This window comes from Pseudonocardia oceani (assembly GCF_019263585.2).
GTDB lineage: Bacteria > Actinomycetota > Actinomycetes > Mycobacteriales > Pseudonocardiaceae > Pseudonocardia > Pseudonocardia oceani.
Window position 1 is genome coordinate 3,724,523 of the sequence record NZ_JADQDF010000001.1, and the last position, 55,317, is coordinate 3,779,839.

At 74.9% G+C, this 55,317-nt stretch carries 58 protein-coding genes (2 of these 58 only partly in view); 25 read left to right on the forward strand and 33 right to left on the reverse strand.

Features of this window, described 5'->3' with window-relative positions; genetic code table 11:
• Positions 1-152: the 5' end (the start) of an acetyl-CoA C-acetyltransferase gene (locus tag I4I82_RS18735; RefSeq protein WP_218591209.1), read on the reverse strand. 1,069 nt of this gene lie to the left of the window's left edge; 152 of the gene's 1,221 nt are visible here — the first part of the coding sequence; its start codon is at positions 150-152; its stop codon lies beyond the left edge, outside the window.
• A gap of 266 nt (positions 153-418) precedes the next feature.
• On the opposite strand from I4I82_RS18735, the gene I4I82_RS18740 reads away from it, so the two are divergent.
• Both I4I82_RS18740 and I4I82_RS18745 read left to right on the forward strand, forming a co-directional pair.
• Positions 419-778, forward strand: a complete 360-nt coding sequence (locus tag I4I82_RS18740) for a YciI family protein (protein ID WP_226370133.1) — start codon at positions 419-421, stop codon at positions 776-778.
• The gene (locus I4I82_RS18745; RefSeq protein WP_218591208.1) at positions 775-2,088 is read left to right on the forward strand and encodes an RNA polymerase sigma factor; all 1,314 of its coding nucleotides are present in this window, start codon (positions 775-777) and stop codon (positions 2,086-2,088) included. Before I4I82_RS18740 ends, I4I82_RS18745 begins: the two co-directional genes overlap by 4 nt.
• On the opposite strand, the gene I4I82_RS18750 is transcribed toward I4I82_RS18745, so the two are convergent.
• Positions 2,024-2,662 carry a sigma-70 family RNA polymerase sigma factor gene (locus I4I82_RS18750; RefSeq protein ID WP_218591207.1) on the reverse strand — a complete coding sequence of 213 codons (639 nt, stop codon included), beginning with the start codon at positions 2,660-2,662 and terminating at the stop codon, positions 2,024-2,026. The two genes, I4I82_RS18745 and I4I82_RS18750, sit on opposite strands and share 65 nt — an antisense overlap.
• 345 nt (positions 2,663-3,007) lie before the next feature.
• On the opposite strand from I4I82_RS18750, the gene I4I82_RS18755 reads away from it, so the two are divergent.
• A complete protein-coding gene (locus I4I82_RS18755) occupies positions 3,008-4,378 on the forward strand; it encodes a cystathionine beta-synthase (protein WP_218591206.1) in 1,371 nt (456 codons plus the stop codon).
• 44 nt (positions 4,379-4,422) lie between these two features.
• Positions 4,423-5,568, forward strand: a complete 1,146-nt coding sequence (locus I4I82_RS18760; protein ID WP_218591205.1) for a cystathionine gamma-synthase — start codon at positions 4,423-4,425, stop codon at positions 5,566-5,568.
• Positions 5,569-5,595: 27 nt separating this feature from the next.
• Here the strand turns inward: I4I82_RS18760 and I4I82_RS18765 are convergent, their stop codons facing one another.
• Positions 5,596-5,820, reverse strand: a complete 225-nt coding sequence (locus I4I82_RS18765) for a hypothetical protein (protein WP_218591204.1) — start codon at positions 5,818-5,820, stop codon at positions 5,596-5,598.
• Positions 5,821-5,880: 60 nt separating this feature from the next.
• A complete protein-coding gene (locus I4I82_RS18770; RefSeq protein ID WP_226370134.1) occupies positions 5,881-6,909 on the reverse strand; it encodes a sigma-70 family RNA polymerase sigma factor in 1,029 nt (342 codons plus the stop codon).
• Positions 6,910-7,004: 95 nt separating this feature from the next.
• On the opposite strand from I4I82_RS18770, the gene ilvA reads away from it, so the two are divergent.
• Positions 7,005-8,255: a threonine ammonia-lyase gene (gene ilvA, locus I4I82_RS18775; RefSeq protein WP_225920626.1), complete on the forward strand. Its 1,251-nt coding sequence runs from the start codon at positions 7,005-7,007 to the stop codon at positions 8,253-8,255.
• A gap of 4 nt (positions 8,256-8,259) precedes the next feature.
• On the opposite strand, the gene greA is transcribed toward ilvA, so the two are convergent.
• Both greA and I4I82_RS34490 read right to left on the reverse strand, forming a co-directional pair.
• Positions 8,260-8,754 (reverse strand): transcription elongation factor GreA, encoded by a 495-nt coding sequence (gene greA / locus I4I82_RS18780; protein ID WP_218591203.1) that lies wholly within the window; start codon positions 8,752-8,754, stop codon positions 8,260-8,262.
• A gap of 250 nt (positions 8,755-9,004) precedes the next feature.
• The gene (locus I4I82_RS34490; protein ID WP_267460566.1) at positions 9,005-9,133 is read right to left on the reverse strand and encodes a hypothetical protein; all 129 of its coding nucleotides are present in this window, start codon (positions 9,131-9,133) and stop codon (positions 9,005-9,007) included.
• 125 nt (positions 9,134-9,258) lie between these two features.
• Here I4I82_RS34490 and mca point away from each other — a divergent pair, with 125 nt between their 5' ends.
• The 4 genes from mca (at position 9,259) to abmR (ending at position 13,197) form a co-directional block, all read left to right on the forward strand.
• Positions 9,259-10,143 (forward strand): mycothiol conjugate amidase Mca, encoded by an 885-nt coding sequence (gene mca, locus I4I82_RS18785; protein WP_218591202.1) that lies wholly within the window; start codon positions 9,259-9,261, stop codon positions 10,141-10,143.
• Positions 10,144-10,163: 20 nt separating this feature from the next.
• Positions 10,164-10,451 (forward strand): hypothetical protein, encoded by a 288-nt coding sequence (locus tag I4I82_RS18790; protein ID WP_218591201.1) that lies wholly within the window; start codon positions 10,164-10,166, stop codon positions 10,449-10,451.
• A gap of 13 nt (positions 10,452-10,464) precedes the next feature.
• Positions 10,465-12,477 (forward strand): thioredoxin domain-containing protein, encoded by a 2,013-nt coding sequence (locus I4I82_RS18795; protein ID WP_218591200.1) that lies wholly within the window; start codon positions 10,465-10,467, stop codon positions 12,475-12,477.
• 111 nt (positions 12,478-12,588) lie between these two features.
• Positions 12,589-13,197 carry an ATP-binding transcription factor AbmR gene (gene abmR / locus I4I82_RS18800; protein WP_218596499.1) on the forward strand — a complete coding sequence of 203 codons (609 nt, stop codon included), beginning with the start codon at positions 12,589-12,591 and terminating at the stop codon, positions 13,195-13,197.
• A gap of 7 nt (positions 13,198-13,204) precedes the next feature.
• Here abmR and trhA read toward each other — a convergent pair whose 3' ends face one another.
• On the reverse strand, positions 13,205-13,828 hold the full coding sequence (gene trhA, locus I4I82_RS18805) for a PAQR family membrane homeostasis protein TrhA (RefSeq protein WP_218593209.1): 624 nt from the start codon (positions 13,826-13,828) through the stop codon (positions 13,205-13,207).
• Positions 13,829-13,995: 167 nt separating this feature from the next.
• Between trhA and I4I82_RS18810 the strand changes: the two genes are divergently transcribed.
• Entirely contained in the window at positions 13,996-14,760 is a 765-nt protein-coding gene (locus I4I82_RS18810) for an isoprenyl transferase (RefSeq protein WP_218593210.1), read from the forward strand.
• A gap of 90 nt (positions 14,761-14,850) precedes the next feature.
• Here the strand turns inward: I4I82_RS18810 and I4I82_RS18815 are convergent, their stop codons facing one another.
• Together I4I82_RS18815 and I4I82_RS18820 are read right to left on the reverse strand one after the other, a co-directional pair.
• Entirely contained in the window at positions 14,851-15,225 is a 375-nt protein-coding gene (locus I4I82_RS18815; RefSeq protein ID WP_308112800.1) for a hypothetical protein, read from the reverse strand.
• A 373-nt stretch (positions 15,226-15,598) separates the two neighbouring features.
• Complete coding sequence (locus I4I82_RS18820) at positions 15,599-15,961, reverse strand: hypothetical protein (protein WP_218593204.1); 363 nt, start codon at positions 15,959-15,961, stop codon at positions 15,599-15,601.
• Positions 15,962-16,328: 367 nt separating this feature from the next.
• Between I4I82_RS18820 and I4I82_RS18825 the strand changes: the two genes are divergently transcribed.
• Together I4I82_RS18825 and phoH2 are read left to right on the forward strand one after the other, a co-directional pair.
• A complete protein-coding gene (locus tag I4I82_RS18825; protein ID WP_218593205.1) occupies positions 16,329-17,528 on the forward strand; it encodes an amino acid adenylation domain-containing protein in 1,200 nt (399 codons plus the stop codon).
• A 262-nt stretch (positions 17,529-17,790) separates the two neighbouring features.
• Positions 17,791-19,164: an RNA 5'-3' helicase PhoH2 gene (gene phoH2 / locus I4I82_RS18830; RefSeq protein ID WP_218593211.1), complete on the forward strand. Its 1,374-nt coding sequence runs from the start codon at positions 17,791-17,793 to the stop codon at positions 19,162-19,164.
• 59 nt (positions 19,165-19,223) lie between these two features.
• Here the strand turns inward: phoH2 and I4I82_RS18835 are convergent, their stop codons facing one another.
• The 6 genes from I4I82_RS18835 to I4I82_RS18860 form a co-directional block, all read right to left on the reverse strand.
• Complete coding sequence (locus tag I4I82_RS18835; protein ID WP_218593206.1) at positions 19,224-19,415, reverse strand: hypothetical protein; 192 nt, start codon at positions 19,413-19,415, stop codon at positions 19,224-19,226.
• 36 nt (positions 19,416-19,451) lie between these two features.
• Complete coding sequence (locus I4I82_RS18840) at positions 19,452-20,879, reverse strand: GuaB1 family IMP dehydrogenase-related protein (RefSeq protein WP_218593207.1); 1,428 nt, start codon at positions 20,877-20,879, stop codon at positions 19,452-19,454.
• A 19-nt stretch (positions 20,880-20,898) separates the two neighbouring features.
• A complete protein-coding gene (locus tag I4I82_RS18845; RefSeq protein WP_218595906.1) occupies positions 20,899-22,584 on the reverse strand; it encodes a serine/threonine-protein kinase in 1,686 nt (561 codons plus the stop codon).
• 84 nt (positions 22,585-22,668) lie between these two features.
• Positions 22,669-24,150: an ATP-dependent DNA ligase gene (locus tag I4I82_RS18850; RefSeq protein ID WP_218592600.1), complete on the reverse strand. Its 1,482-nt coding sequence runs from the start codon at positions 24,148-24,150 to the stop codon at positions 22,669-22,671.
• Between the two features lie 39 nt (positions 24,151-24,189).
• Positions 24,190-24,447 (reverse strand): mycothiol transferase, encoded by a 258-nt coding sequence (locus I4I82_RS18855; RefSeq protein ID WP_218592599.1) that lies wholly within the window; start codon positions 24,445-24,447, stop codon positions 24,190-24,192.
• A 4-nt stretch (positions 24,448-24,451) separates the two neighbouring features.
• Complete coding sequence (locus I4I82_RS18860; protein WP_218592598.1) at positions 24,452-24,952, reverse strand: DinB family protein; 501 nt, start codon at positions 24,950-24,952, stop codon at positions 24,452-24,454.
• Between the two features lie 60 nt (positions 24,953-25,012).
• Between I4I82_RS18860 and I4I82_RS18865 the strand changes: the two genes are divergently transcribed.
• A complete protein-coding gene (locus tag I4I82_RS18865; protein ID WP_218592597.1) occupies positions 25,013-25,975 on the forward strand; it encodes a helix-turn-helix transcriptional regulator in 963 nt (320 codons plus the stop codon).
• Positions 25,976-25,981: 6 nt separating this feature from the next.
• Here I4I82_RS18865 and I4I82_RS18870 read toward each other — a convergent pair whose 3' ends face one another.
• The 5 genes from I4I82_RS18870 to I4I82_RS18890 all read right to left on the reverse strand — a co-directional run bounded on the left by I4I82_RS18870 (position 25,982) and on the right by I4I82_RS18890 (position 31,424).
• On the reverse strand, positions 25,982-26,968 hold the full coding sequence (locus tag I4I82_RS18870; RefSeq protein WP_218592596.1) for an ABC transporter ATP-binding protein: 987 nt from the start codon (positions 26,966-26,968) through the stop codon (positions 25,982-25,984).
• Entirely contained in the window at positions 26,965-27,744 is a 780-nt protein-coding gene (locus tag I4I82_RS18875) for an ABC transporter permease (protein WP_218592595.1), read from the reverse strand. The genes I4I82_RS18870 and I4I82_RS18875 overlap by 4 nt, the downstream gene beginning before the upstream one ends.
• Entirely contained in the window at positions 27,741-28,640 is a 900-nt protein-coding gene (locus tag I4I82_RS18880) for an ABC transporter permease (protein WP_225920627.1), read from the reverse strand. Before I4I82_RS18880 ends, I4I82_RS18875 begins: the two co-directional genes overlap by 4 nt.
• A 14-nt stretch (positions 28,641-28,654) precedes the next feature.
• A complete protein-coding gene (locus I4I82_RS18885; RefSeq protein ID WP_218592594.1) occupies positions 28,655-29,794 on the reverse strand; it encodes an ABC transporter substrate-binding protein in 1,140 nt (379 codons plus the stop codon).
• Between the two features lie 214 nt (positions 29,795-30,008).
• A complete protein-coding gene (locus I4I82_RS18890; RefSeq protein ID WP_218592593.1) occupies positions 30,009-31,424 on the reverse strand; it encodes a class II fumarate hydratase in 1,416 nt (471 codons plus the stop codon).
• A gap of 156 nt (positions 31,425-31,580) precedes the next feature.
• Here I4I82_RS18890 and I4I82_RS18895 point away from each other — a divergent pair, with 156 nt between their 5' ends.
• From I4I82_RS18895 to I4I82_RS18905, 3 genes are all read left to right on the forward strand, one after another.
• Positions 31,581-32,345, forward strand: coding sequence for a response regulator transcription factor (locus I4I82_RS18895; protein ID WP_225920628.1), 765 nt, complete (start codon positions 31,581-31,583; stop codon positions 32,343-32,345).
• A complete protein-coding gene (locus I4I82_RS18900) occupies positions 32,342-33,133 on the forward strand; it encodes a helix-turn-helix transcriptional regulator (protein WP_218592592.1) in 792 nt (263 codons plus the stop codon). Before I4I82_RS18895 ends, I4I82_RS18900 begins: the two co-directional genes overlap by 4 nt.
• A 416-nt stretch (positions 33,134-33,549) precedes the next feature.
• Positions 33,550-34,941: an FAD-binding oxidoreductase gene (locus I4I82_RS18905; protein ID WP_218594588.1), complete on the forward strand. Its 1,392-nt coding sequence runs from the start codon at positions 33,550-33,552 to the stop codon at positions 34,939-34,941.
• 64 nt (positions 34,942-35,005) lie between these two features.
• On the opposite strand, the gene I4I82_RS18910 is transcribed toward I4I82_RS18905, so the two are convergent.
• Entirely contained in the window at positions 35,006-35,599 is a 594-nt protein-coding gene (locus tag I4I82_RS18910) for a L,D-transpeptidase (protein WP_226370136.1), read from the reverse strand.
• Positions 35,600-35,781: 182 nt separating this feature from the next.
• On the reverse strand, positions 35,782-36,846 hold the full coding sequence (gene glpX, locus I4I82_RS18915; RefSeq protein WP_218595907.1) for a class II fructose-bisphosphatase: 1,065 nt from the start codon (positions 36,844-36,846) through the stop codon (positions 35,782-35,784).
• A 189-nt stretch (positions 36,847-37,035) separates the two neighbouring features.
• Here glpX and I4I82_RS18920 point away from each other — a divergent pair, with 189 nt between their 5' ends.
• The gene (locus tag I4I82_RS18920; RefSeq protein WP_218593049.1) at positions 37,036-37,635 is read left to right on the forward strand and encodes a DUF4245 family protein; all 600 of its coding nucleotides are present in this window, start codon (positions 37,036-37,038) and stop codon (positions 37,633-37,635) included.
• Here I4I82_RS18920 and I4I82_RS18925 read toward each other — a convergent pair.
• From I4I82_RS18925 to I4I82_RS18935, 3 genes are read right to left on the reverse strand one after another with little or no spacing between them, the layout of a single operon-like run.
• A complete protein-coding gene (locus I4I82_RS18925; RefSeq protein WP_218593048.1) occupies positions 37,632-37,838 on the reverse strand; it encodes an exodeoxyribonuclease VII small subunit in 207 nt (68 codons plus the stop codon). The two genes, I4I82_RS18920 and I4I82_RS18925, sit on opposite strands and share 4 nt — an antisense overlap.
• Entirely contained in the window at positions 37,831-39,141 is a 1,311-nt protein-coding gene (gene xseA, locus I4I82_RS18930) for an exodeoxyribonuclease VII large subunit (RefSeq protein WP_218593047.1), read from the reverse strand. Before xseA ends, I4I82_RS18925 begins: the two co-directional genes overlap by 8 nt.
• The gene (locus I4I82_RS18935) at positions 39,138-39,941 is read right to left on the reverse strand and encodes a lipid droplet-associated protein (protein WP_218593046.1); all 804 of its coding nucleotides are present in this window, start codon (positions 39,939-39,941) and stop codon (positions 39,138-39,140) included. Before I4I82_RS18935 ends, xseA begins: the two co-directional genes overlap by 4 nt.
• 102 nt (positions 39,942-40,043) lie before the next feature.
• Here I4I82_RS18935 and I4I82_RS18940 point away from each other — a divergent pair, with 102 nt between their 5' ends.
• Entirely contained in the window at positions 40,044-41,000 is a 957-nt protein-coding gene (locus I4I82_RS18940) for a 4-hydroxy-3-methylbut-2-enyl diphosphate reductase (RefSeq protein ID WP_218593045.1), read from the forward strand.
• On the opposite strand, the gene I4I82_RS18945 is transcribed toward I4I82_RS18940, so the two are convergent.
• Positions 40,930-41,565 carry a DUF6542 domain-containing protein gene (locus I4I82_RS18945; RefSeq protein ID WP_218593044.1) on the reverse strand — a complete coding sequence of 212 codons (636 nt, stop codon included), beginning with the start codon at positions 41,563-41,565 and terminating at the stop codon, positions 40,930-40,932. The genes I4I82_RS18940 and I4I82_RS18945 overlap by 71 nt on opposite strands.
• Positions 41,562-43,088 carry a DNA recombination protein RmuC gene (locus tag I4I82_RS18950; protein WP_226370137.1) on the reverse strand — a complete coding sequence of 509 codons (1,527 nt, stop codon included), beginning with the start codon at positions 43,086-43,088 and terminating at the stop codon, positions 41,562-41,564. Before I4I82_RS18950 ends, I4I82_RS18945 begins: the two co-directional genes overlap by 4 nt.
• A 210-nt stretch (positions 43,089-43,298) precedes the next feature.
• Between I4I82_RS18950 and I4I82_RS18955 the strand changes: the two genes are divergently transcribed.
• The gene (locus tag I4I82_RS18955; RefSeq protein ID WP_218593042.1) at positions 43,299-43,889 is read left to right on the forward strand and encodes a hypothetical protein; all 591 of its coding nucleotides are present in this window, start codon (positions 43,299-43,301) and stop codon (positions 43,887-43,889) included.
• Positions 43,890-43,895: 6 nt separating this feature from the next.
• On the opposite strand, the gene I4I82_RS18960 is transcribed toward I4I82_RS18955, so the two are convergent.
• Positions 43,896-44,390, reverse strand: coding sequence for a methylated-DNA--[protein]-cysteine S-methyltransferase (locus I4I82_RS18960; protein WP_218593041.1), 495 nt, complete (start codon positions 44,388-44,390; stop codon positions 43,896-43,898).
• A complete protein-coding gene (locus I4I82_RS18965; RefSeq protein WP_218593040.1) occupies positions 44,387-45,859 on the reverse strand; it encodes an AlkA N-terminal domain-containing protein in 1,473 nt (490 codons plus the stop codon). The genes I4I82_RS18960 and I4I82_RS18965 overlap by 4 nt, the downstream gene beginning before the upstream one ends.
• Positions 45,860-45,998: 139 nt before the next feature.
• Here I4I82_RS18965 and I4I82_RS18970 point away from each other — a divergent pair, with 139 nt between their 5' ends.
• Genes I4I82_RS18970 through I4I82_RS18980 form a run of 3 tightly spaced genes read left to right on the forward strand, consistent with a single transcriptional unit; the run spans position 45,999 to position 48,404 of the window.
• Positions 45,999-46,247, forward strand: a complete 249-nt coding sequence (locus tag I4I82_RS18970) for a hypothetical protein (RefSeq protein ID WP_218595908.1) — start codon at positions 45,999-46,001, stop codon at positions 46,245-46,247.
• On the forward strand, positions 46,222-47,742 hold the full coding sequence (locus I4I82_RS18975) for a sensor histidine kinase (protein WP_218595909.1): 1,521 nt from the start codon (positions 46,222-46,224) through the stop codon (positions 47,740-47,742). The genes I4I82_RS18970 and I4I82_RS18975 overlap by 26 nt, the downstream gene beginning before the upstream one ends.
• Complete coding sequence (locus tag I4I82_RS18980; RefSeq protein WP_218594766.1) at positions 47,739-48,404, forward strand: response regulator transcription factor; 666 nt, start codon at positions 47,739-47,741, stop codon at positions 48,402-48,404. Before I4I82_RS18975 ends, I4I82_RS18980 begins: the two co-directional genes overlap by 4 nt.
• 22 nt (positions 48,405-48,426) lie before the next feature.
• Here I4I82_RS18980 and I4I82_RS18985 read toward each other — a convergent pair whose 3' ends face one another.
• Entirely contained in the window at positions 48,427-49,041 is a 615-nt protein-coding gene (locus I4I82_RS18985) for a hypothetical protein (RefSeq protein WP_218595910.1), read from the reverse strand.
• A gap of 131 nt (positions 49,042-49,172) precedes the next feature.
• Between I4I82_RS18985 and ychF the strand changes: the two genes are divergently transcribed.
• The 3 genes from ychF (at position 49,173) to I4I82_RS19000 (ending at position 51,999) form a co-directional block, all read left to right on the forward strand.
• The gene (ychF, locus tag I4I82_RS18990) at positions 49,173-50,246 is read left to right on the forward strand and encodes a redox-regulated ATPase YchF (protein WP_218591629.1); all 1,074 of its coding nucleotides are present in this window, start codon (positions 49,173-49,175) and stop codon (positions 50,244-50,246) included.
• Positions 50,247-50,626: 380 nt separating this feature from the next.
• Positions 50,627-51,262 carry a maleylpyruvate isomerase family mycothiol-dependent enzyme gene (locus I4I82_RS18995; RefSeq protein ID WP_226370138.1) on the forward strand — a complete coding sequence of 212 codons (636 nt, stop codon included), beginning with the start codon at positions 50,627-50,629 and terminating at the stop codon, positions 51,260-51,262.
• 50 nt (positions 51,263-51,312) lie between these two features.
• A complete protein-coding gene (locus tag I4I82_RS19000; protein WP_218591631.1) occupies positions 51,313-51,999 on the forward strand; it encodes a Clp protease N-terminal domain-containing protein in 687 nt (228 codons plus the stop codon).
• Here the strand turns inward: I4I82_RS19000 and I4I82_RS19005 are convergent.
• The 3 genes from I4I82_RS19005 to I4I82_RS19015 all read right to left on the reverse strand — a co-directional run.
• The gene (locus tag I4I82_RS19005; protein WP_218591632.1) at positions 51,996-52,259 is read right to left on the reverse strand and encodes a hypothetical protein; all 264 of its coding nucleotides are present in this window, start codon (positions 52,257-52,259) and stop codon (positions 51,996-51,998) included. The two genes, I4I82_RS19000 and I4I82_RS19005, sit on opposite strands and share 4 nt — an antisense overlap.
• A 237-nt stretch (positions 52,260-52,496) precedes the next feature.
• On the reverse strand, positions 52,497-52,928 hold the full coding sequence (locus I4I82_RS19010; protein ID WP_218591633.1) for a hypothetical protein: 432 nt from the start codon (positions 52,926-52,928) through the stop codon (positions 52,497-52,499).
• A 473-nt stretch (positions 52,929-53,401) separates the two neighbouring features.
• Positions 53,402-55,317: the 3' portion of a DUF6777 domain-containing protein gene (locus I4I82_RS19015; RefSeq protein WP_218591634.1), read on the reverse strand. The gene runs 34 nt beyond the window's last position; 1,916 of the gene's 1,950 nt are visible here — the last part of the coding sequence; the start codon falls outside the window, past its right edge — the gene reads right to left on this strand; it ends in the stop codon at positions 53,402-53,404.

Here is a 55,317-nt window from a genome sequence, read left to right on the forward strand (position 1 = left end):
TCGACGGTGGAGGGGTCGAGCTCGGGCACCTGCGCCAGCGCCGCGCGCACGACCTGGACGGCCAGGTCGTCGGGGCGCAGGCTCGCCAGCGAGCCCTTGAACGCGCGGCCGATCGGCGAGCGGGCAGCGGCGACGATCACGGCTTCGGGCATCGTCGATCTCCTTCGTGGTGGGACGTTACCTGCCCCGGAGCCTACTTCCGGGTAACACCGGCGGCGGGGTGACGTGGGTCGCTCACACGTCGCCGGTCGATCGAGCGAACGGCACTCTCGCCCGACGTGGCCGGGCGAGAGTGCCGTTCGTCCGGGCCGGGATCAGCCGCGAGAAAGCTCGGCGGGCTTGTCGATTCCGCCGCCGCCCGATCGTCGTCATGCTGTGCGGCACCACGGCCGCACGAGGACAGCGAGGAGCGCCCGACGTGAAGTACATGCTGCTGATCTACGGTCCCCAGCCCACCGAGGAGCCGTCGCAGGAGGACGTCCAGGCGGAGATGAACACCTACTGGGACTACGAGAAGGCCGTCGCGGAGGCGGGCGTCAGCCTGGGCTCCGAGGCCCTGCAGGGCGTCGAGACCGCCACGACGGTCGCGGTGCGGCCCGACGGCGAGCGGGTCGTCACCGACGGTCCGTTCGCCGAGACGCGGGAGATCCTCGGCGGGTACTACCTGCTCGACGTGCCCGACCTCGACGCCGCGCTCGACTGGGCCGCCCGCTGCCCCGGCTCGCACAACGGGAACCGGATCGAGGTCCGGCCGATCCAGGAGTTCGAGGCGCCGTGAGCGGGGGGCGGGCGGCCGGCTCCGCCGCGCTCTCGCTGGAGGGCGTGTTCCGCGAGGAGCGGGGCCGACTGCTCGCCACCCTCGCCCGGCAGTTCGGCGACCTCGACCTGGCCGAGGAGGTCGCCTCCGACGCCGTCGCGACCGCGCTGGAGCGCTGGCCCGTCGACGGTGTGCCCACCCGGCCCGGAGCCTGGCTGCTGACGACGGCCCGGCGCCGCGCCGTCGACCTGCTGCGCCGTGACCGCACCTACGCCGCCCGCCTCGCGGTGCTGCAGGTCGAGGCCGACCGCGCCGGCCCGGCCGCCCCGGCCGACCCCGACGACGACGTCCCCGACGAGCGGCTGCGGCTGTTCTTCACCTGCTGCCACCCGGCGCTGCCGCTGGAGGACCGGATCGCGCTGACGCTGCGCTGCCTGGCCGGGCTGTCGACACCGGAGGTCGCCCGCGCGTTCGTGACGCCGACCGCGACGGCCGCGCAGCGGATCGTGCGCGCCAAGAAGAAGATCCGCGACGCGCGCATCCCGTTCCGGGTGCCGGGCGCCGACGAGCTGCCCGACCGGCTCCCGGGCGTGCTGCGGGTGGTCTACCTCGTCTTCACCGAGGGCTACGCGGCCAGCGCGGGGGAGGACCTCGTGCGCGCCGACCTCGCCGCCGAGGCGATCCGGCTGGCCCGCCTCCTGCGGCGGCTGCTGCCCCGCGAGCGCGAGGTGGCCGGGCTGCTCGCGCTGCTGCTGCTCGTCGACGCCCGCCGGGCCGCCCGCACCGGCGCCGACGGCGGGCTCGTGCTGCTCGACGACCAGGACCGCTCGCTGTGGGACGCGGCGGCGATCGTCGAGGGCCGGGCGCTCGTGGTCGAGGCGCTCACCGGCGGGTCTCCCGGCGCGTACGCGCTGCAGGCGGCGATCGCGGCCTGCCACGACGAGGCCGCCGACGTCGCCACGACCGACTGGCCCCAGGTCGTCGCCCTCTACGACGTGCTCGCGCGCGTGGCGCCGTCACCGCTCGTCGACCTCAACCGGGCCGTCGCCGTGGCCCTGCGCGACGGCCCGGAGGCCGGTCTGACCGAGCTCGACGCCCTGGCGGACGACCGGCGGCTGCGCGGCTACCACCTGCTGCCCGCCGCCCGCGCCGACCTGCTGCGCCGCCTGGGCCGCGCCGACGAGGCCGCCCGCGCCTACCGCGCCGCGCTGGTCCTGGTCGGCAACGAGCCGGAGCGCGCGTTCCTGCTCCGCCGCCTCGCCGAGGTCAGTCCTCCGCCACCGCGTCCGCCAGCAGGACCCGCAGCCGGGCCATCGCCCGGTGCTGCGTGACGCGGACCGCGCCCGGCGTCGTGCCGAGCAGTTCCGCGACCTCCGCCCCGGAGTAGCCCATCGCCACGCGCAGGCCGATGATCTCGCGGTGGTGGGGGAGCAGCTGGTCCATGGCCAGGCGCAGGCGGACGATCTCGGTCGAGAGGACGCCCGCGTGCTCGGTGCCCGGGTCGTCGTCGGCGGCCTCGGGGAGCGAGTCGCTGGGCACGGACCGGTCGCGGCCCCCGGCGCGGAACGCGTCGACCAGCTTGAACCGGGCGATCCCGAACACGAACGCCATGACCGGCGAGCCGTCGGGCCGGAAGCGCGGCAGCGCCTCGCAGACCGCGAGCAGAACCTCCTGCGCGACGTCGTCGGGACCCTGCGCGCCGATCGACCCCAGCAGCTTGCTGCGGCAGAACCGGATCACCGGGACGCGGACGCGGCGCAGGAACTGGTCGAGCGCCGCGCGGTCGCCCGCGCCGGCGAGCCGGGCCAGCTCCTCGAGCTCGACGTCCTCGTGGTCGTCGCGGCGGTGGCGGTCGCGCCTCTTCCTGGCTTTCCAGTCCCCGTCGGACGAATCGTCGTCCTGCACGAACCCCTCCTGCTGTACCTGCGTACGTCGGCCCCACGCGCGTCGCCGTCGTGAGCCGACGGCGCGCGGGACGAGACGGTGGGAGCGCCGGTGCGCAGGCGTGGGCGAGTGCCCGTCGATCCCCTGGGGAGCGTCGGGCCCTGGGGTCCGGTCGATGTGCCCGTCGACCGGTAGGGCTCGATGCGGTTGCTCACCGTAGTCCTGTCACGACGGACCGGCGCTCACGTCCGGGTGAGATCGGCGTATCCCGTCCGGATCCGTACAGATCCGTGTTCGTTTCGTGGACTGCAGGCCCGTGCGCGACCTCGTCCGGGGTCCGGACGCGGCGTGGGGGACGATGGGGGCATGCGTTTCGTCGAGCACGTGTCCGAGCTGGTCGGGAACACCCCCCTGGTCAGGCTGGGGTCCGTCGCGGAGGGCATCGCTCCGCCGGTGCTGGCCAAGGTGGAGTACTTCAACCCCGGTGGCAGCGTGAAGGACCGCATCGCGCTGCGGATGGTCGAGGCGGCCGAGGCGTCCGGCGAGCTGCGCCCCGGCGGCACGATCGTCGAGCCGACGTCGGGCAACACCGGCGTCGGCCTCGCCATGATCGCGCAGCGCCGCGGCTACGAGTGCGTCTTCGTCTGCCCGGACAAGGTGAGCGAGGACAAGCGCAACGTCCTGCGCGCGTACGGGGCGCGGGTCGTCGTCTGCCCGACGGCCGTCGAGCCCAGCCACCCGGAGTCCTACTACAACGTCTCCGACCGCCTCACCCGCGAGATCGAGGGCGCCTGGAAGCCCAACCAGTACGCCAACGAGAACAACCCCGAGTCGCACTACCTGGGCACCGGCCCGGAGCTCTGGGAGCAGACCGAGGGGCGGATCACGCACTTCGTCGCGGGCATCGGCACCGGCGGCACGATCAGCGGCACCGGGCGCTACCTCAAGGAGGTGTCCGACGGCCGGGTGCAGATCATCGGCGCCGACCCCGAGGGCTCGGTGTACTCCGGCGGCAACGGCCGGCCCTACCTCGTGGAGGGCGTCGGCGAGGACTTCTGGCCGACCACCTACGACAAGGACATCTGCGACCGGATCGTCGCGGTCTCCGACGGCGACTCCTTCGACATGACCCGGCGCCTGGCCCGCGAGGAGGCGCTGCTGGTCGGCGGCTCGTGCGGGATGGCGACGGTCGCGGCGCTGCAGGTCGCGCGCGAGCTGCCCGAGGACGCGGTGGTCGTCGTCCTGCTGCCCGACGGCGGCCGCGGCTACCTGGGCAAGGTCTTCAACGACGCGTGGATGTCGGGCTACGGCTTCCTGCCGCCCGCGCAGGGCTCCACGGTCGGCGACGTGCTGCGCCGCAAGGACGGCTCGCTGCCCGACCTGGTGCACGCGCACCCGAACGAGACGGTCGCCGACGCGGTGCACTACCTGCGGGAGTTCCACGTCTCGCAGATGCCGGTCGTGCGGGCCGAGCCGCCGGTGATGGCCGCGGAGGTGGCGGGCGCGGTCGTCGAGCGCGACCTGCTCGACGCCCTGTTCACCGGCCGCGCGCAGCTGTCGGACCGCCTGGAGAACCACATGTCGCCGGCCCTGCCGACGATCGGCGCGGGCGAGGCGCTGGAGACCGCGATGGGCGCGTTCTCCACGGCCGACGCCGCGCTCGTGCTGGTCGACGGCAAGCCGGCAGGGGTCGTCACGCGCTCCGACGTGCTCGCGTTCCTGGGATCCGGGAGCTGACCACCGGCCGCGGGGGTCACTGCTCCGGCGCGTAGCGTGGCGCCATGCCCGGCTTCTCCACGAACGCCATCCACGCGGGCCAGGCGCCCGACCCCACGACCGGTGCGGTGATCACGCCGATCCACCCGTCCTCGACGTTCGCCCAGGACGGCGTCGGCGGGTTGCGCGCGGGCGGGTACGAGTACTCGCGCTCGGCCAACCCGACCCGCACCGCGCTCCAGGAGTGCCTCGCGGCGCTGGAGGGCGGCCGGCACGGCATCGCGTTCGGCTCCGGCATGGGCGCCTCCGACGTGCTGCTGCGCGTGCTGGTCAAGCCCGGCGACCACCTGGTCATCCCGCACGACGCCTACGGCGGCACGTTCCGCCTGGTCGACAAGGTGCTGTCCGGGTGGGGCGTCGAGCACACCCCGGTCGACCTGGGCGACGTCGACGCGTTGCGCGCCGCGATGCGCCCGACGACCCGCGCCGTGTGGTGCGAGACGCCGACCAACCCGCTGCTGGGAATCGCCGACATCGCCGCGCTGGCCGACGTCGCGCGGGGCGCGGGCGCGCGGCTCGTCGTCGACAACACGTTCGCCTCGCCCTACCTGCAGAACCCGCTCGCCCTGGGCGCCGACGTGGTGCTGCACTCCACCACCAAGTACGTCGGCGGCCACTCCGACGTCGTCGGCGGCGCGCTGGTCACCAGCGACGACGAGCTCGCCGAGCGCCTGCTGTTCACGCAGAACTCGGTGGGCTCGGTCCCCGGCCCGTTCGACGCCTGGCTGACGCTGCGCGGGGTGAAGACGCTGGCGGTGCGGATGGAGCGCCACAGCGACAACGCCGAGCGCATCGCCGACCTGCTCGCCGGCCACCCCGCCGTCTCCGCGGTGCTCTACCCGGGGCTGCCCGGGCACCCGGGCCACGAGGTCGCGGCCAAGCAGATGCGCCGCTTCGGCGGCATGGTGTCGTTCCGCGTCGCGGGCGGCCGGGAGGCGGCGCTGCGCATGTGCGCGGCCACCGAGCTGTTCACCCTGGCCGAGTCGCTCGGCGGAGTGGAGTCGCTCATCGAGCACCCCGGCGCCATGACCCACGCCTCCGTGGCCGGCTCGCTGCTGGAGGTGCCGGACGACCTGGTGCGGCTCTCGGTCGGCATCGAGGACGTCGACGACCTGGTCGAGGACCTGAGGACGGCGCTCGACGCGGCCTGAGAGCCCGGGACGCGGGGTCCGGCGGGCTCAGCCCTTGCCGGCGTCCTCGGTGTCGGCGGGGGCGGGTCCGGACGGCTCGGCGACGAGCAGGTCGCCCGCCGCCACGCAGCCACCGACGAGCTCGTAGCCGCCGTCGGCGCCCTGCGCCAGGTAGCCCGGGTCGTCGCAGCCCGCGTCGCGCACCGTCGCCACCGCGACGGCCGCGAGCGCCGCCGCGGCCAGCAGCGGAGCGAGCACCCGCATCCGCGTCATCCGATCTCCCCCCGGGGCGGGGGCCGGCCGGTTCTTCACGGCGGCCCCACGCCCCCGAGGCTACCGGGTGTCCGCGGACCCCGTCGGGCGAGCGGGCGTTCCCGTGCCGGTGAGGCTCGCGGGGAGCCCGAACACCGGGAACAGGCCCAGGTCGAGGAACGTGGCGACGTGCGTGACGTCGGCGCCGGTGAACGTGAGCACCTGCAGGCAGAACGGGTGGAACGCGCCGTCCTCGCCGCGCAGGTAGAGCGCGAAGCCGGGCTGGCCGTTGGCCCCGACCGGCAGCAGCCGGAAATCGCCCGGCCCGCCGGGGCAGCGGACCTCCAGGTGCTGCGCCACGTGGGCGCGGCCGCGGTACCAGGACTCGTAGGGCGGCATCTCCCAGGCGACGTCGGCGGCGAGCAGCGCCACGATCCCGGACACGTCCTTCACCTGGAACGCCGTGACGTACCGGTCGAGCAGGTCCTGCTGTGCGGCCGTGAGCGGCTCCGGGGCGTCGTCGCGGCTGGGGGCGACCTCGTGGATCTGCGCCCGGGCCCGCTGCAGCGCGCTGTTGACCGCGGCCACCGACGTGTCGAGCAGCTCCGCGACCTCCGACGCCTTCCACTGCAGCACCTCGCGCAGCAGCAGCACCGCGCGCTGGCGCGCCGGGAGGTGCTGCAGCGCGGCGACGAACGCGAGCCGCACGCCCGCCCGCGCGTCGACGACGGCCGCCGGGTCGGCACCGGCGTCGGGGCACACGGCCGAGTCGGGCACCGGCTCCAGCCAGGCGATCTCCGGGTTGTCGCGCAGCGGGTCGTCCGGGTCGGAGCCCGTGCCGTGCAGGCCAGCGGGCATGGGTCGGCGGGTGCGGCCCTCGAGCGCGGTGAGGCACGTGGTGGTGGCGATCCGGTGCAGCCACGTGCGCAACGACGAGCGGCCCTCGAACCGGTCGTAGGCCCGCCAGGCCCGGACCATGGTCTCCTGCAGCACGTCCTCGGCGTCGTGCACCGAGCCGAGCATGCGGTAGCAGTGGGCCAGCAGCTCGCGCCGGTAGGGCTGCGCCAGCGCCAGGAAGTCGTCCTGGGCGGGGCGTTCGATCGTGGTCACGGCGCTCTCCCTCCGCGTGGGCACCGGGCGGGGCCACCGAGCGTGGACACAGAGTAGGGCCCCGCACCGACACTCCCGGGTGCGAGGATGCCGCCATGGCCGCCGTCGAACCCCGTGCCCGGCCGGTGCCCCCCGTCAGCGCGGACGACATCCGCGCCGCCCGGGAGCTGCTGGCCGGTGTCGTCACCACCACCCCCGTCGCCCGGTCCCGGGCTCTCGCCGAGCGCTGCGGCGGCCCGGTGTGGCTCAAGTGCGAGAACCTGCAGCGCACCGGCTCGTTCAAGATCCGCGGCGCGTACACGCGGCTGCGCCGGCTCGACGCGGCGCAGCGGGCGGCCGGGGTCGTCGCCGCGAGCGCGGGCAACCACGCGCAGGGGGTGGCGCTGGCCGCGCAGCTGCTCGGCATCGAGGCCACGGTGTTCATGCCCGAGGGCGCAGCCATCCCGAAGGTCGGCGCCACGCGCGGGTACGGGGCGCGGGTGCACCTGGTGGGGGAGACCATCGACGGATCGATCGCCGCCGCGATCGAGTTCGCCGAGCGCACGGGCGCGGTGTTCGTGCACCCCTTCGACCACCCCGACATCATCTCCGGCCAGGGCACCGTCGGGCTGGAGATCCTCGAGCAGGTGCCCGACGTCGCCACGGTCCTCGTGTGCACCGGCGGGGGCGGGCTGCTCGGCGGCGTCGCGGCGGCGGTCAAGGCGGAGCGGCCCGACGTCCGGGTCGTCGGCGTGCAGGCCGAGGGCGCGGCCGCGTGGCCGGGCTCGATGGCCGCCGGTGCCCCGACGTCGCTGTCCTCGATGCGCACGATCGCCGACGGCATCGCGGTCGGGCGCCCGGGCGACCTGACGTTCCCGCAGGTCACCGCGCTCGTCGACGAGATCCTCACCGTCGACGAGGACGCGCTGTCCCGCGCCCTGCTGCTGTGTCTGGAGCGCGCGAAGATGCTGGTCGAGCCCGCCGGCGCGGCCGGTGTGGCGGCGCTGATGGACCACCCGGGGCGCTTCGAGACGCCCGTGGTGGTGGTGCTGTCGGGCGGCAACGTCGACCCGCTGGTGCTGCTGCACGTCATCCAGCACGGCATGGCGGCCGCGGGGCGCTACCTGTCGCTGCGGGTGCGCATGGCCGACCGCCCCGGCGCGCTGGCCGGGGTGCTGACGCTGATGGGCACGCGCGGGGCCAACGTCCTCGACGTGGCGCACACGCGCATCACCGGCGCGCTGGAGCTGGGCGACGTCGAGGTGGCGCTGACGCTCGAGACGCGGGGCCCGGAGCACTCCGCGGAGCTGGTGAGCGCGCTCCGCGGCGCCGGACACGTCGTGTTCGACATGCCCGGCGGGCGGTAGCGCGTCAGGCGCGGAAGGGCTCCGCGGCCAGCAGGGACACCTTCATGCTGCCGCCGTCGGGCAGGGCGTACTCGCGCGTGTCGCCGACGTGCGCGCCGAGCAGGGCCGCGCCGAGCGGGGAGTGTGGCGAGATGACCTCGAGGTCACCGCGGCTGCCCTCCTCGCGGGAGCCGAGCAGCACCGTCTCGGTGTCCTCGTCGCCGTCGTAGCGCAGCTTGAGCACCATGCCGGGCGCGGCGGTGTCGGAGCTGGTGGGAGCCGTGCCGACCTGGGCCGTGCGCAGCAGCTCCTGGAGCTGGCGGATGCGGGCCTCCTGCTGGCCCTGCTCCTCGCGGGCGGCGTGGTAGCCGCCGTTCTCCTTCAGGTCGCCCTCCTCGCGGCGGGCGTTGATCTCGGCAGCGATGACGGGGCGGTTGGCGATGAGCTGGTCCAACTCGGCCTTCAGCCGGTCGTAGGCCTCCTGGGTCAACCAGGTCACCTGGGTGTCCGTCACGGTCATCAGTCCTCCAGCCTGTACAGGTCCACCACTCCCGCGGACCGTGCGCCCGCGGGCGGGACCGGCCCCATCGCGGGCGTTCCCGAACGCCCGGGGCCCCGGGTGTGACTCCGGGGACCCCTGAGTAAGGAAAAACACGACCCGCCTGCGGGCCGTGTGCAGTTCACGGTAACACGGTGTCAGCCGCTCGTCGCAGCCTTTCGATGAACGGTCGATCCCTTGGAAAGGTTCCCGGGCGTACGGTCCTCGCAGGTCAGAGCACCTGCGCGACGCTCGCGGAGCGGCCCGCGGCGTCCGAACGGACGCCGCCCCGCCGCTCGTCGTAGGCCGCCCGGACCACGGTGAGCGAGCACCGCGGGCGTCTGCGGGAAGGGTATGCCACCCCCGCACGTTGCAGGTGCGGGCGGACTCCGCGGCGGACTGTCGGGGGGCTCTGCCACGATCCTCCCCACGCGGGCGCCCCGGTGCCCGCACGCCCCTGATCCCGGAAGGACCACGGCCGAACTCATGTCCCTGCGACTGATGACGGTGCACGCCCACCCCGACGACGAGTCGAGCAAGGGCGCCGCCAGCTCCGCCCGTTACGTCTCCGAGGGTCACGAGGTCATGGTCGTGACCTGCACCGGTGGCGAGCGCGGAAGCATCCTCAACCCCGCGATGGATCGTCCCGACGTCATCGCCGACCTCCCCGGGATCCGGCGCGCCGAGATGGCCCGCGCCGCGGAGATCCTCGGCGTGCAGCACCGCTGGCTCGGCTTCGTCGACTCCGGCCTCCCGGAGGGCGACCCGCTGCCCCCGCTGCCCGAGGGCTGCTTCGCGCTGGAGGACCTCGAGGTCGCCACCGCCCCGCTGGTGGCGCTGATCCGCGAGTTCCGCCCGCACGTCCTCGTCACCTACGACGAGAACGGCGGCTACCCGCACCCCGACCACATCAAGACCCACGAGATCTCGATGGCGGCGTGGGACGCGGCGGGCGACCCGGACCGGTTCCCCGGCACCGGCGAGCCGTGGCAGCCGCTCAAGCTCTACTACTCCCACGGGTTCTCCAAGGCCCGCCTGCTCGCGTTCCAGGACGCGATGGAGGCGCGCGGCATGGAGTCGCCGTACAAGGAGTGGCTCGACAACTGGTCCGACCGGCCCGACCCGGGCCTGCGCGTCACCACCCGGGTGCCCTGCGCCGACTGGTTCCCCCTGCGGGACGAGGCGCTCATCGCCCACGCCACGCAGATCGACCCGACGAGCCGCTGGTTCCTGGTGCCGCCCGACATCCAGCGCGAGGTGTGGCCCACCGAGGACTACGAGCTCGTGAAGTCCTCGGTCGACGCGCCGATCCCGGAGGACGACCTGTTCGCCGGCATCCCCGACGAGGTGGCCGTGCGCCGCGCGGGCTGACGCGACGTAGAGTCGTGCAGGTGAGTGACGTGCTGGTCGACCTGGGTGCGGTGCCGGTGGCGGCCGGCGCGCACGCCGCCGTGGTGCCGACGCAGGGGGGCGCCGAGCCGCCGCCCGGCGAGCCGGAGTTCGGCAAGGCGTCGCCGGTGGCGCTCGTCGTCATCCTGCTGCTCGGCCTGGCCACGTTCTTCCTCATCCGGTCGATGACCAAGCACCTCAAGAAGGTGCCGGCGTCGTTCGACCCGGAGCCGGAGGAGAGCGCGGGCGGGTCCTCCTCGGGGGACGCTGCGGAGCCGCGGCAGCCCTGAGAGGCTGGGCGCCATGCCCAACCGGCTCGCCCGCGCCACCAGCCCGTACCTGCTCCAGCACGCCGACAACCCCATCGACTGGTGGGAGTGGTCCCCGGAGGCGTTCGCCGAGGCCGTCCGCCGCGACGTGCCGGTGCTGCTGTCCGTCGGCTACGCGGCCTGCCACTGGTGCCACGTCATGGCCCATGAGTCGTTCGAGGACCCGGCCACCGCGGAGCAGGTCAACGCCGGCTTCGTGGCGATCAAGGTCGACCGCGAGGAGCGGCCGGACATCGACGCGGTCTACATGGCGGCCACCCAGGCCATGACCGGCCAGGGCGGCTGGCCGATGACCTGCTTCCTCACCCCGGTCGGCGAGCCGTTCCACTGCGGCACCTACTACCCGCCCACCCCGCGCCAGGGCATGCCCGGCTTCCGTCAGCTCCTCGGCGCCGTTACGACGGCGTGGACCGACGACGGCGAGCGGGTGCGCACCTCGGCCGGCGAGATCGCCGCGCGGCTCGCGGACGGGGCGGCCGCGTCGCTCCCGCCCGCGCCCGTCGACACCGACGGGCTCGACACCGCGGCGGCCACGCTCGCCGACTCCTTCGACGAGCGCTCCGGCGGGTTCGGGGGCGCGCCGAAGTTCCCGCCGTCGATGGCGCTGGAGTTCCTGGTGCGCCACCACGAGCGCACCGGCTCGCCCGCCGCGCTCCGCTACGCCGCGCTCACGGCCGAGCGGATGGCCCGCGGCGGCCTGTACGACCAGCTCGCGGGCGGGTTCGCGCGCTACAGCGTCGACGCCGGCTGGGTCGTGCCGCACTTCGAGAAGATGCTCTACGACAACGCCCTGCTGCTGCGCGTCTACGCCCACCTCGCCCGGGTGCCCGGCGCCGACCCGCTGTTCGGGCGGGTCGCGCAGGAGACGGCCGCGTTCCTGCTGTCGGACCTGCGCACGCCCGAGGGCGGGTTCGCCGCCGCCCTGGACGCCGACACCGAGGGCGTCGAGGGCCTCACCTACGCCTGGACGCCCGCGCAGCTGCGCGAGGTGCTCGGCGACGACGACGGCACGTGGGCGGCCGAGCTGCTCACCGTCACCGACAAGGGCACGTTCGAGCACGGCTCGTCGACGCTGCAGCTGCCCGCCGACCCCGCCGACCCGCAGCGGTGGTCCCGCGTGCGCTCCGCCCTGCTCGTCGCGCGCCGGGAGCGCCCGCAGCCGGCGCGCGACGACAAGGTCGTCACGGCGTGGAACGGCATGGCGATCCAGGCGCTGGCCGAGGCCGGTGCAGCGCTGGAGCAGCCGGGGTGGGTCGCGGCGGCGGACGGGGCGGCCGACCTGCTGCTGTCGCTGCACGTCGTCGACGGCCGGCTGCGCCGCTCGTCGCGCGCGGGAGGGGTGGGCACCGCGGCCGGCGTGCTGGAGGACCACGCGTACCTGGCCGACGCCCTGCTCTCCCTGCACCAGGCCACGGGCGCGGCGCACCGGCTCGACGCAGCCACCGCGCTGCTCGACCAGACGCTCGAGCACTTCGCCGGCGCGGAGCCCGGCGCGTTCTTCGACACCGCCGACGACGCCGAGGAGCTGCTGCACCGCCCGCGCGAGCTCACCGACAACGCCTCCCCGTGCGGGAGCTCGGCGCTCGCGTCCGCCCTGGTCACGGCGTCGGTGCTGGCCGCCGACGGCGGGCGCTTCCGCGACGCCGCGGAGGCCGCGCTGCGCTCGGTCGGCACGTTGGCGACGCAGTACCCCCGCTTCGCGGGGCACTGGCTGACCGTCGCCGAGGCCGTGGTGCGCGGTCCGCTGCAGGTGGCCGTCGCGGGTCCGGAGGGTGACCCGGCGCGCGCCGCCCTGCTCGCCCACGCCCGGCGCACCGCGGCGGGCGGCACCGTCGTCGTGGCGGGGGAGCCGGACGCCCCGGGTGTCCCCCTGCTGGCCGACCGGCCGCTCGTCGGCGGGGCCGCTGCGGCCTACGTGTGCCGCGGGTTCGTCTGCGACCGCCCGGTGGGCACGGTCGAGGAGCTGGCTGCGCTCCTGCGCGCCTGATCCGAGGCGTCACCGGCGTTCGCCCGCGGTGAACGCGCGCACCTTCCGCAGCGGTGTAACGTTGTAATCACTGCAAGGCAGTGAGTGGAGGAGACCATGATGGCCGGACGGATGCATCGCGGGTGGCACGGCGGGGCGGGGCGCGGCGGGCGCGGGCCGGGGCGCGGGGGCTGGCAGCAGGCCGACCTGCCCGACGCCGCCGACGCGGGCGCGTGGCTGCAGGGCAGGCTGCCCGACGGCTGGTTCACCGGGGCGCCGGAGGTGACCGTCGACCGCGAGGAGATCGTGGTCGTCGGCGAGCTCTCGCCGGTGGACGGCGCGTTCGAGGACACCGGGTCGGGCCGGGCCGACCGCGCCGCCGCGGTGGCCGGCCGGATCTCGCGGTTCCGCGAGCAGACCCGCGAGGAGCGCATCGAGATCGCGCGCCAGGCCGAGCACCGCTACGGGCGCAAGGTGGCCTGGGGCGCGCGGATCGGCGACGACGTCGAGCTGTTCACCGTGGCCTCGGTCCCGGTGATGACGCGGCTGCGCCAGCCCGAGCGGGTCGTGCTCGACACGCTCGTCGACGCCGGGGTGGCCCGGTCGCGCTCCGACGCGCTGGCCTGGGCGGTCCGCCTGGTCGGCCAGCACGCCGACGAGTGGCTGGGGGAGCTCCGCGACGCGATGGCGCGGGTCGACGACCTGCGGGCCAAGGGCCCCACGGGCGACGCCGACGAGTGAGGGTCGGCTAGAACAGGATCAACCAGATCGCCACGTGGTGGCAGATCGCGGCGAGCACGGTGGCGGCGTGGAAGAACTCGTGGAACCCGAACGTCCGGGGCCAGGGGTTCGGCCACCGCGTCGCGTAGAACACCGCGCCGACCGTGTAGAGCAGGCCGCCGGTGAGGATCAGCACCAGCGCCGCGACGCCGCCGCCGCGCAGCAGGTCGGGGATCACGAACACCGCGACGTAACCCAGCGCCAGGTAGATCGGGACCCCGACCCACGACGGGGCGTGCGGCCAGCGCAGCTTCAGCGCGACCCCGGCGAGGGCGCCGACCCAGACGATCGCCAGCACCAGCCGGGCCCGGTCGGGCGCCATCGTCAGCGCGATGACCGGCGTGTACGTGCCGGCGATGAACAGGAAGATCATGGAGTGGTCGAGCCGCTTCATGATCACGCGGCTGCGGGCGGTGTGCCAGGTGCGCCGGTGGTAGAGCGCGCTGGTGCCGAACAGCCCCAGCGTGGTGACGCTGTAGACCGACGTGGCCAGCGCGGCCCCGCCGCCGACCAGCGAGGCCGACACGGCGATGAGCGTGGCGCACGCGGCGATCGAGACGGCGAACGACCAGAGGTGCAGCCACCCCCGCATCCGCGGCTTGACCAGCGGCGGGGTGGCAGGGGGCGGGGATGCGGTCCCGGCAGACACGGTCCGAGGTTACGCCACCGCCGCCCCGCCTCGGGTGACCCGCGCGTGAACCACGGCCGTCGTGGGGACCGTCACCGCTGCGCGGCGGCGTAGGCTCACCCGCCGTGGGCGTGCGCGAGGTGCTGTACTCGGTCTACGAGCGCCGGATCAGCCGCCGGCTGCGTCAGGTCGGCGAGCGGCCCCGGCACGTGGCGCTGATGCTCGACGGCAACCGCCGGTGGGCCCGCGACGCCGGGCTCGTCGACGTCAACGACGGGCACCGCGTCGGCGCGGCGAAGATCGCGGACCTGCTCGGCTGGTGCGAGGAGGCGCGGGTCGAGGTCGTCACCCTGTTCCTGCTCTCCACCGACAACCTGTCCCGGCCGCCCGCGGAGCTCGAGCCGCTGCTGGAGATCATCGCCGACGTCGTCGACGAGCTGAGTGGGCCGGCCGCGCCCTGGCGGTTGCGGGTCGTCGGGGCACTGGACCTGCTGCCCGCCGAGATCTCCTCGCGCCTGGCGAACGCCGCGGCCCGCACCACCGACCGCACGGGGCTCCAGCTCAACGTGGCCGTCGGCTACGGCGGCCGGCAGGAGATCGCCGACGCGGTGCGCAAGCTGCTGCTGCAGCACGCGGAGTCCGGCACGTCCATCGAGGAGCTGGCCGAGGTCCTCGACGTCGACCACATCGCCGCCCACCTCTACACCTCCGGCCAGCCCGACCCCGACCTCGTCATCCGGACGTCGGGGGAGCAGCGGCTGTCGGGGTTCCTGCTGTGGCAGTCGGCCAACTCGGAGTTCTGGTTCTGCGAGGCCTACTGGCCGGAGTTCCGCAAGGTCGACTTCCTGCGGGCGCTGCGCGACTACGCCGCCCGCCACCGCCGCTTCGGCTCCTGATCCGGGGCGCCGGACCTGACCGACCCCGGCAACGCCGACGGCGCCGGACCCCCGAGGGGATCCGGCGCCGCCGGTCGAGCTACGACGTGATCAGTCGTCGATGCCCTGGACGATCGAGCCGCCCGAGGAGTTCTCCTGCGCGCACTCGCGGACGTCGCCCGCGCCACCCTCGTCCTCCGCCTCGGCCGCGCCGGCCAGGCCGAGCGCGCCGGTGAGGTCGGCCTGCACGTCGCTGACCTGGACGCCCAGGACGTTGACGGGGATGTCGTTGTTGCACGCCTGGACGGGCACGTTGACCTCGTTGCCGGTCACGTTGACCAGGCCGAGGGTCTCGCTGTCGTCCTCGACCGAGTTGACGGCGGTGTCGCCGTCGTGCCCGTGCCCGTGGCCGTGGCCGTGGTCGCCCTTGTCGCCGGCGAAGGCGAGCGGGCTGAGGGCGAGCAGCGCGGCAGCGGAGGCAGCCACGATGATTCCGGCCTTCTTCAGCACAGTGTTCTCCTGTTTGTGATCCCAGACCCGACCGAAGTCGAATCCATTCAGAGTCGACGACTGGTTGGGGAGCCGCGCCGACTGAGGAAAAGGTAGCGCGAATTCGCAAGTGGACCAAACCGCGTAACACCATCGGGTGGCGACGGTGCGTCTGTAAATAGTTACGCCCCGAAAGGGGGACTTCGAAGAATTCATCTCAGCACCGCATCGGGTGGTCCGCTCGACGCTGCGTGACGCCGGGGCCGGCCGCGCCGCGACGCGCCCGCACGACGGGGTGGAACACGCCGGAAAGCCGACGGCGCCGGACCCCCCGAGGGGATCCGGCGCCGCCGGTCGAGCTACGACATGATCAGTCGTCGATGCCCTGGACGATCGAGCCGCCCGAGGAGTTCTCCTGCTCGCAGGCGCGCACGTCGCCGGCGCCACCCTCGTCCTCGGCCTCGGCCTCGCCCAGCACGCCGAGCGCGCCGGTCAGGTCGGCCTGCACGTCGCTGACCTGGACGCCCAGGACGTTGACGGGGATGTCGTTGTTGCACGCCTGGACGGGCACGTTGGCCTCGTTGTCGGCCACGTTGACGAGGCCCGTGGTCTCGCTGTCGTCCTCGACCGAGTTGACGGCGCGGTCGCCGTCGTGGCCGTGGCCGTGGTCGCCCTCATCGCCGGCGAAGGCGAGCGGGCTGAGGGCGAGCAGCGCGGCAGCAGAGGCAGCCACGATGATTCCGGCCTTCTTCAGCACAGTTTTCTCCTGTTTGTGATCCGGGTCCGACCGAAGTCGGATCCATTCAGAGTCAGCGTCCGACCGGGGAGCCCGCGCCGACTGAGGAAAAGGTAGCGCCTGCCCCGGATTCCCCACAAACCGCGTACCACCATCGGGTACGACCATTACTGGGGGAATGGATACGCCCCCGGCGTGTGACATCGCGAGCCGTTCGCGACGCCCGGATCGGGTGATCAACTCCACGGTGCGTAGTCCTGCGCCACCCGATGGCGGACGTAACCTTTCGCATTCCCACGCTGGGTGGCCCGCGGCCCGGATCGCCGCCGCGCGGGCGCCACGAACGGGCCGGTACGGTGCCGCGATGCCGGTCGACGAGGCGGTGCGTGACTACCTGTCACTGGCGCTGGCGATCGGTCGCCGTCGGTCGGGAACGGTCGGTGTGCGAACGGGTGACGCACCGGCCCCCGCGGGCCCGCCGCCGTCCCCGGGAGCGCTCGTGCGGGCCGCGGGCCGGCTCGGGCAGCGGCTGCCGGATCTCGGCCTGGAGCCCCGCAGGGAGCGGTTCCTGGCCGCGCAGCTCGTCGCTCTGGAGTCCGCGGCCCGCCGCCTCGCCGGGCAGGGCGTCCCGTACGACGCGGTGCTGGCCGCGGCCGCCGACGGTCCGGTCGCGCCGGGCCGCGAGGACGACCACCGCGCCGCCCACCGCGAGCTCGACGCCCTGCTACCCGGCTCCGGCGGCCTCGCCGCCCGGCTCGCCGAGCACCGCCGCCGCGACGATGTGCCGCCCGACCGGCTGGCTGCGGGGCTCGCGGCCATGGCGGAGGCGCTGCGGGCCCGCGCCCGGGACGCCGGTCTCGTCGACGGGCCCGAGGAGGTCGTGTTCGAGGTCGTCGCCGACGCGCCCTGGAGCGCGCTGCACCGCCGCGAGGGCCCCGGCCGCTCGCGCGTGCTCGTCCACGCCGGCGCCCGGCCGCGCCGCGCCGGGCTCGCGCGGCTCGTGGCGCACGAGGCGTACCCGGGCCACCACGTCGAGCAGTGGCGGCGCGAGGCGGTGCTGCTCGGGGAGCGCGGCTGGGCCGAGCACGGCGTCGTGCTGCTCGGCACCCCGCAGGCGCTGCTGTCCGAGGGGGCGGCCGACAACGGCCTGCACGCCCTCGTCGGCCCGGGCTGGGGACCGTGGGCCTCCGACGTCCTCGACGGCGTCGGCCTCGGGTTCGACGGCGAGCGGGACGAGCGCGTCGCGGCCGCCGTCGCGCGCCTGGCCCGGGTCCGCCTCGACGCGGCGCGGCTGCGCCGGGCCGGTGCCCGCGCCGACGACGTCGAGGCGTTCCTGCGGCGCTGGCTGCTCGTCGACGACCGGGGCGCGCGCCGCGTGCTGCGGTTCCTGTCCGACCCGCGCTGGCGCGACCACGTCGTCACCTACGTCGAGGGCGTCCCGCTTGCCCGGCGGTGGCTCGACCACCCCGGCGCGACCCCCGCGCAGCGCCTCCGCGAGCTCTACGACGGGGCCTGGACGCCGTCCGGGCTGCGGGAGGAGCTGAGCCGGATGGGGCGTGAGTGACGACAGGCGGTAGGTGTCAAGCGACCAGTGGTAGGCCGTCCTGTTAATTCTGGGTGTGTGTTCCGGTCCGCTCACCGCCTCGCTGTTGACCGCACGGGGGTGACCGCCGGTAGCGTCCGTGGTGGCGGTACGCACCCGATGCGCACCGCCCGGGGAGGCCCTGGTCCGTGGTGGTTGCACCGGAGGGGGTCGGCACCCGGCCCTCGTGGGCGTGCGCGGCGCTGTCGCGGACGACCAGACCAGGGCCGGCCGGCCCACCGATATGTGGGCGCGGTGCCGCGCCTGCGAGGGAGCATCCGTGACTGATCGTGCTGACGCCCTTGTTTCGGGATCCACTCGCTGCTACGTGCTCGACACCTCCGTGCTGCTGTCCGACCCGTGGTCGTTGACCCGGTTCGACGAGCACGAGGTGGTCCTGCCACTGGTGGTCATCTCCGAGCTGGAGGGCAAGCGGCACCACCCCGAGCTGGGGTGGTTCGCCCGCACGGCGCTGCGCACGCTCGACGAGCTGCGCATCGAACACGGCCGCCTCGACGCACCGGTCCCCATCGGTGACGCGGGCGGGACGCTGCACGTCGAGCTCAACCACACCGACCCGGAGGTGCTCCCCGCGGGCTTCCGCAACGACTCGAACGACTCGCGCATCCTCGCCTGCGCGCTCAACCTCGCGGCCGAGCGCCGTGCCGACGGTCGCGGTGACGTCGTGCTCGTCACCAAGGACGTGCCGCTGCGGGTCAAGGCCGGTGCCGTCGGGCTGCAGGCCGACGAGTACCACGCGCTCGACGTGACACCGTCGGGCTGGACCGGGATGGCCGACGTCGAGGTCACCCCGGACGACGTCGACGCGCTGTTCAAGGACGGCTCGATCGACCACGACGCCGCCCGCGACCTGCCGGCCAACACCGGCCTGCGGCTCCTCGGCGGCGGATCGGCGGCGCTCGGGCGGGTCACGGCCGACAAGCGCGTGCGCCTGATCCGCGGCGACCGCGAGGCGTTCGGCCTGCACGGCCGCTCCGCCGAGCAGCGCGTCGCGCTCGACCTGTTGCTCGACCCCGACGTCGGCATCGTCTCCCTCGGCGGCCGCGCCGGGACCGGCAAGTCGGCGCTGGCGCTGTGCGCCGGCCTGGAGGCGGTGCTGGAGCGCCAGCAGCACCGCAAGGTCGTGGTGTTCCGGCCCCTGTACGCCGTCGGCGGTCAGGAGCTCGGGTACCTGCCCGGCAGCGAGAACGAGAAGATGGCGCCCTGGGCGCAGGCCGTCTTCGACACGCTCGGGGCGCTGGTCAGCGACTCGGTGATGCAGGAGGTGATCGCCCGCGGCATGCTGGAGGTGCTCCCGCTCACCCACATCCGCGGCCGGTCGCTGCACGACAGCTTCGTCATCGTCGACGAGGCGCAGTCGCTGGAGCGCAACGTGCTCCTGACGGTGCTCTCCCGGCTCGGCACGGCCAGCCGCGTGGTGCTCACCCACGACGTCGCCCAGCGCGACAACCTGCGGGTGGGCCGTCACGACGGCGTGCAGGCCGTCATCGAGAAGCTCAAGGGGCACCCGTTGTTCGCCCACGTCACCCTGACCCGCAGCGAGCGCTCGCCGATCGCCGCGCTCGTCACGGAGATGCTGGAGGGACCGCAGGCCTGACCGGTCGGGCGCGGACGCCGGGGCCACGGGCCCCGGCGTTCGTGTTCCCGGACGGGCGCTCAGGCCGCGCGGAACCCCGCCGGACGCTCGGCCGGCCCGTCCGCTCCGGCCACCGGCAGCGCGATCCGGCTCTCGGTGCCGGCGAGCGCGCCGAGCTGCTCGGCGACCCGCACGCTCTCCGGCACGCACTCCTCGTTGGCGGCGATGCGGCCCTCGCGCTGCTGCCGGTAGTAGTTGTCCGTCTCGATCACCCGCGCCAACACCCACTCGCGGGCCCCGGTCCTCCGCTACAGGCCGTGCGGAGTGCCCTCGGTGAAGCCCGCGGTCGTCTGGACGCCGATCACCGCCCGCCCGTGCAACTCGGCCAGGGTGCGGGCGCCGGCGTAGGTCGCCGCGCTGCGCACGCCGGAGCAGATGCCGTCCAGGACGTCCTCGACGCCCGGGCGCTGCGGGTCGAGCATCTGCCGGCTCGAGGAGATGCCCTCCTCGAACAGGCCCTTGAGCGCGCGCTCGAAGCCGCCGTCGCCGCGGGTGCGGGCGCTGACCGCCCGCTTGCTGGCCATGCCGAACGACTCCTTGTAGGCGCGGCCGCCCTCGTCGCGCAGCAGGTCGCCGGGCGACTCGTAGGTGCCCGCGAGCCAGGACCCGATCATCACCGCCGACGCGCCCGCGGCCAGCGCCAGGGCGACGTCGCGGGGGTGGCGGACGCCGCCGTCGGCCCAGACGTGCACGCCGTGGTCGCGCCCCGCCGCCGCGCACTCGAGCACCGCGGAGAACTGCGGTCGCCCGACGCCGGTCATCATCCGGGTCGTGCACATCGCGCCCGGCCCGACGCCGACCTTGACGACGTCGGCACCTGCCTCGGCCAGGTCGCGCACGCCCTGGGCCGTGACGACGTTGCCCGCCACGACCGGCACCGGCGCGTCGCCGACGGCGGACCGGACGGCGCGCAGCGCGTCGAGCATCTTGTCCTGGTGCCCGTGCGCGGTGTCGACGACGAGCACGTCGACGCCCGCGTCGAGCAGCGCCTTCGCCTTGACGGCCACGTCGCCGTTGATGCCGACGGCCGCCGCGGTGCGCAGCCGCCCCTGTCCGTCGAGCGTGGGGACGTAGACCTCCGCGCGCAGCGCCCCGAGCGGGGTGAGCAGCCCGGCCAGGCGCCCGTCGTCGTCGACGCCCAGCACGACCCGCCGCCCGGACTCGAACACCTCGCGCGGCGCGGTGCCCAGCGGGACCACGAGCGAGTCGGGGTCGAGGACGTCGGCCAGGCGGGTGAAGCGGTCGACGCCCGAGCACGCGGCCTCGTCGACGGTGCCGACCGGGCGCCCGCCCTCGTCGACGACCACCACGGCGCCGTGTGCGCGCTTGGGTAGCAGGTTGAGGGCGTCGGCGACGGCGTCGGCCGGGGTGAGCACGAGCGGGGTGTCCCAGACGGGGTGACGCGACTTGATCCAGGCCACGATCTCGGCGACGGCCTCGGGCGCGACGTCCTGCGGCAGCACCGTGAGCGCGCCCCGGCGGGCCAGCGTCTCGGCCATCCGCCGCCCGGCGACGGCCGTCATGTTGGCGGCGATGATCGGCACGGTGGCCCCGGTGCCGTCGGCCGTGGTGAGGTCGACGTCGAAGCGGGACGTGACCGAGGACCGGCCCGGGACGAGGAAGACGTCGTCGTAGGTGAGGTCCTGGTGGGGGGTCTGACCGTCGAGGAAGCGCACGGTGACGGGAGTCTACGCGCTAGCTCACCTCGGCCGACAGGCTCAGGGCCTCCGCGTAGACGACCTCGTAGGTCTCGCCGTCGTCGCCCTCGTCGCGAATCCCGACGACCGGAACGCCCTCCACCGCGAACTCGATGGTGTAGCCGCCTTCGTACGAGCGGCAGCCCAGGACGCCCCGGTCGAACCGCTGGACGTGGTAGGCGTCGGTCGGGGGACGGCTCTCGCACGGCGTGCCCGGCTCGATCGAGCTGCCGTTGTTGTCGCGCACCACCGTGGCCGCCTCCCCGGCCGAGGAGTAGAGGTCGAAGCCCCAGTCGCTGCAGTTCGCCGTGGCCCGGACCGGGGCGCCGTCGCCCACGACGACATCCTCGGTGCAGGTGGCCAGCAGGGCTTCGCTGGCGTGCGAGGTGAGCTCGGTGACCGGGTCGTCGACCTGGGGCTCCTCGACGGCCGTGGTGGTGGTCTCTCCGGCGTCGGCCGCGGGGGTCTCGTCGGCGGGCGGCCGGTTCAGCGCCCACACGATGCCGGCGGCGACGAGCACGACGACCAGCGCGACGGCGACGATCGGCCACCACGGCCGGGAAGGGCGGGCGGGCGTGCCCGGGGGGCCTGCGGGCACGCCGGGACCGCGGGGCGGCTGCGGCATCCGGGCCGTCGCACCCGCGGCGGGGGCCGCGTCGAACCGCGTGGGCGCCCCGGGGCCGGACGTCGGCCAGGCCGCCGTCGGCGGTTCGGGCGCCGGGTGCGCGGCCGCGGCGCGGGGTGCGGCGGTGGGGGCCGCGGGGGTCGCCCGGGCGGCGGAGGTGGGCGGTGCGGCGGTGGGCGGGACGTGGCGCGACGTCGGGCCGGTGCCCGGCAGCGTCGCCAGCGCCGCCCGCGCCCGGCTCGCGAGCTCGCCCGCGGTGGCGATGCGGTCGTCGGGGTCCTTGGCGAGCGCGGCCGCGATGACCTCGTCGAACGCCGTGGGCACGCCGGGGCGCAGCAGCGAGGGCCGCGGCGGCGGCGTGTGCACGTGCGCCCACATCTGCGCGGGGCCGGTGCCGTCGAAGGGGCGGGTGCCGGTGAGCATCTCGTGCAGGACGCAGCCCAGCGCGTAGACGTCGGCGCGGCGGTCGCCGGTGCCCCGCACGAACCGCTCCGGCGCCATGTACTCGACGGTGCCGATCGCCGCGCCGGTGGCGGTGAGCCGCCCGCCCGCGGCGTCCTCCACGCCGGCGACGATGCCGAAGTCGACGAGGTAGGCGTAGTCGTCGACGTCCGCGGCCGGGTCACGGGTGGCGCCGCTGAGCAGGATGTTCGACGGCTTGACGTCGCGGTGCACGAGCCCGTCGGCGTGCGCGGCGTCGAGCGCGCGCGCCACCTGCCCGGCGATCCGCACCGCGCGCTCGGGCGCCAGCGGGCCGATCCAGTCGAGCACGGTGCGCAGGTCGGCGCCGTCGACGAGCCGCATGTCGATGAACAGCCGGCCCTCGATCTCACCGAAGTCGTGGATCGGGATGACGTGCCCGTCGCGCAGCCGGGCGACGAGCTGCGCCTCGCGCCGGAACCGCTCCTCGAAGGAGGCGTCGCCCGCCAGCGAGGCCGGGAGGCGCTTGATCGCGACGGTGCGGTTGCGGATCGTGTCGTGGGCCCGGAAGACCTCGCCCATGCCGCCGCGCCCGATGAGCGCCTCCAGGCGATAGGGCCCGAACATCTCGCTGGTCATCCACACTCCGCTCGGCCATCCCGGTGGCGGGAAGTCTCCCGACCTGCGAGGCCCCCGGCAAGCACGACCCGGTCACCGTCGGGATCAATCGGGCAGCAGGGCCCGCACCGCCTCGATCGTGTCGGCCTCGGCCGGTGTCTTGTCGGGGCGGTAGCGCAGGACGCGGGCGAAGCGCAGCGCCACACCGCCCGGGTAGCGGGTGCTGCGCTGGGCGCCGTCGAGCTCGATCTCGACGACGAGCTCGGGCCGCAGCAGCACGGCGTGGCCCTCCGTGGCCCGCGCGTAGGCCGGGAAGGTGGCCGTCTGCCAGGCCAGCAGCTCGTCGGTCATGCCCTTGAACGTCTTACCGACCATGATCGGCTCGCCGCCGTCGGGGTCGCGCGCGCCGAGGTGGATGTTGGACATCGAGCCCGTCCGACGCCCGAACCCCCACTCCGCGCCGAGCACCACCAGGTCGAGCGTGTGCACCGGCTTGACCTTCTGCCACGCCTTCCCGCGCCGCCCGGCCAGGTACGGGGCGTCGAGCGCCTTGACGACCACGCCCTCGTGCCCGGCCTCCAGGGCGCGCTCCAGGATGCCGGCGGGATCACCGCACGGGATGCGGTGCGGCCCGGCGACGCGCTCCAGCGCCGCCAGCCGCTCGCGCAGCGGGGCGTCGAGCAGGTCGGTGCCGTCGAGGTGCAGGCAGTCGAAGAACCAGGGCCGCAGCAGCAACGCGTGGGTGTCGGAGCCGAAGCGGCTCATCGTCTCCTGGAACGGGCGGGGGCGGCCGTCGTCGCGCAGGGCGAGCGTCTCCCCGTCGAGCACGACCGAGCGGCAGGGGAGCCCGCGCACCAGCTCCACCAGCTCGGGCACGCTCGCGGTGATCTCGCGCAGCGTCCGCGTCCAGACGCGCACGTCGTCGCCGTCGCGGTGGACCTGGATGCGGGCGCCGTCGAGCTTGAACTCGACGGTGGAGTCGGGCAGGGCCGCGAGCGCCTCGTCGAGCGACGCGGCGGGGGAGGCCAGCATCGGGCGGACCGGGCGCCCGACCTGCAGCGCCACCGCGTCGAGATCGCCCCCGCCCAGCGCGACGACCGCCGTCTCCGGCAGCCGCCCGGACAGCATGAACGCCCGCCGCACCGACGCCGCGGGCCGCTCCGATGCGGCCGCGACGGCGTCGAGCATCACGCCCTCCAGCGCGCCGTGGCGCAGCTCGCCGCCCAGCAGCCGCGTGAGGAACCGCTGCTCCTCACCGGTGGCGGCGCCGAACAGCTGCCCGAGCAGCTCCGCGCGGCGGCGGGTGGAGCCGGCGCCGGACGTGCCCGCCAGCGCGTCGAGCAGGGCGTCGACCCGCTCGACGGTGAGCGTCGGTTCCGCCGCGGGCTCCGCGTCGAGCGCCGACAGCGTGCGCCAGCCCGTGCCGATCCGCCCCTGCCGCGCCTCCCCGGACAGCCACGCCGTGGCCGGGGCGACCTCGCCCGGCGCGGCCGCGCGCAGCAGCCCGGCCAGCGCCGCGGCCTTGTCCTTGCGCGACCGCGTGGCGCCCACCGCGGCGGACGTGGCGACGACCTCGGAGAACAGCACGCCGCGATCCTCGCACCGACCCCCGACAACCGTCTGTGTTCAGCTCATCGACCGTCGAGGGTCTCGCGCAGGATGTCGGCGTGCCCCGCGCCCCTCGTCGGTGCGGCGGGCCGCGGCCGCGAAGTCGTCGAGCAGCCCGGCCACGGTGTCGTCCGGGCCCATCCGGAAGCTCTCGGCGTAGTGGTCGAGGTCGTCGACCTTCTCGCCCGACGCGATGAAGTCGGTCCACATCTCCTCGCCGTGCGCGACGTGCCGGACGATGCCGCCCACGCACAGCGCGCCCGCCTTCTCGCCCACGGCCTCAGCCCATCGTCTTCTGGCCGTCGATGGCCTCGCGCAGGATGTCGGCGTGCCCCGCGTGCTGCGCGGTCTCGCCGACGATGTGGACGAACACGCGCCGCGCCGAGCGGGTGGCGCCGGCCGGGAACCACGGCGCCTCGGGCAGCGGGTGGGCGAGGTCGAGGCTGGGCAGGCTCTCCACCAGCGCGTCGGTGTGCTTCGCGATATCCGCGTACTCGGCGAGGACGCCCGCGAGCGTCTCGTCCTCGTGCAGGACGAAGCCGTCGGCGTGCTCGGCCCAGCTGTCCCCGGTGGCCTCCATCGCCACCGGGCCCTGCTCGATGAAGTCGGTCCAGCCCTTCTCGGTGCGGGCGACGTGCTTGATCAGCCCGCCGAGGGTCAGCTCGCTGACGGTGGTGCGCTGCCGCGCCTGCTCGTCGGTGAGGCCCTGCACGGTGGTGAGGAGGAAGCCGCGGTGGGTGGCGAGGGATTCGAGGATGTCGGCGCGCTCGGTGTCGGTCATGGGAGAAGGCTAGGGCGCGCTGCGGCCACTTCCTGACCGCAATACCGGGAGAGTGGGGACATGGCCAACACGAGTTCGCGGACGCTGCGGCTGCTGTCGCTGCTGCAGACCCACCGGCACTGGCCCGGGCCCGACCTCGCCGCGCGGCTCGGCGTCTCACCGCGCACGCTGCGCCGCGACGTCGACCGGCTCCGCGAGCTCGGCTACCCGGTGGAGGCGAGCCGGGGCGTCGACGGCGGGTACCAGCTCGCCGCGGGGGCCGCGCTCCCGCCGCTGGTCGTCGACGACGAGGAGGCGGTCGCGCTCGCCGTCGGCATGCAGGCCGCGACACAGGGGGCGGTGGCCGGGATCGAGGAGTCGGCGGTGCGGGCGCTGACGAAGGTCGTGCAGGTCATGCCGCCGCGGCTGCGCCGGCGCGTCGACGCGCTGCGGGCGGTCACCGTGCCGCTGGTGTGGGGCGAGCGCTCCGCGCCGACCGTCGACTCCGCCGTGCTCATCGCCGTCGCCCAGGCCTGTCGCGACACCGAGCGTCTCGAGTTCGCCTACACCCCGCCCGGCCGCGCGGGCGCCGGGCGGCACGTCGAGCCGCACCGGCTCGTGCCGCTGGGCCGGCGCTGGTACCTCGTGGCCTACGACCTGCACCGCCACGACTGGCGCAGCTTCCGGCTCGACCGCCTCACCGCGCCGCGCCCCACCGGCGCCCGCTTCCGCACCCGCGACCTCCCCGGCGGCGACGCGGCGGCCTTCGTCCGCTCGGGCCTGGAGAGCGTGCACACCGCGCGGCTGGGCGTCGAGGTGCTGGTGCACGCGCCGGCGGAGCGGGTGAGCGCGCACGTGGGGCGGTGGGCCGAGGTCGAGGCCGACGGCCCGGAGCGCTGCGTGCTGCGCATGTCGACCGACAGCCTCGACTGGCCCGCGATGGTGCTCGGCTCGCTCGGGGCGGAGTTCGAGGTGCGCAGCCCGCCCGAGCTGCCCGAGCTGCTGCGGGAGTGGGGCGAGCGGTTCAGCCGGGCGGTGGGGTGAGGTCGGTCAACCGACCAGCGCCACCGCGGTCGGCTCCCCGATGCCCGGCAGGCCCGGGCGGCTCACGACGTCGACGGTGAGCTCGGCGACCTCCGTGCTCACGACGAGCCGTGTGACCGGGCCGAGGAACGTGCTGGTCAGGACGGTGCCGGGGATTCCGTCGCCGACGGTCAGCTCCTCGGGGCGCACCTGCCGCTCCGGGGCGCCGGGCGTGATCGTCGAGCCGGACACCGGCACGCGGTTCATCACCCCGACGAACTCGGCGACGAACTCCGTCGACGGCGACGAGTAGACCTCCTGCGGCGTGCCGACCTGCTCCAGCCGCCCGGCGTTGAGCACCGCGACCCGGTCGGCGACGGCGAGCGCCTCGGCCTGGTCGTGCGTGACGAACAGCGTGGTGATGCCCTCGGCGAGCTGCAGGCGCCGGATCTCGTCGCGCAGCTGGACCCGGACGCGGGCGTCGAGCGCGGACAGCGGCTCGTCGAGCAGCAGGACGGCGGGGGAGACGGCGAGCGCGCGGGCCAGCGCCACGCGCTGCTGCTGCCCGCCGGAGAGCTGGTGCGGGTAGGCGCCGCCGCGGTCGCCCAGCCCGACGAGGTCGAGGAGCTCGGCGGCGCGGGCCGTCCGCCTGGCGGGGGCGACGCGGCGCACCCGCAGCCCGAAGGCGACGTTCTCGGCCGCGGTCATCGTCGGGAACAGCGAGTACGCCTGGAACACCATGCCGGTGTCGCGCTTGGCCGCGGGGACACCGGTGACGTCCCTGCCGCCGACCAGGATCGACCCCGACGTCGGGGTGTCGAAGCCCGCGAGCAGGCGCAGCGCGGTCGTCTTGCCGCAGCCCGACGGGCCGAGCAGGGCCAGCAGCTCGCCCGGCGCGAGCGTCAGGTCGAGGCCGTCGAGGGCGTGCGTGGCGCCGTAGCTGCGGCGCACGCCGCGGAACTCGACGGTGGTGCCCCGCTGCGTGTCCGCGCGGGCGGTGGCGAGGTCGGTCATGGGGTGCTCCTCCGAGACGAGCCGGCGAACGAGACCGCGAGCAGCAGCAGCCAGGTCAGGACGAGGCTGGCCAGCGTCAGCGCGACGGCGACACCGGCCTGGCTGCGCCCGACCTCGACGATCGCGACCGGGAACGTGTCGCCGTACAGCAGGATCCGGGCGATGACGATCTCGCCGAGCACGAGCGCGAGCGTCAGGAACGCCGCCCCGAGCACGGCGCTGCGGATGGCCGGCAGGACCACCCGCCACAGCGCGACGGGCAGCGAGGCGCCGAGGTTGCGGGCGGCCTCCACGAGCGTGCGCAGGGGGACCGCGGCCAGGCCGTTGTCGACGGCGCGGTAGGCGAAGGGCAGCGCGAGCACCACGTAGAACGGGGTGAGCGCGGTGAACGACGACGCGAACAGCGTGCGGAACACCGGGCCGCCCAGGTTGGCCTGGACGAACGCGATGCCCGCGGCCATCACGACCGGCGGCACGACGATCGGCAGGATCGTCGCGCTCTCCAGCAGCGCCGCGGCGGCCGGGAAGCGCAGCCGCACCCACACCGCGGTCGGGACGACGAGCAGCAGCACCAGCACCGCGGTGACGACGGCGATCTGCAGCGACACCAGCAGCGACGACAGCAGCACCTCGTCGCCGAAGATCGTCAGGTAGTTGGCGACGCCGTAGCCGCCGCCGGGGATCCGCAGGCTGAACTCCGCGGCCGACAGCAGCGGCACCAGGAAGTACACGAGCGCGAGGCCGAGGACGACGACCCGCCAGCGACGGCCCCTCACCGCGCCTGCCACTTCGACGCCCGGCGCTGCAGCACCACGTACCCGACCATGACGACGGCGATCACGAGCACCATGTCGAGGCCGAGCGCGAGGCCGACGTTCTGGGCGCCCGCGAGCACGTTGCCCGACAGTGCCGACGCGATCGCGGTGGGCAGCAGCGGGATCGAGCCGCTGGTCAGGGCCAGCGCGGTGGCGTAGGCGGCGAACGCGTTGCCGAACAGCACCAGCGTGGCCCCGCCGAGCGCCGGCGCGAGGACGGGCAGTGCGATCCGCCGCCAGTACGTCCACGCCGACGCCCCGAGGTTCTCCGCGGCCTCGCGCCACTGCGGCACGAGGCCCTCCAGCGCGGGGGTGATGAGGATGACCATGAGCGGGATCTGGAAGTAGACGTAGGTGAGCGCGAGGCCCGTGAGGGAGTCGATGCGGAAGCCGGACGCGTAGAGGTCGACGCCGGCGCTCCTGAGGAACTGCGTCGCGAGCCCGGTCTGGCCGAGCGCGGCGATGAACGCGAACGCCAGCGGCACGCCGCCGAAGTAGGCGAGCACGCCCGAGGCCGTCGACACGATCCGGCGCAGCGGACTGGTCGGCCGGCTGGTCAGCACGGCCTGCGCGAGGAACGCACCCGCGACCGCGCCGATCACGGCGGTGCCCGCGGACAGCACGATGCTCGAGGTGAACGCCGCGCGGTACTGCGGCTGCGTGACCGAGGCGATCACGTTGTCGAGCGTCGGGCGCCCGTCGGCGTCCGACAGCGCCCCGCTGATCACGAAGTACAGCGGGCCGCCGAGGAACACGAGCAGGTAGGCGACGAAGGGCACCAGACCCAGCGCAGCCCGCCAGGAGCGCTCCGGCCGCACCTTCTCGGGTGGTGCGGCCGGAGCTTCGAGCAGCGTCATCTCAGGGCGTCATCTCAGGAGGTCGCCGTGGCCCAGTTCTGCGCGACGACGGCGTTCGCCGCGTCGGTCTGCTCCTGGGTCGGGAACTGCGGCTCGCCGGCGACCGGCGGCAGTACCGACACCAGGGCCTGGTCGGCCGTGCCCGCCTCGGTCATGGCGGTCAGGCGCGCCGGGCGGGCCTTGCCGGCCAGCCACAGGTTCTGGCCCACGTCGGAGTAGAGGAACTCCTGCCACAGCCGCGCGGCGGCCGGGTGCGGCGCGTTCTTGTTGACCGCCTGCGCGTAGTACTGCGCGAACAGCCCGTCCGACGGCACCGCGACGCGCCACTCGAACGACGCCGCGACCTTCTCGGCCTGGGTGAGGTTCAGGTAGTCCCAGTCCAGGACGATCGGGGTCTGGCCGCTCTCGATGGTGGCCGGCGTGGGGTCGACGAGGAGCAGGTTGCCGCTGTCGGCGAGCTGCCCGAAGAACGTGACGCCCGGGTTGATGTCGTCGAGCGACCCGCCGTTGGCCAGCGCGGCCGCCCAGACGCCGGCGAACGCGGACGCGGACGACGTCGGGTCGCCGTTGAGCGCGACCTGCCCCGCGTACTCGGGCTCGGCGAGGTCGGCGAAGGTCTGCGGGCAGTTCGCGACGAGGCTCGCGTTGCAGCCGATGGAGATGAAGCCGCCGTAGTCGTTGACCCAGGCGCCGTCGGAGGCCTTGTTGCCCTCGGGGATCGAGTCCCACGTCTGCACCTGGTAGGGCGCGAACAGGTCGACGTTCGAGTTGGCGAAGGACTGCCCGAGGTCGAGCACGTCGGGGGCGCGCTCCTGCGTGCCGAGCTGCTGGACGGCGTTGATCTCGTCCTGGCTGGAGCCCTCGGGGTTGGCGGACTCCACGGTGATCCCGTAGGTCTCCTCGAACGTCGAGATCATCTCGCCGTAGTTGGCCCAGTCCGGGGGCAGGGCGATGACGTTGAGCGTGCCCTCGGCCTTCGCGGCCTCCACGAGCGCGTCGAAGCCGCCGCCGGCCTCGGCCGAGGTGGCGGTGGACCAGTCGGTGCCGTCGGCGGCCGGGGCCGCGCCGCCGCCCCCGCCGGAGCTCACGCACCCCGTCACCGTCAGGGTGGCGCCGACGGCAGCCACCGCCAGCAGACGCCGTAACACCGTCATCGAGTACTCCTCCTCGCAGAGCCGGCGCACGCCGGACCGGCGCAGCCTGCACCGCGGAGCCGACCGTATCGTGACGATCACCGGTCGGGGGAGGGTCGGGACGGTGTCCGGGCGGCTTCGACGCCGGACCGTGACGAGGGGCCCCGGCGGTGTGACCGTGTCCGGCGCGGCGGCGACCGGGGGGATCGCGGGAGGCGGGGCTGCCGCCGGCTCGCTAGCGACCGCCGCGCGCCATCGCCAGGACGTCGAGCGCCTGGTCGAGCTGGGCGGCGGTGAGCGTGCCGGACTCGACGTGCCCGCGCTCCAGCACGACCTCGCGGATCGTGCGCTTCTCCTCGAGCGACTGCTTCGCGATCGACGCCGCCTCCTCGTAGCCGAGGTACTTGTTGAGCGGCGTGACGATCGCCGGGCTCGACTCCGCCAGCTCGCGCGTGCGCTCGACGTCGGCCGCCATCCCGTCGACGACCTTGTCCGCGAGCAGCCGCGCCGCGTTCGCCAGCAGCCGCGCCGACTCCAGGACGTTGCGCGCCATCACCGGCATCATCACGTTGAGCTGCAGGTTGCCCTGCGTGCCGGAGAACGCGACGGTCGCGTCGTTGCCGATCACCTGCGCGGCCACCATCATCGCGGCCTCGCAGATCACCGGGTTGACCTTGCCGGGCATGATCGAGCTGCCCGGCTGGAGGTCGGGCAGGTGCAGCTCGGCCAGGCCGGTGCGGGGGCCCGAGCCGAGCCAGCGGATGTCGTTGGCGATCTTGAACAGGCTGACGGCGGCCGTCCGCAGCGCCCCGGACGCCTCCACGAGCCCGTCGCGCGCACCCTGCGCCTCGATGTGGTCGGGCGCCTCGGACAGGTCGTCGAGCCCGGTGGCCGCGCGCAGCTGCTCCACGACCCCGGCGCCGAAGCCCGCGGGGGCGTTGAGGCCGGTGCCGACCGCGGTGCCCCCGATCGGCAGCTGGCCCAGCCGGGGGAGCGCGTCGCGGATGCGGGCGGCGCCGTACGCGGCCTGCGTCGCCCAGCCCCCGGCCTCCTGCCCGAGCGTGATCGGCACGGCGTCCATGAGGTGCGTGCGCCCCGCCGTGACGACGTCGACCCACTCGGCGGCGCGGCGGTTGAGCGCGGCGGCGAGGTGGTCGAGCGCGGGCGCGGCGTCGGTGGCCAGCGCCTCGGTGGCGGCCAGGTGGATCGTTGTCGGGAAGACGTCGTTGGACGACTGCGATGCGTTGACGTGGTCGTTCGGGTGCACCTCGACGCCCGCGCGGGCGGCCAGCGAGGCGATCACCTCGTTGGCGTTCATGTTCGAGCTCGTGCCCGAGCCGGTCTGGAACACGTCGACGGGGAAGTGCGCGTCGTGCTCACCGGCGGCCACCTCGTCGGCGGCGGCCGCGATGGCCTCCGCCAGCTCCGGCGCCAGCACGCCGATCTCCCCGTTGACGCGCGCGGCGGCGGCCTTGACCAGCCCGAGCGCGCGGATCTGGGCCCGCTCCAGCCCGCGCCCGGAGATCGGGAAGTTCTCCACGGCCCGCTGGGTCTGCGCGCGCCACAGCGCGTCGGCGGGGACCCTCACCTCACCCATGGTGTCGTGCTCGATACGGCTGGAACCATTCTCGATGGCGTCGTCGTCGACCATGGCGCCAGTGTTCTCGCGCGGACGCCGTCGTGCAGCCCCGAGTGACGCACACCCCGTGCGGCCACCCAGGTGACACCCTGCTCCGCCCGGGTGGGCCTGCCCCGGGAGCGTTAACAACGGCGCGCCCGTCCCGAATCCCGGGCGGGGGTGGTGGCGATGTCCGCGGAGAGCGAGTGGCTCGAGCTCGTCGCCGACCTGCTGGCCGCACCGCTGGACGCCGGGCTCGAGGAGCGGATCACCGCGCAGCTGACGAGCACGTTCGGGCTCGTCGGCACGGCCTTCCACTTCCGGCGGCCTGGGCAGGCGGTGGCGGTGCAGCGGATGTGGCCGGTGCACGAGCAGTTCAACGGCCACCGCGCCGAGCTGGACCGCTGGGGTGTGCACGTGGCCCCGACCGCGCACCCGCTGCTGCGCTACTACACGGCCACCGGCCGGGCCACGGCCATGCAGGTCTGGGACGTGCCGGAGCGCTTCGCCGACCGCCGGGTGGTGGCCGGGTGGCGGGAGGTCGGCGGGTCGTGGGGCTCGGCCAGCCAGCTGGCGCTGCCGCTGCACATGTCGGGCAGCGGGCACCGCGCGTTCGTGATGGGCCGCGAGGACCCGTACACGCCGGGGGAGCTGCGACTGGCCCGCACGCTGCAGCGGCTGCTGGTCAGGCTCGACCGGCACGTCGGCGCGTTCCGCGGCCTCGCCGGCACCGCTCCGGCCACCGACGTGCTCCTCACCCCGCGCGAGCTCGTGGTGCTGGGGCTGGTGGCGGAGGGGCGCACGGCCGCGGCGATCGCGCGGCACCTGGTGATCGCCGAGCGCACCGTCCACAAGCACCTCGAACGCGTCTACGCCAAGCTCGACGTGCACGACCGCCTCGGGGCCGTGCTGCGCGCGCAGGCCCTCGGACTGCTCGCCTCCGGCGCCGGATGAGCCGGACGCGCGCCGAGGGGGAGTGGCTGGAGCTGGTCGCGGACCTGCTGCACGGCCCCTCGACGGCCCTGCCCGGCGAGCGCATCGCGCTGCAGCTGTGCGCGACGTTCGGGCTGTCCGCCGCGGCGTTCAACGACCTGCCGACCGGCGGGCGGCACGTGATGACGCTCTGGCCCCTCGACGCCGGCATGGGCGGGCTGCGCGCCGAGCTCACCGAGTGGACCATGACCCGCGCCGTCGACGAGCACCCGCTGCTGCTGTTCTACCGGCGCACCGGCCACCGCGTCCCGCTGCAGATCGCCGACGTGCCGGAGCAGGTCGCCGGCGTCCGGGTCCGCGGCGGCTGGGCCGACATCGGCCGCCCGGCCGGGGCCGCACACCAGCTGTCGCTGCCCCTGCGCCTCGACGCGGGCGGCAACCGGTCGTTCGTGCTGGGCCGCCCCGACGTGTTCGGCGAGCAGGACCTGCGCCTCGGGACGCTGCTGTGGCGGCTGCTGAGCGGGCTCGACCGCCAGCTCGACGTCCTGGGCCGCGCGCGCCCCGACCCGACCGCGGCCGTGCGCCTCACCCCGCGCCAGCAGGCCGTGCTCGGCCTCCTCGCCGAGGGCTGCACCGCCGCGGCGATCGGGCACCGGCTGCTGATCGCCGAGCGCACCGTCCACAAGCACCTCGAACGCGTCTACGCGGCGCTGGGCGTCTCCGACCGGCTCACGGCGGTGCTGCGCGCCCGCGACCTGGGCCTGCTGGCGCCGGTGCGCGACCTGCTGGAGGACGCGCCGACCCCGTGACGGACGACCCGGCTCCTCCCTGGCGCGGGTGATCGTCAGGAGTGGCACTCAGGTGCCGTTGGTGACACCCCAGACCCACTCCCGGTGATCATCGCGCGCGGGGCGGGGCGGGGCGGGGCGGGCGGGGCTTGGTGCGGAGCGGGCCGGTGCGGAGCGGGGCGGTGGCGACGCGGTGGCGGTGGCGGTGGCGGTGGCGCCACGATCCGCCGCCCCGCGGTGATCAAGGGCGGATGGTCGCTGGTGGGATCTTCCGGCGCAGCCATATGCCCTTGATCGGCGGGTTACCCAGCCCCAGCCAGACGCACCGGCCCCGGCCGTCCGCCCGCGACCTGGGCCGGTGGGTACGCGCCCCCGCCCGCACAGATACGCAGATGTGCGTATCCCGCCGACAGGGGCCCGCTCCTAGCGTCGTGTCCATGACACAGACGGTGAGCGGTGACCTCGCACTCCTGCGCTCCGCGGTCGCGGGCGCCGTGACGGGGCCGGACGACCCGGGCTACGACGAGGCGCGGACGGTGTGGAACGCCGACGTCGACCGCCGGCCCGCCGCGATCGTCCGGGTGACGGGGGACGCGGACGTGTCGGCGGCCGTCCGGTTCGCCGTGGAGTCGGGCCTGGAGCTGGCGGTGCGCGGGGGCGCCCACGGTGCCTCCGGGCCGGCCGTGTGCGACGGCGGCCTGACGATCGACCTGCGCGACCTGGAAGCGGTCGCGGTCGACCCGGTCGCGCACACCGCCCGCGTCGGCGGCGGCGCCACCCTCGCCCAGCTCGACGCGGCGACCGCGGTGTTCGGGCTCGCGACCGTCGCCGGCACCGTCGGCCACACCGGCGTGGGCGGCTACACCCTCGGCGGCGGGATGGGCTGGCTGACGCCGAGGTTCGGGCTGGCGGTGGACAACCTGCTCGCCGTCCGCATCGTCACCGCGGACGGCCGGGTGCGCCGGGCGTCGGCGGAGCAGAACGCGGACCTGTTCTGGGCGGTCCGCGGGGGCGGCGGCAACTTCGGCGTCGTCACCGAGTTCACGTTCCGGCTCCACGAGCTCGACCCGCTCGTGCAGGTCGCCGCGTTCTTCTGGCCGCAGAGCCGGGCCGCCGAGGCGCTGCGGCTGGCCGACCACGTCATGTCCGACGTCGCGCCCGACGGCAACGCGCTGGTCGCGATGGTGCACGCCCCGCCCGCGCCCTTCGTCCCGCCGGAGCTGCAGGGGACGCCGGTGGTCGGGATCGTGCTCGCCGGCTTCGATCGCGCGCGCCTGCACACCGACATGGTCGACCGGATCCGCGCGGCGTTGCCGCCGGCGTTCGAGCTGGTCACGCCGATGCCGTACGTGGCGCTGCAGCAGATGTTCGACGAGGGCGCGGCGTTCGGGCACGCCGCCTACGAGCGCAGCACGTTCCTCCCGCGGCTCTCCGACGGCGCCATCGACGCGCTCGTCGAGCACACCGCGACCGCCGACCCGCTCGCGCAGGTCGTCCTCATGCGCCTGGACCGCGCCTACTGCGAGGTCGCCGAGGAGGACACCGCGTTCGGCGGAGCGCGCACGCCGCGCGTCATGGCCTTCCTCGTCGGCGTGGCCGCCGACAGCGCCGGCCCGGCCCCGGTGCGCGCGCGGATCCGGGCGCTGTCGGCCGCGCTGGAACCGCACTCGCTGGGCCGCGGCACCTACGTCAACGCCCTCGCCGGCGCCGAGCACGACCGCGTCCGCGCCAGCTACGGACCGAAGTACGCGCGGCTGGCCCGCATCAAGGGCGAGTGGGACCCGCAGAACGTGTTCCACCGCAACGCCAACATCTCCCCGGCGGGATGACGTGGCCCGCTGGACCTGCTGCGGCGGCGCGGCCCCGCACTGCTGGTGCCCGGAGCGCGTCGTCCTAGCGGACGACCTGGACGACGTCGCCCCGCTCGAGCGACTCGAAGAACTCCCGGGCGGCGGTGCGGGAGAGGTGGATGCAACCGTGTGACTGCTGGCTGAGGCTGCCCTGGTGGAACGCGATGCCGCCGTTGAAGAACACCGAGTACGGCATCGGGGCGTCGTAGATCGAGCTGATGTGGTCGCGGCTGTGGAAGGTGACGGTGAACGAGCCCGGCGGCGTGCGGAAGCCCGCACGCCCGGACGTGATCGGCACCGGACCGTACGACACCTCCCCGCCCCGGATCAGCCACGCGCGGTCGCTCGACAGCTCGATGCAGGCCCGGGCGGTGCTGACGCAGGGCGTGCCGGCGACGGCGCGGGCGACGACCGGCGCCGCCACGACGGGAGCAGGGACCGGTGCCGCGACGACCGGTGCCGCGACGACCGGGGCCGGGGCGAGTGCGGGCACCGACGGCGCGATCGCCGCCTCCTGCAGCCGCAGGGGCAGCAGCCGGACCGCGGCGACGGCGGCGGCCTCGGCGGTCGGCAGCGCCCCGCCCGCGGCCCCGCTCAACAGCCCCGTCAGCGCGACGACGACCAGCAGCGACAACACCCGACGGACCCGCATGGCCACCCCCGCGCCCGACCGACCGTCACGGGCCGGTGCCCCTGCGAGGAGCATCCGCGCCCGCCCCGCGGCGATCAAGCCCGATCGGGTGGACCCGCGCTCACGATCCGATCACGGCGGCCGCCGGTTATCAGGGCAGTGGATCAGGGCCGGGATCAGGGCCGGGATCAGGGCAGCGGCGGCGCGGCGTCCTGCGCGGCGATCTGCTCGTCGGACAGGTCGAAGTCGACCGAGGAGTACTCGCGCAGCTTCGTCAGCCGGTGGTAGCCGTCGATCATGCGGACGGTGCCCGACTTCGACCGCATGACGATCGACTGCGTCGTGCAGCCGCCGCCGCGGTAGTGGACGCCGCGGAGCAGGTCGCCGTCGGTGATGCCGGTGGCGCAGAAGAAGACGTTGTCGCCGCGCACGAGCTCGTCGGCGGTGAGGACGCGGTCGAGGTCGTGGCCCGCCGCGATCGCCCGCTCGCGCTCCGCGTCGTCCTTGGGCCACAGCCGGCCCTGCATCGCGCCGCCCATGCACTTGAGCGCGGCCGCGGTGATGATCCCCTCGGGCGTGCCGCCGATGCCGTAGAGCATGTCGACGCCGGTGCCCGGGCGGGCCGCGGAGATCGCGCCGGCGACGTCGCCGTCGGAGAGGAAGTGGACGCGGGCGCCGGTGCGGCGGATGTCGGCGATGAGCTGCTCGTGGCGCGGGCGGTCGAGCACGCAGACGGTGACGTCGGTGACGTCGAGGTGCTTGGCCGCGGCGACCCGGCGGATGTTCTCGGCGACCGGCGCGGTGAGGTCGATGACGTCGGCGGCCTCGGGCCCGACGGCCAGCTTCTCCATGTAGAACACGGCCGACGGGTCGAACATCGCGCCGCGCTCGGCCACCGCGAGCACGGCGACCGAGTTCGGCATGCCCTTGGCCATCAGCGTGGTGCCGTCGATCGGGTCGACGGCGACGTCGCACCACGCGCCCTCGCCGTTGCCGACCTCCTCGCCGTTGAACAGCATGGGCGCCTCGTCCTTCTCGCCCTCGCCGATCACCACCACGCCGCGCATCGAGACGCTGCCGATGAGCTGGCGCATCGCGTCGACCGCCGCGCCGTCGCCGCCGTTCTTGTCGCCGCGCCCGACCCACCGGCCCGCCGCCATCGCCGCCGCCTCGGTGACGCGCACGAGCTCCATCGCGAGGTTGCGGTCGGGCGCCTCCCGGCGCCTCGGCGTGGCGTTCGCGGCGGTGGTCATCTGCGGCCTCCTGCTGTCGTGCTGCTGTCGTGGCTGCGCGCCGAGGGACGCGCGGGCGCCCCCGCGCCGTGGTCGGGCGGGGGCCGTGGCTCGATCGGGTGTCGCCCGATCCTCGCAGATCGCCCGCGCCCGTGGGGTGGGAGCGAGGTGAGACGGCGGTCGCTCGCAGGGCCGGGGATGATGGAGCGCGTGACCGATCCCGCTCCCCGCAAGCCGCCGCGCTCCGCGATGACGGTGCGCGACATGATCGTCGCGATCGGCGTGCTCGTCCTCGTCGTCCTCGTGATCGGCGGGGTCACGCGCGGCTGCGCGTTCGCCCCGGGCGGGCCGTCGGTCGACCCGTCCGCGCTGCCCGTCGTCGACGCACCGGCGGAGCTGCGCGCGCTGGCCGGCGACGTGCCGTTCGCGCTGCGCGTGCCCGCCGTGCCGCCGGGCTGGCGCTCCAACGCCGTCGACCAGGACCGCGTCGACCCGGCCGACCCGGCGTCGGGCCGCGTCGTGCGCACCGGCTACCTCACGCCCGAGGGCCGCTACCTGCGGCTCGTGCAGAGCGACGGCACCGAGGAGGCGCTGCTCGTCTCCGAGGCCGGGGCGGGTGGCGCGCCCGCGCGGGGCACCACCGACGTCGGCGGGCTCGCGTTCGTCGTCTACGGCGCCGAGGACGACGAGCCGATCTGGATCGGCGAGCTCGACGGCGTGCGCCTGCTGATCACCGGCAGCGGCTCCGAGCAGGACTTCCAGGCCCTCGCGGGCGGCGTGCTCACCGGCGAGGTGCTGCCGGCAAGCTAGTCGCCGCGGGCGTCGAGCGCGGTCTGCACGCGCTCGCGGGCCCCGGCGAGCTGCTCCTCGCAGCGCCCGGCCAGCGCCTCGCCGCGCTCCCACAGCGCCACCGACTCGTCGAGCGAGAGCCCGCCCGCCTCCAGTGCGCGCACCACCTCCACGAGCTCGTCGCGCGCCTGCTCGTAGCCCAGCGACTCCACCGGCTCAGCCATCGGTGCTCCCCGTCCCGGCCCCGGCGGGGGCGCGCTTGCGTGCGGTCCTCTTCTTCGGCGCGGCCTCGGCGGCCACCGTCGCCAGGACGGCCCCGTCGCCGACGCGGATGCGCAGCCGGTCGCCGTCGGCCACCTCGTCGACCGAGCGCAGCACGGGCGGCGGCTCCTCCCCGTCGACGACGCGCTGCACGATCGCGTACCCGCGGGCGAGCGTGGCCGCGGGGCCCAGCGCCGTCAGCCGGGCGCGCAGGTGCTCGACCTCGGTGCTGCGCCGGTCGAGGCCGCGGACCACGCAGGCGTGCGCCGACTCCCGCAGCCGCTCCACGTCGGTGTGCCGGGCGTCGAGCAGGCGCAGCGGGTCGGCCAGCACCGGCCGCGCGCGCAGCGCCGTGAGCAGGCGCTCCTCGCGGTCGACCCAGCCGGCGAGCGCGCGGCCGGCGCGGTCGCGCAGCCCGGCGATGCGGGCGGTCTCCTCGGCGAGGTCGGGCACCAGGCGCCGGCCCGCCTCGGTCGGGGTGGAGCAGCGGACGTCGGCGACGTGGTCGACGAGCGGGGTGTCCGGCTCGTGCCCGATCGCCGAGACGACGGGGGTGCGGCAGTCCGCGACGGCGCGGCACAGCGTCTCGTCGGAGAAGGGCAGCAGGTCCTCGACGCTGCCGCCGCCGCGGGCGAGCACGATCACGTCGACGTCGGCGTCGCGGTCCAGGCGGGCCAGCGCGTCGACGATCTGCGGCACCGACAGCGCGCCCTGCGTCGCGACGTGCTCGACCCGGAACCGCGCCGCGGGCCAGCGGGCCGTCGCGTTGGAGACGACGTCGTGCTCCGCCGCCGACGCGCGCCCGGTGACCAGGCCGATGCAGCGGGGCAGGAACGGCGGGCGGCGCTTGCGGGCGGGGTCGAACAGGCCCTCCGCGGTGAGGAGCTTGCGCAGCCGCTCGATGCGGGCCAGCAGCTCGCCGATGCCGACGGCGCGGATCTCGGTGACCCGCAGGCTCAGCGTGCCGCGACCCAGGAAGAACGACGGCTTGCCGTGGACGACGACGCGGTTGCCCTCGGCCACGGCGGGCCCGCCGTCGCGCACCAGGCCGATCGGCGCGGTGAGCTGCAGCGACACGTCGGCGGCTGGGTCGCGCAGCACGAGGAACGCCGTGCCGGTGCCCGCCCGCGCGGTGACCTGCGCGAGCTGGCCCTCGACCCACACCGCCCCGAGCCGGTCGACCCACTCGGCGATCTTGCGCGCGACCGTCCGGACCGGCCAGGGCTGCTCCGGCGTGGTCGCGGGCGTCGGGGCGGGTCGGCTCATGCCTCCGTGACCGTGGTGATCCGGTTGGACAGCATCGTGACGAACGGCGGCCGCGCCTCGTGCGCCTGCTCCCACTCCAGGAGCGCGCGCAGGTCGGCCGGCTTCAGCGTGCGCAGCTTCGCCCGCAGCTGCGGGATCGTCAGCCCGGGGTACTCGGGCAGCGCGGCCGGCCCGCCGGTGGAGGGCTTCTTCGGCGTGCCGGGCACCGGCTTCTCGCGGACGACCGGCACGGGCGTGGAGGTGCGAGCGGGCGTCGGCTCGATCGCGGGCGGCGCGGTGCTGGGCGACGGCGTGGGGCCGGCCTCGATGGCGGGCTTCTCCGGGGCCTGCTCGACGGCCCTGGCCGGGGCGCCGTCGGTGTCCTTCGCGGGCGCCGCAGCGGCCGGGGCCTTCGGCACCGTGCCGGGCGCCGGGGGCTCGGTCACGCGCACCCCGGCGGGGCGGGTCGGCGGGCCCGCCGGCGTCTCGGTGACGCGGGCGCCGGGCGGACGGGTGCGCGGCGCGGCGGCCGGGCGGGCGCCGCGGCGGAGCTCGGTGACGGAGCCGTTGGTGCGCGGCTCGTCCTCGTCGAAGGTGGCCCAGCTCGGCTTCTCCTCGACCGGGCGCAGGGAGCCCAGCGCACGGTCGCCCTTGATGGCGACCTCGGTGACCTTCTGCTGCACGCGCATCGACGCCTGCAGGGCCTGGCTGACGGCGGTGACGGGAAACTCGACGACGAGCCGCGGCAGGTCCCGGGCCTGCTCCACGGCGAGGGCGACGATGCCGGCGGCGAGGCGCACCGGCAGGGGCAGCGGCTTCATGGGACACAGTCTCGCCTGCTGCCGCGCCCGCGGCAGCCCGGGGTGGGGTGCGACGGGACACGATGAGCGGCCCGGTCCGCGGCCCGTCCGTAGGCTGGGGCCATGTCCGGAACCGTGAAGCGCGTCCTGCTCGCCAAGCCGCGCGGCTACTGCGCCGGCGTCGACCGCGCCGTCGAGGCCGTCGAGCTCGCCCTGGAGCAGCACGGCGCGCCGGTGTACGTCCGCAAGCAGATCGTGCACAACCGCCACGTCGTCGAGACCCTGGAGGCCCGCGGCGCGATCTTCGTCGACGAGACCGACGAGGTCCCCACCGGCGCGCTCGTCGTGTTCTCCGCGCACGGCGTCTCACCCGCGGTGCACGCCCAGGCCGCCGAGCGCGAGCTCCGCACGATCGACGCCACCTGCCCGCTGGTCACGAAGGTGCACCACGAGGCGAAGCGGTTCGCCCGCGAGGACTACGACATCCTGCTGGTCGGGCACCACGGCCACGAGGAGGTCGAGGGCACCGCGGGCGAGGCGCCGCAGCACATCCAGCTCGTGGAGACCGCCGACGACGTCGCGAACGTCACCGTGCGCGACCCCGACAAGGTCATCTGGTTGTCGCAGACGACGCTGTCGGTCGACGAGACGATGGACACCGTGCGCGCGCTGCGCGAGCGCTTCCCGTCGCTGCAGAACCCGCCGAGCGACGACATCTGCTACGCCACCCAGAACCGGCAGGTCGCGGTGAAGGCGATGGCCGCGCGGTGCGACCTCGTGCTCGTCGTCGGCTCGACGAACTCGTCGAACTCGGTGCGGCTGGTCGAGGTGGCGCTGCAGGCGGGCGCCGGCGCGTCGTACCTCATCGACTACGCGCGGGAGATCGACGACGCCTGGCTCGACGGCGTCGAGACCGTGGGCGTCACCAGCGGCGCGTCGGTGCCCGAGGTGCTGGTGCGCGGCGTGCTCGACACGCTCGCCGACCACGGCTTCGGAACCGTCGAGGAGATCACGACGGCGGAGGAGACGCTGACCTTCTCGTTGCCGCGCGAGCTGCGCCCGTCGCGCGCTTCGCGCTAGCCGCCTTCGCCCCCGCCTTGACCCCGGCGGCCGTGGCCCGCACGGTGCCGCGGCGCCCGCCGGCGCTGCGCTTGCCCTCGGCGGGGCGCGCGGCCTCGACGGCCGCGCGCTGGGCCAGGATCCGCCCGACGCCGAGCGCGAGCACGGCGGCCGTGGTCCAGGCCATGATGGGGAAGCTGTTGACGAGCGGCGCGCCGATCGTGATGAGCCGCTCGGAGATGCCGGTGCCCGGACGCGGTGAGCCGGCGAGCAGCACGACCACCGGTACGGCGATCGCGAGCAGCAGCGGCGGCGACACCATCGGCGCGAACAGGCTGCGTCGCCGCACCCACGCCACCGACAGGACGCACCCGCCGAGGTAGCAGACCGTGAACACGGCGCCGAGCGTGCCGATCCGGAACAGGTCGGCGACGACGCCCAGCAGCGTGAGCCCGGCCGCGAGCCCGACGGCCGCCGGCGGGGGCACGCCGAGCACGGTGGCGATCACCGAGCGGTCCGGCACCGGCCAGCGCCCGCCGGCGCCGCGCTCGGCCACGTCGAGGGTGCGTACGGGGGCGGCGCTCACCGGCCCAGGTTAGCCCGGGGTTCGCCGCTCTCCTCGTCATGACGGCGCTCACGTTCGTGCTGTGTCTGGTCCCTGTGCAGGGCGACCAGCGCGTCGGCCGCCGACGCCACCAGCTCCGGGGCGGCGATGACGCGGGGCGCGCGCTCGATCTGGCCGGGCGCGGCGAGCTCGTCGTCGGCCACCTCGAGGTCGGTGAGCTTGCGCGCCGTGACCAGCACGCGCGCCTCCAGCGAGCTGACGGTCTGGTTGTAGCTGCCGACGGCGGCGTCGAGGCTGCGGCCGAGCTTCGCGACGTGCGTGCCCATCGTGGCCAGCCGCCCGTGCAGCTCCTTGCCGAGCTGGTGGACCTGCGCGGCGTTGCGCGCCAGCGCCTCCTGCCGCCACGAGTACGCGACCGTGCGCAGCAGCGCGATCAGCGTGGAAGGCGTGGCGATCACGACGTTGCTGGCGAACGCGTGCTCCATCAGCGACGGGTCGGCCTGCAGCGCGGCCTCCAGGAACGGGTCGCCCGGCACGAACAGCACGACGAACTCGGGGGAGGGCTGGAACGCGGCCCAGTAGCTCTTGCCCGACAGCGTGTCGACGTGCTGGCGCAGCTGGCGCGCGTGCGCGGTGAGCCGCTCCCGGTGCGTGGCCTCGTCGCGGCTCTCCACGGCCTCCAGGTAGGCCGCGAACGGCACCTTCGCGTCGACGACGACCTGCTTGCCGCCCGCCAGGTGCACCACCATGTCGGGCCGCACGCCGCCGTCCTCGCCCTGGCCGGTGACCTGGGTGGAGAAGTCGCAGTGCTCGACCATGCCCGCGAGCTGCACGATCCGCTCCAGCTGCAGCTCGCCCCACCGGCCGCGGACCTGCGGTGCACGCAGCGCGTTGACCAGCGACTTCGTCTCGTGCTGGAGCTGCTCGGAGCTGCGGTGCATCGTGGCGACCTGCTCGCGCAGCCCGGCGTAGGCCGACTCGCGCTCCTTCTCCACGTCGCGCAGCTGCCCCTCGACGCGCCGCAGCGTGGACGTCATCGGGTCGAGCAGGGCGGAGATCGCGTGGGCGCGGGCGGCGGCGTCGCCGTCGGCCTTGGCGTGCAGCGCGGCGGTGGCCTCCTTGAGCCGGCCCTCGGCCAGCGCCACGAACTGCTCGTTGTTGCGGGCCAGCGCGTCGGCCGACAGCGCGCCGAACGCCTCCTTGAGCTCGGCGTCGCGGCGGGTGAGCAGGGCCTCGCGGGCGCCGGCCGCCTCGCGCTCGCTGCGCAGCGCGGCGTGCGCGCCCGCGGCGTCGGACTCGGCGGCGCGCAGGCGCTCGAGCGCCTGGCCCAGCTGCCGGTCGAGCGCGTCGACCCGGGCGACGAGCCCGGCCCGCTCGGCCCGCACGCCCGCGGCGTCGGCCCGGGCCATGGCGCTCTGGTCGGCCGCGGTGCGCGCGGCCTCCGCGACCGTGGCCCGCGCCCGGGCGGAGACCAGCGCCCACGCGCCTGCGGCGCCCAGCGCCAGCCCGACGAGCAGGCCGAGGAGAAGCACGGCGGTGTCCACGGCGACAGCGTGCAACGGACCCCCGACAGATCCCGCCCGGACGCGCCGGGCCGCGGGCCGGAGGTCGCCACGGATCGGTGAGCGGTCGAACGTCTGTGCGAGCCGCCGATGTAACGATCACCCGCCGTCCGCCGAGGTAGCGGCGGAGATCGTCGCCGGAGCGGTCCGGGAAACGGACCCGGACGCCCGCGCGGGCCAGGAGGAGCAGTCGTGCACGGAAGCTGGTTGGGCGTCGGGGTCCGGATCGCGGCCGGGGCGCTGGTCCTGGGGAGCGCGGCCGCGTGCGGCGGCACCGTCCCGGCGCAGGCGCCGCCCGTCGCCGCGCCGACGTCGTCGCTCTCCGCGCCGACCACCACCGCCGCGACCAGCGCGCCCGCCGCGGCCGGGGAGCTGGCCTCGGTGTTCCCGGACACGGCCGACTCCACCTGCGCCCCGTCCGACGAGACCGTGCGCACCAGGACCGGCGTCCTCCCGACCGAGGCCTCCACCTGCGACTACTCCGCGGTGGCCGCGGGCGCCCAGGTCGTGTTCGCGCAGTGGCCCGACCAGGAGGCCGCGCAGGCCTGGTACCAGGAGACGGCCGACCTGGGCCCGCGCGTCGAGACCAACGACCAGTGGCAGGTCGGCGGCGTCACGCAGGGCCCGCTCTACACCGCGCAGAACAGCAACGGCGTGGTCATCTCCACCGGCGTCTACGAGGACCTGCCCTACACCTGGGAGATCCGCACCGGCACGCTCGACGAGTCGAACGCGGTCTTCGGCCAGATCAGGCTGCAGCAGTCGGCGGACATCGCGGGCTGAGCCCGGTCAGTGCGCCCGCTCGTGGTCGAGCAGGCGCTGCTTGACCTCCACCCCCCACCGGAACCCGCCGAGCGTGCCGTCGGTGCGCAGCACCCGGTGGCACGGCACGAACAGGGCGGCGGCGTTGCGGGCGCAGGCCGATGCCGCCGCCCGCACCGCCGCAGGCCGCCCGGACTTCGCGGCGTACTCGGTGTAGGTCACCGGGGCGCCCGCCGGCACCGTGCGCAGGACGTCCCACGCGTGCTGGAGGAACTCCCCGGAGCGCTGCCGCACCGGCACGTCGTCGATCGCCGACAGCTCGCCCGCGTGGTAGCGGATGATCGCCTCGCCGACGGCGCCGATGTCGCCCGCCGTCAGCGACGACGGCCGCAGCGTCGGGTGGATCAGCGGCAGCAGGTCGTCGGTGGTGGCCGTCCAGCCCGAGGCCAGCACGGCCCCGTCCTCGTCGACGACGGCCGTGAACGGGCCGATCGGGGTGTCCAGCGTGGACCAGGTGCTCATGACGTCCTCCGGGGAGTCGTTGCGGCGCAGCGCCACAGGTGGGTGGCGGCGTAGGACCGCCAGGGCTTCCAGGTCTCCGCGCGCGCCGTCAGGCCGTCCACGTCGGACGGCAGGTCGAGCGCGGCGGCGCCGTGGCGCACGGCGAGGTCGGTGGCGAGCAGCTCGTCGGGGTCGCCGACGATCCGCATCGCGAGGTAGCCGGCCGTCCACGGGCCGACGCCGGGCTGCGCGAGCAGCGACTCGCGCAGCCCCGCCGCGTCGCGCCCGGGATCGAGCACCAGCGAGCCGTCGGCGACGGCCGCGGCCAGCCCGACCACCGTCGCGATCCGCCGCGCGGGCCCGGTCAGCACGGACGCGCCGTGCTCGGCGACCTGGGCGGCCGTCGGGAACAGCAGGTCCGGCCCGCCTGCGGCGAGCGCGGGCGGCAGCCGGTCGCCGAGCGCGGCGGCGAGCCGGCCGGTGGCCGTGACACCCGCGGCCAGCGAGACCTGCTGCCCCAGCACGGCCCGCACGGCCGTCTCGACGCCGTCGACGGTGCCGGGCAGCCGGATCCCCGGCACGGCCGCGACGCGCGCGGCGAGCGCCGGGTCGGCGCCCAGCACCTCGTCGACGGCGACGGGGTCGGCGTCGAGGTCGAGCAGCCGGCGCAGCCGCGCGACGGCGGGCCCGAGGTCGCGGGGGTCGGCCAGGCGCAGCGTGGCACGGACGTGGCCGTCGGCGGGGAAGAGGTCGACGGTCGCGGCGCCGTGGGGCAGCCGCAGCGTCCGGGCGTAGTGGCCCTCCCGGACCTCCTCGACGCCGGGCAGCGCGCGCGTCGCGAAGTGCGCCAGCAGGCCGTCGGCGTCGAACGGGGTGCGGTGCGGCAGGCGCAGCACGAGCGTGCCCGCGACCGGCGCGGGACGACGGCGTCCGGCCTCGGTGCGCAGCACGGTCGGCGCGACGCCGTACACCTCGCGCACGGTGTCGTTGAACTGCCGCACGCTCGCGAACCCGGCCGCGAACGCCACGTCGGCCATCCCCAGCGGCGTCGTCTCGATCAGCAGCCGCGCGGTGTGGGCGCGGTGGGCCCGGGCGAGTGCGAGCGGCCCGGCGCCGAGCTCGGCGGTGAGCACGCGCGTGAGCTGGCGCGTCGAGTACCCAAGCGAGGACGCGAGCCCGCCCACGCCGTCGCGCTCGACGACGCCGTCGGTGATGAGGCGCATCGCGCGGGCGGCGAGGTCGGCGCGGGCGTTCCAGTCCGGGGAGCCGGGTACGGCGTCGGGGCGGCAGCGGCGGCACGCGCGGTAGCCGCGCAGCTGGGCGGCGGCCGCCGTCGGCAGGAACTCGACGTTGGCGCGCTTGGGCTTCATGGCCGGGCAGGACGGGCGGCAGTAGATCTTCGTGGTGCGGACGGCGGCGATGAAGTGCCCGTCGAACCGCGCGTCGCGCGAGGCGAGGGCGTTGTAGCAGCGGTCGTGGTCGAGGAGCACGACGTCGACTGTGCCACCCCGCCCCCGCCGGTACTGGCGGGAATCGGACGCGGCTCGTCGCGCGGCGGGAGGGGCCGGATGAGAGGCGTCTCATCCGCCTCTCACCCTCCGGTCACCGCTCCCGGGCAGGATCGACGGCATGCGCACCCCCCTGGCCGCGGCGATCGGCGTGCTGGTCGTCGCCGGGGTCGTGGCCGGCGTGTCGGCGACCCGCTCCGCGCCCGAGGGCCCCGCCCCGGTGCAGCCCATCCGCGTCGAGGCGCCGGCCGGGGTCCTCGCGCCGGTGCCGGTGGCCCCGCCCGACCCCGACGGCTACGTCGCCCCCCCGCCCGCCGACGATGACGATGATGATGATGATGACGATGACGGCCCCGACGACGACGACTGAACCGCTGCCCCGGGCCCTCCCGACCCCCGCCGTGCGCGCACTGCCCCGCCTGCGCCTGCGCCTGCCCGGCACCGCGCGGATGCGGATCGTCGGCTGGGTGCTCGCGCTCGTGCTGCTCGCGCTGTCGGTCGTCACGTTCGTGACGTGGCGCCTGCTCCTGCAGGACACCGACGCGCGGATGCGGGCGGCGCTGGTCAACGAGGTGGAGGAGTTCGCGGGCGTCGTGGCCGAGGGCGTCAACCCGCGCGACGGCGCCCCGTTCGCCTCCGTCGGCGACGTGCTCGACGCGGCCATCGCCTACAACCAGGCGCGCCCGAACGAGAAGTTCCTCGGCTACGTCGACGGAGCGTTCGCCTACCAGAGCCGCCGCGCCGACGACGCGCCCGCGGTGCTGCAGAACGACCCGGCGTTCACCGCGCTCGTCGCCGACGTGACGGCGCCGGTGCAGCAGAGCTACGAGAGCGCGACGGGCGAGGTGCTCTACCTCGCCGTACCGATCGAGTTCGCCGACCCGGCGGGCAGCACCGGCGTCATCGTCGCCGCCTACCTCGTCGACGACGAGCGCGAGGCCGCCCACGACGCCGCGCGCGTGATGCTGCTGGTCGGGGCGCTGACGGCGCTGCTCGCGGCGGGCGGTGCGTGGCTCGTCGCGGGCCGGATCCTGCGCCCGCTGCGCGACGTCGCCGACACCGCGCGCTCCATCACCGACACCGACATCTCCCGCCGCATCCCGCTCGGCCCGGGCACCGACGACGGCCGCGACGAGCTGCGCGACCTCGTGCACACCGTCAACGCGATGCTCGACCGCGTCGAGACCGGCGTCGACGTCCAGCGCCGCTTCGTCGACGACGCCGGCCACGAGCTGCGCACCCCCATCACCATCGTGCGCGGGCACCTGGAGGTGCTCGACGCGCACGACCCCGCCGACGTCGCCTCCACCGTCGACCTCGTCGACGACGAGCTGGAGCGCATGAACCGCATGGTCTCGGACCTGCTGCTGCTCGCCCGCTCCGAGCAGCCGACGTTCCTGCACCCCGAGCCGACCGACGTCGGCGAGCTCACCGAGGACGTGTTCGGCAAGGTCGTCACGCTGGGGGAGCGGGAGTGGGTGCTGGAGACGGCGGCCCGCGTCGACGCCGTCGTCGACCCGCAGCGGATCACGCAGGCGATCGTCGCCCTCGCCGACAACGCCGTCCGCTGCACCCGCCCCGGCGACCGCATCGCGATCGGCTCCCAGCTCGCCGGTGGCGAGCTGCGGTTCTGGATGGCCGACTCCGGCCCCGGCATCGCCGAGGCCGACCGCGCCCGCATCTTCGAGCGCTTCGCCCGCGGCACGTCCACCGGGCGCCGGTCCGAGGGGGCCGGGCTGGGGCTGTCGATCATCCGCGCCATCGCCGTCGCGCACGGCGGCCAGGTGCTGCTCGACAGCGTCGTCGGCCGGGGCGCCACGTTCACCATCGCCGTACCGGCGGTCCTGTCCGAGGAGAGCCCGTGAGCCGCATCCTGATCGCCGAGGACGAGCCGCGGATCTCCGCGTTCGTCGAGAAGGGGCTGACGGCCAACGGGTTCGTGACGACGGTGGTGTCCGACGGTCTCTCCGCCTACGACCACGCCGTCTCCGGCGGCTTCGACCTGCTCGTCCTCGACATCGGCCTGCCCGGCATGGACGGCTTCGCGGTCCTGCGCAAGCTCCGCTCCGACCGCTGCACGATCCCGGTGATCGTGCTGACGGCGCGCGACGGCGTCCGCGACACGGTCGCCGGGCTGGAGGGCGGCGCCGACGACTACATGGCCAAGCCGTTCCGCTTCGAGGAGCTGCTCGCCCGCGTGCGGCTGCGGCTGACGACCGAGCGCTCGGCCGAGCTGACCGTCCTCGTCCACGGCGGGCTGCAGCTCGACCTCCGCACCCGCCGCGCGCTGGTCGGGGACACCACCGTCGACCTCTCGGCGCGGGAGTTCGCGCTGGCCGAGACGTTCCTGCGGCACGCGGGGCAGGTGCTCACGCGCGAGCAGCTGCTCTCGCACGTGTGGGGCTACGACTTCGACCCCGGCTCCAACGTCGTCGACGTCTACGTGCGCTACCTGCGGCGCAAGCTCGGGGCCGAGCGGATCGCCACGGTGCGGGGGATGGGCTACCGGCTCGACGCAGTGGAGTAGCGGCGTGGAGGAGGAGCGGGGCTCAGCCGCAGACGGTGCCGAGCAGGCCGCCGCAGGAGACGCCGAGGGGCTCGGCGACGCGGCCGACGAGGGTGTCGGCGCCGTCGTCGGTGGAGGAGCCGGCCGCGCTCTCCTCGTTGCCGTCGCTGGTCCCGCCGTCGCCGTCGCCGCCGTCGCCGCCACCGGTCGCCGGGGCGTCGTCGGTGTCGGCCGGTGCGGACTCCGCGGCGGGCGCGGGGGCGCGCTGCAGAGCGGGGGCCGGCGCGGCCGCGGGAGGCGCCGCGGCCGCGGGAGCCGGGGCGGCCGGAGCCCGGCGCGGGGCGGGCGCGGCGGGGGCCTCCGGTGCGGGGGCGGCGCGGCGGGCGGCCGACCTCGGTGCGGAGGCCTGCGGTACCGGCACGGCGGCGGGAGCCGTCCGGGGCGACGGCTGGGGCGCCGCCACGGGTGCCTCGACGGGCTCGGGCCGACGGTCGTCGACCGGGAGCTCCGGGATGATGCCGGTCCGCGCGGTGGTGCCGACGGGTGCCGGAGCGGCCACCGCGGCGTCGGCCTCGGACAGTCGCACCACGGTCACACCCCCGGCCACCAGGGCGGCTCCGGCGGCGGCCGCGAGCATCGTCCGAACGGCTCCGTGCACGGGTCCCACCTCTCGTCGCCCGGCGGCGAGGGCCGCCTGCGGGATCTGGCGGGCCGACAGTACCGCCGAACGGCCTAACGGGCCGACCGGGAGGCGTGGCCCGGTCCGGACGGCGACTACGCTGGTCCCTCGTGTCTCTCACCCTCGGCATCGTCGGCCTGCCCAACGTCGGGAAGTCGACGCTGTTCAACGCGCTGACCAACAACGACGTGCTCGCCGCGAACTACCCCTTCGCCACGATCGAGCCCAACGTCGGCGTGGTCCCGCTGCCGGATCCGCGCCTCGACGAGCTCGCGAAGATCCACGACTCGGTGAAGACCGTGCCCGCCGTGGTGTCGTTCGTCGACATCGCCGGCATCGTCAAGGGCGCCTCCGAGGGCGCCGGGCTGGGCAACAAGTTCCTCGCCAACATCCGCGAGTCCGACGCCATCTGCCAGGTGGTGCGCGTGTTCGACGACCCGGACGTGATCCACGTCGACGACCGCATCGACCCGGCCTCCGACATCGAGACGATCTCCACCGAGCTGATCCTCGCCGACCTCCAGACCCTGGAGAAGGCCATCCCGCGCCTGACCAAGGAGGCGCGGATGCAGAAGGACCGGCGCCCGGTGCTGGCGGCCGCGGAGGCCGCCGCGGAGATCCTCAACGGCGGCACCACGCTGTTCGCCGCGGGCGTCGACCGCGAGCCGCTGCGCGAGCTCACCCTGCTCACGACGAAGCCGTTCCTCTACGTCTTCAACGCCGACGAGGGCGTCCTCACCGACGACGCCCGGCGCAAGGAGCTCACCGAGCTCGTCGCCCCGGCCGACGCGGTGTTCCTCGACGCGAAGGTGGAGTCGGAGCTGCTCGAGCTCGACGAGGAGTCGGCCCGCGAGCTGCTGGAGTCGATCGGCCAGACCGAGCCGGGCCTGCACGCCCTGGCCCGCGCCGGCTTCCACACCCTCGGCCTGCAGACCTACCTCACCGCCGGCCCGAAGGAGGCCCGCGCCTGGACGATCCCGCGCGGCGCCACCGCCCCCCAGGCCGCAGGCGTCATCCACACCGACTTCGAGCGCGGCTTCATCAAGGCCGAGATCGTGTCCTACGACGACCTCATCGCCACGGGCTCGATGGCGGCGGCGAAGGCGGCGGGCAGGGTGCGCATGGAGGGCAAGGACTACGTGATGGCCGACGGCGACGTGGTGGAGTTCCGCTTCAACGTCTGACGCGGTCCCGGCCCTCACGGCTCCTCGGACCGACTCCGTGCTGGCGGGCAGGGGCGTGTCGGGTGACCGGCAGCCCATGGTCACCATCTCGGCAGGTGTTCCGGCGGTAAGTGGCTGCTCTCCTGCCCAGGCGATGATCATGGACGAGCAGCCGTCGTATGATCACCGGGAGTGTGACGTCACGGTCCCGCCGACGACTGCGACGGCGCATTTCCGACGATCGCCGCGCTCGCCAGCCCCGACCGTCGTCATGATCACCGCGTGAGCGCGCATCCGGCCCACATCCGGCCGAGGCCGCCCCCGTGACGCGGTCCGCGGCGCGACCGATGATTCCGCGCCGCGGGCCGGGTCTCGTTCCCATGGCCCGTTCAGGAGATGCCGTGCCGCAGTCCCGCGAAGCGCTGTGGGCGCTCGTCCACGAGGAGCGTGCGGCCCTGGCCGACGACCTCGCCGGCCTCGCGCCGGAGCAGTGGCCCGCCCCGTCGCTGTGCGGGGAGTGGTCGGTGGAGGAGGTCGTCGCGCACCTGACCGCCGCCGCGAGCGTCGGGCGCTTCCGCTGGATCCGCAGCATGGTCGGCGCACGCTTCGATGCGGACCTGCACAACCGCCGCCGCCTCGCCGAGCACCGCGGGGCGACGCCCGACGAGACGCTCGCCCGGTTCCGCGCCGCCGTCCCGAGCACGACGGCGCCCTCGGGGCACACGCCCGCATGGCTCGGGGAGGTCGTCGTCCACGCGCAGGACGTGCGGCGGCCGCTGGGTCTGCCGCGGACGCCGTCGGTCGCGGCGGCCACGGAGGTCGCGCGGTTCTTCGCGTCCCGCGACTTCACGGTGAACAGCCGGACCGCGGTCGCCGGGCTGCGGCTCGAGGCCGTCGACGGTCCGTTCGCCACGGGGGACGGCCCGCTGGTGCGCGGTACGACGCTCGTGCTGGTCATGGCGATGGCCGGGCGCACCGCCTACCTCGACGACCTGGACGGTGCCGGCGTGAACGAACTGCGCAGCCGCATCGCCTAGTCGTCAACCTGCAGTTGACGAACGGCCAATCGTCAACTTACAGTTGACGCATGACGATCCGCATGAACAACCCCGTCTCGCTCGACGAACTCATCTCCACGATCAACACCGTCCACGGGTCGCCGCTGGAGCGGCTGACCGGCGCGGTGGTCGCCGCCGACGCGCTCGGTGACGTCGCCGACCATCTCATCGGCCACTTCGTCGACCAGGCCCGCAGGTCGGGGGCGTCGTGGACGGAGATCGGCGGGAGCCTCGGCGTGTCCAAGCAGGCCGCGCAGAAGCGGTTCGTGCCCAAGGAGTCCGACGAGGGGTTCAGCCGCTTCACCCTCGCGGCGCGCAGCGTGGTGGTGGCCGCGCAGAACGAGGCGCGGGCGGCGGAGAACGACACGATCACCCCCGCGCACCTGGTGCTGGGCCTGCTCGCCGAGCCGGGCACGGGCGCCGCGGCGGCGTTCGCGGCGAAGGGCCTGAGCGCCGACGTCGTGCGCGGCGCGGCCACCGCGCTGCTGCCGCCGCGCGCGGAGTCGCTGCCCGCGCTCGTCCCGTTCGACGCCCCGGCGAAGAAGGCCCTGGAGCTGACGTTCCGCGAGGCGCTGCGGCTGGGGCACGAGGCCGTCGGCACCGGACACGTCCTGCTCGCGCTGCTCGAGGTCGAGGACGGTAGCGGTCCGCTGTCCTCGCTCGGGCTGACGAAGGACGCCGTGGACGCCGACCCGGACCTCGACGCCGTGGCCTAGTCGCGGACCAGGCGCATGCGCGGCGCGGGGATGGCCGCGTGCAGCGCTCCGGCGCCCAGCGCCAGGAACCGGAGGACCTCCCAGAGGGCCCAGCAGTGGTCCTCGGGAGGGCTGTCGGAGTCGAGGTAGAGGACCTTGGCCGGCCCGGTCGTGTCGAGCCGGGCGACCATGTCCGGCATCGGTGTGAACACCACGTGCAGCGCCCCCTCGAGGCTGGTCACGAGCGCCTGCACGTCGGCGGTGGTGGTCGGACCGGTCACGGTGGGGAGGGTTGTGACGGGACTCAGTGGCAGCACCGCGCTGGTCCTTCCGGGTCGAGGTGCGCGGAACTGGGGTCGCAGGGTCTACGCGACGTACAGCACTCTGCGAGGAGCGGTCACCTGAGCAGGCGGCCGGAAAGAGCTTTGTTCCTACCCCTTTACCGCTCAAGACGGCGTCGACGTTTCACATTTCGTCGAACACGGCCTGATCGGTGTAGTCGCGCAGGAGGACGGTGACTACAAGTCAGCTTCTTCGTAGTCGATTGGGCCATCGGGGCGCTGTCGGGAGGGCGCGGATTCCTTCGGCCATTCCAGGGTGACGCCGTCGATCTCGCGTACGACCGGACCCGCCGACGACCCGGCGACGGCCGCGCGGACCACCCCGAGGATGGCGTCGCGCATCGGCACGGAGAGCCGTTCCGTGCCCGCAGGCAGCTGGTCAGCGAAATCACCCGCTTGCGCGGGCACCGGAAGGCCGACAGCCCGGGCCGCGGCGAGGACGACGGAGGTGACGTCGATCTCCAGCACCTGGGCGATGACCCGCAGCGACTCCGGGTGCGGGAACTTGTTCTGCGCGTCCGCAGACCCGAGCTGCTGCCAGCGGCCCCGGCTCAGCGCCCCACCGGACTCGCGCTCCAGGTCGGCGTAGGACCAGCCGCGCTCGGTCATGCGGGAGCGGATGAGCCGACGTAGGGTCGGCGCAGCTCTGTCCTCGTCGCTCGGACCCGTCACATCCAGCCTCGCTGTCCGTGGTGGGCGGTGGCGCGCGATCGGACCGGAATCGGGCCGGCCCCGCGAATTCCTCCGCAGGCTACCGGTCGCCGGAAGCATCTCCCGCCCCGGTACCGAGAATACTTCGCTATCCCGGGTGCAGCGGCGTCCGAGAGGCTGAATCGGCGCAGGCTCGAATGCGCAGGTGGGGCGGCCCGTCCCGTCCGATTGCCGTAGCGCGGCCGAGCGCGGGGAGGGCCGGACGCCGGCACCGTACCCGCCCAGCGCAGTGGCCCCGACCTCCGGGGGGAGGTCGGGGCCACTGCCGTGCCGGGTGCCCGACGAGCCGTCCGCTCGGCGGGTGCTCCTGCCCGGGTGGCGCGACGGGGTCGTTCTCGATCCCGTCGCGCCGGCATTCCCGTGCGCGATTCCTAGAGGTCTTCGTCGTCGGTGACGGTCACCTCGACGTCGACCGGGATCCCGGTCTCGTCCTCATCCGCAATGACGTCCGCATCCTCGGCAGGAATTGATTCCTGCTCCTCGTCGGAAAGGACGGTCTCGTCCTCGATCTCCACGACCGTCTCGAGCGACCCGGGTGCCTCGGCCGGAGCCTCGGCGGGTGCCTCGGCCGGGTCGTCGGCCGGAGCCGGTGCCTCGATCGGTGCGTCATCCGGTGCGTCGGCGGGTGTCTCGGCTGAATCGTCGGCCGGGGCCGGCGTCTCGACCGGTGCCTCGACCACGGGTGCCTCGACCACGGGTGCCTCGACTGCAGGTGCCTCGATCAGGCTCTCGACCACAGGTGCCTCGATCGCGGCCGGAGCAGCGGTGCGGGCTCCGGCTGCCCCGGTGTACGGGTTCGGGGTCTGGTCGGACGGCGTCACCGTGTTCTCGCCCTCGCCACCATCGAGTGTGTCCTCGCCGGGACCACCGGTGAGGGTGTCGTTGCCGGCGCCCCCGCTGATGTTGTCGTCGTAGACCGTGCCGGTGATGGTGTCGTTGCCGTCGCCGCCGGTGATCGTCTTGCCGCCGGTGGCGTTGGTGCAGTCGATCGTGTCGTTGGCGGAGGTCCCCGTCACCGTCGTGGCGGTCTGGGTGACCCCCACGCTGACGACGCAGGCCACGTAGGCGGGCTCGCCGTCGTCGTCACCGGGATCGGTGCCGTCGTCGTCGCCCGGGTCGGTGCCGTCGTCGTCACCGGGGTCGGTCCCGTCGCCGGGATCGGTGCCGTCGCCCGGGTCCGTGCCGTCGTCGTCGCCGGGGTCGGTGCCGTCATCGGGGTCGGTGCCGTCATCGCCGCCGCCGCCGCCGCCGTTGTCGCCGCCGCCGCCGTCATCGGGGTCGGTGCCGTCATCGCCGCCGCCGCCGCCGCCGTTGTCGCCGCCGCCGCCGTCATCGGGGTCGGTGCCGTCATCGCCGCCGCCGCCGCCGTTGTCGCCGCCGCCGCCGTCATCGGGGTCGGTGCCGTCATCGCCGCCGCCGCCGTTGTCGCCGCCGCCGCCGTCATCGGGGTCGGTGCCGTCATCGCCGCCGCCGCCGTTCCCGCCGCCGTCGCCGTTCCCGCCGCCGTCGCCGTTCCCGCCGCCGTCGCCGTTCCCGTCGCCGTCGCCGTTCCCGTCGCCGTCGCCGTTCCCGTCGCCGTCGCCGTTCCCGTCGTTATCACCGTCGCCGTCGTAACCGCTGTCGGAGTCGGTGTCCTTGTCACCGCCGGAGCCGACGGGCCGGTCGAGCGCCCCGTCGGTCGGGGTCACGAGGGTGAACTCGTCGACCGGCGCCAGGGCCGGGGTGATGACGTCGACGTCGTCGGACGCGAGGCCCGACCACGCGTCGCCGGAGTAGGTGATCGCCGCGCCCGTGTCGGCCGGCGAGGCCAGGGGGTTGCCGCAGTAGCAGCGCACCTGGGGCACACCGAACCGGTCCACCATGACGGCGGTGCCGGCCTGCAGCACGGCCTGGAACGGCGCGGCGCGCCCGTCGCTGAACCCGTGGTTGGTCACGGCTGTGTCGGCGCGCAGCGTCACCGGGGTGAGGTCGGCGACGTAGCTGGCGATGTCGGTCGTGGCGATGCCCTCGACGTCGGCGAAGGCGGTCGCCACCGCGACGTCGTTCTCGAGGAACGCGACCATCGCGGCGCGGTCGCAGGCGTTGTCCCGCGTCCCGCCGTAGAGGCCGAGCGCGTCGCCGGAGACGGCGCCGCCGGTGCGTGCCGGCACGTCGGCCGGTGTTACCGCTGCGACCAGCGCGAACGGGTCGGCTCCCGCCGCGTCGGCGGGCTCGGCGTGCACGAGCGCCGCCGGGCTGGACAGGGTGGTGAGTGGTTCGTACGACCACGCCGCCGTGGCGACGTAGC

Excerpts from the sequence above, each read along its gene's own strand:
- ilvA (WP_225920626.1), top strand. The coding sequence starts at position 7,005 with ATGGCCGCCGTCGAACCCCGTGCCCGGCCGGTGCCCCCCGTCAGCGCG.
- greA (WP_218591203.1), bottom strand. The coding sequence starts at position 8,754 with ATGACCGTGACGGACACCCAGGTGACCTGGTTGACCCAGGAGGCCTAC.
- I4I82_RS18940 (WP_218593045.1), top strand. The coding sequence starts at position 40,044 with ATGTCCGGAACCGTGAAGCGCGTCCTGCTCGCCAAGCCGCGCGGCTAC.
- I4I82_RS18900 (WP_218592592.1), top strand. The coding sequence starts at position 32,342 with ATGAGCCGGACGCGCGCCGAGGGGGAGTGGCTGGAGCTGGTCGCGGAC.
- I4I82_RS18865 (WP_218592597.1), top strand. The coding sequence starts at position 25,013 with ATGGCCAACACGAGTTCGCGGACGCTGCGGCTGCTGTCGCTGCTGCAG.
- I4I82_RS19000 (WP_218591631.1), top strand. The coding sequence starts at position 51,313 with ATGACGATCCGCATGAACAACCCCGTCTCGCTCGACGAACTCATCTCC.
- I4I82_RS18885 (WP_218592594.1), bottom strand. The coding sequence starts at position 29,794 with ATGACGGTGTTACGGCGTCTGCTGGCGGTGGCTGCCGTCGGCGCCACC.
- I4I82_RS18935 (WP_218593046.1), bottom strand. The coding sequence starts at position 39,941 with ATGAAGCCGCTGCCCCTGCCGGTGCGCCTCGCCGCCGGCATCGTCGCC.
- I4I82_RS18860 (WP_218592598.1), bottom strand. The coding sequence starts at position 24,952 with ATGACCGACACCGAGCGCGCCGACATCCTCGAATCCCTCGCCACCCAC.
- I4I82_RS18970 (WP_218595908.1), top strand. The coding sequence starts at position 45,999 with ATGCGCACCCCCCTGGCCGCGGCGATCGGCGTGCTGGTCGTCGCCGGG.
- I4I82_RS18895 (WP_225920628.1), top strand. The coding sequence starts at position 31,581 with ATGTCCGCGGAGAGCGAGTGGCTCGAGCTCGTCGCCGACCTGCTGGCC.
- xseA (WP_218593047.1), bottom strand. The coding sequence starts at position 39,141 with ATGAGCCGACCCGCCCCGACGCCCGCGACCACGCCGGAGCAGCCCTGG.
- I4I82_RS18975 (WP_218595909.1), top strand. The coding sequence starts at position 46,222 with ATGACGGCCCCGACGACGACGACTGAACCGCTGCCCCGGGCCCTCCCG.
- I4I82_RS18925 (WP_218593048.1), bottom strand. The coding sequence starts at position 37,838 with ATGGCTGAGCCGGTGGAGTCGCTGGGCTACGAGCAGGCGCGCGACGAG.
- glpX (WP_218595907.1), bottom strand. The coding sequence starts at position 36,846 with ATGACCACCGCCGCGAACGCCACGCCGAGGCGCCGGGAGGCGCCCGAC.
- I4I82_RS18905 (WP_218594588.1), top strand. The coding sequence starts at position 33,550 with ATGACACAGACGGTGAGCGGTGACCTCGCACTCCTGCGCTCCGCGGTC.
- trhA (WP_218593209.1), bottom strand. The coding sequence starts at position 13,828 with ATGCGGGGGTGGCTGCACCTCTGGTCGTTCGCCGTCTCGATCGCCGCG.
- I4I82_RS18765 (WP_218591204.1), bottom strand. The coding sequence starts at position 5,820 with ATGACGCGGATGCGGGTGCTCGCTCCGCTGCTGGCCGCGGCGGCGCTC.
- I4I82_RS18755 (WP_218591206.1), top strand. The coding sequence starts at position 3,008 with ATGCGTTTCGTCGAGCACGTGTCCGAGCTGGTCGGGAACACCCCCCTG.
- I4I82_RS18870 (WP_218592596.1), bottom strand. The coding sequence starts at position 26,968 with ATGACCGACCTCGCCACCGCCCGCGCGGACACGCAGCGGGGCACCACC.
- abmR (WP_218596499.1), top strand. The coding sequence starts at position 12,589 with ATGCATCGCGGGTGGCACGGCGGGGCGGGGCGCGGCGGGCGCGGGCCG.
- I4I82_RS18845 (WP_218595906.1), bottom strand. The coding sequence starts at position 22,584 with ATGACCAGCGAGATGTTCGGGCCCTATCGCCTGGAGGCGCTCATCGGG.
- I4I82_RS18880 (WP_225920627.1), bottom strand. The coding sequence starts at position 28,640 with ATGACGCTGCTCGAAGCTCCGGCCGCACCACCCGAGAAGGTGCGGCCG.
- I4I82_RS18760 (WP_218591205.1), top strand. The coding sequence starts at position 4,423 with ATGCCCGGCTTCTCCACGAACGCCATCCACGCGGGCCAGGCGCCCGAC.
- mca (WP_218591202.1), top strand. The coding sequence starts at position 9,259 with ATGTCCCTGCGACTGATGACGGTGCACGCCCACCCCGACGACGAGTCG.
- I4I82_RS18825 (WP_218593205.1), top strand. The coding sequence starts at position 16,329 with ATGCCGGTCGACGAGGCGGTGCGTGACTACCTGTCACTGGCGCTGGCG.
- I4I82_RS19010 (WP_218591633.1), bottom strand. The coding sequence starts at position 52,928 with ATGACCGAGCGCGGCTGGTCCTACGCCGACCTGGAGCGCGAGTCCGGT.
- phoH2 (WP_218593211.1), top strand. The coding sequence starts at position 17,791 with ATGTGGGCGCGGTGCCGCGCCTGCGAGGGAGCATCCGTGACTGATCGT.
- I4I82_RS18960 (WP_218593041.1), bottom strand. The coding sequence starts at position 44,390 with ATGAGCACCTGGTCCACGCTGGACACCCCGATCGGCCCGTTCACGGCC.
- I4I82_RS18795 (WP_218591200.1), top strand. The coding sequence starts at position 10,465 with ATGCCCAACCGGCTCGCCCGCGCCACCAGCCCGTACCTGCTCCAGCAC.
- I4I82_RS18890 (WP_218592593.1), bottom strand. The coding sequence starts at position 31,424 with ATGGTCGACGACGACGCCATCGAGAATGGTTCCAGCCGTATCGAGCAC.